22 protein-coding genes and 1 pseudogene are annotated in these 56,322 nt (G+C 74.1%); 15 read left to right on the top strand and 8 right to left on the bottom strand.

Annotated elements, in window-relative coordinates; genetic code table 11:
• Positions 1-172 precede the first annotated feature (172 nt).
• Both ABZ937_RS07750 and ABZ937_RS07745 read right to left on the bottom strand, forming a co-directional pair.
• The gene (locus ABZ937_RS07750) at positions 173-2,683 is read right to left on the bottom strand and encodes an FtsX-like permease family protein (protein ID WP_361687125.1); all 2,511 of its coding nucleotides are present in this window, start codon (positions 2,681-2,683) and stop codon (positions 173-175) included.
• A complete protein-coding gene (locus ABZ937_RS07745) occupies positions 2,683-3,486 on the bottom strand; it encodes an ABC transporter ATP-binding protein (RefSeq protein WP_361687122.1) in 804 nt (267 codons plus the stop codon). Before ABZ937_RS07745 ends, ABZ937_RS07750 begins: the two co-directional genes overlap by 1 nt.
• Positions 3,487-3,720: 234 nt before the next feature.
• Between ABZ937_RS07745 and ABZ937_RS07740 the strand changes: the two genes are divergently transcribed.
• Positions 3,721-3,975 (top strand): hypothetical protein, encoded by a 255-nt coding sequence (locus tag ABZ937_RS07740; RefSeq protein WP_361687119.1) that lies wholly within the window; start codon positions 3,721-3,723, stop codon positions 3,973-3,975.
• A gap of 31 nt (positions 3,976-4,006) precedes the next feature.
• Here ABZ937_RS07740 and ABZ937_RS07735 read toward each other — a convergent pair whose 3' ends face one another.
• The 4 genes from ABZ937_RS07735 to ABZ937_RS07720 form a co-directional block, all read right to left on the bottom strand.
• Complete coding sequence (locus ABZ937_RS07735; RefSeq protein WP_361687747.1) at positions 4,007-7,831, bottom strand: alpha/beta fold hydrolase; 3,825 nt, start codon at positions 7,829-7,831, stop codon at positions 4,007-4,009.
• A 59-nt stretch (positions 7,832-7,890) separates the two neighbouring features.
• Complete coding sequence (locus tag ABZ937_RS07730) at positions 7,891-23,280, bottom strand: type I polyketide synthase (RefSeq protein ID WP_361687116.1); 15,390 nt, start codon at positions 23,278-23,280, stop codon at positions 7,891-7,893.
• A 67-nt stretch (positions 23,281-23,347) separates the two neighbouring features.
• Positions 23,348-28,093 (bottom strand): type I polyketide synthase, encoded by a 4,746-nt coding sequence (locus tag ABZ937_RS07725; protein ID WP_361687113.1) that lies wholly within the window; start codon positions 28,091-28,093, stop codon positions 23,348-23,350.
• Positions 28,093-33,471 carry an SDR family NAD(P)-dependent oxidoreductase gene (locus tag ABZ937_RS07720; protein WP_361687110.1) on the bottom strand — a complete coding sequence of 1,793 codons (5,379 nt, stop codon included), beginning with the start codon at positions 33,469-33,471 and terminating at the stop codon, positions 28,093-28,095. The genes ABZ937_RS07725 and ABZ937_RS07720 overlap by 1 nt, the downstream gene beginning before the upstream one ends.
• Positions 33,472-33,812: 341 nt before the next feature.
• Here ABZ937_RS07720 and ABZ937_RS07715 point away from each other — a divergent pair, with 341 nt between their 5' ends.
• Positions 33,813-35,054, top strand: coding sequence for a neprosin family prolyl endopeptidase (locus ABZ937_RS07715; RefSeq protein WP_361687107.1), 1,242 nt, complete (start codon positions 33,813-33,815; stop codon positions 35,052-35,054).
• A 510-nt stretch (positions 35,055-35,564) separates the two neighbouring features.
• Here the strand turns inward: ABZ937_RS07715 and ABZ937_RS07710 are convergent.
• Positions 35,565-36,520 (bottom strand): annotated as a pseudogene (locus ABZ937_RS07710) (NAD(P)H-dependent glycerol-3-phosphate dehydrogenase).
• Between the two features lie 142 nt (positions 36,521-36,662).
• Between ABZ937_RS07710 and murJ the strand changes: the two are divergent.
• The 3 genes from murJ to ABZ937_RS07695 all read left to right on the top strand — a co-directional run bounded on the left by murJ (position 36,663) and on the right by ABZ937_RS07695 (position 39,835).
• The gene (gene murJ / locus ABZ937_RS07705; RefSeq protein ID WP_361687104.1) at positions 36,663-38,351 is read left to right on the top strand and encodes a murein biosynthesis integral membrane protein MurJ; all 1,689 of its coding nucleotides are present in this window, start codon (positions 36,663-36,665) and stop codon (positions 38,349-38,351) included.
• Positions 38,352-38,529: 178 nt separating this feature from the next.
• The gene (locus ABZ937_RS07700) at positions 38,530-38,811 is read left to right on the top strand and encodes an aldo/keto reductase (RefSeq protein WP_361687744.1); all 282 of its coding nucleotides are present in this window, start codon (positions 38,530-38,532) and stop codon (positions 38,809-38,811) included.
• 121 nt (positions 38,812-38,932) lie between these two features.
• Positions 38,933-39,835, top strand: a complete 903-nt coding sequence (locus ABZ937_RS07695) for an NADP-dependent oxidoreductase (RefSeq protein WP_361687101.1) — start codon at positions 38,933-38,935, stop codon at positions 39,833-39,835.
• Positions 39,836-40,159: 324 nt separating this feature from the next.
• On the opposite strand, the gene ABZ937_RS07690 is transcribed toward ABZ937_RS07695, so the two are convergent.
• Positions 40,160-41,023: an oxidoreductase gene (locus tag ABZ937_RS07690; protein ID WP_361687098.1), complete on the bottom strand. Its 864-nt coding sequence runs from the start codon at positions 41,021-41,023 to the stop codon at positions 40,160-40,162.
• 162 nt (positions 41,024-41,185) lie between these two features.
• Here ABZ937_RS07690 and ABZ937_RS07685 point away from each other — a divergent pair, with 162 nt between their 5' ends.
• The 10 genes from ABZ937_RS07685 to ABZ937_RS07640 all read left to right on the top strand — a co-directional run bounded on the left by ABZ937_RS07685 (position 41,186) and on the right by ABZ937_RS07640 (position 56,199).
• On the top strand, positions 41,186-42,052 hold the full coding sequence (locus ABZ937_RS07685) for a helix-turn-helix transcriptional regulator (RefSeq protein WP_361687095.1): 867 nt from the start codon (positions 41,186-41,188) through the stop codon (positions 42,050-42,052).
• 802 nt (positions 42,053-42,854) lie between these two features.
• Entirely contained in the window at positions 42,855-44,852 is a 1,998-nt protein-coding gene (locus tag ABZ937_RS07680) for an AMP-binding protein (protein ID WP_361687092.1), read from the top strand.
• Between the two features lie 76 nt (positions 44,853-44,928).
• Positions 44,929-45,810 carry a diiron oxygenase gene (locus tag ABZ937_RS07675; RefSeq protein ID WP_361687089.1) on the top strand — a complete coding sequence of 294 codons (882 nt, stop codon included), beginning with the start codon at positions 44,929-44,931 and terminating at the stop codon, positions 45,808-45,810.
• A complete protein-coding gene (locus tag ABZ937_RS07670) occupies positions 45,810-46,076 on the top strand; it encodes an acyl carrier protein (RefSeq protein ID WP_361687086.1) in 267 nt (88 codons plus the stop codon). The genes ABZ937_RS07675 and ABZ937_RS07670 overlap by 1 nt, the downstream gene beginning before the upstream one ends.
• The gene (locus tag ABZ937_RS07665) at positions 46,069-46,890 is read left to right on the top strand and encodes an aminoacyl--tRNA ligase-related protein (protein ID WP_361687084.1); all 822 of its coding nucleotides are present in this window, start codon (positions 46,069-46,071) and stop codon (positions 46,888-46,890) included. Before ABZ937_RS07670 ends, ABZ937_RS07665 begins: the two co-directional genes overlap by 8 nt.
• Entirely contained in the window at positions 46,887-52,241 is a 5,355-nt protein-coding gene (locus ABZ937_RS07660) for an amino acid adenylation domain-containing protein (RefSeq protein WP_361687081.1), read from the top strand. Before ABZ937_RS07665 ends, ABZ937_RS07660 begins: the two co-directional genes overlap by 4 nt.
• Positions 52,238-53,167, top strand: coding sequence for a DMT family transporter (locus ABZ937_RS07655; RefSeq protein WP_361687078.1), 930 nt, complete (start codon positions 52,238-52,240; stop codon positions 53,165-53,167). Before ABZ937_RS07660 ends, ABZ937_RS07655 begins: the two co-directional genes overlap by 4 nt.
• A 7-nt stretch (positions 53,168-53,174) precedes the next feature.
• Positions 53,175-53,936, top strand: coding sequence for a 4'-phosphopantetheinyl transferase superfamily protein (locus ABZ937_RS07650; protein WP_361687075.1), 762 nt, complete (start codon positions 53,175-53,177; stop codon positions 53,934-53,936).
• Positions 53,933-54,988 carry a methyltransferase gene (locus ABZ937_RS07645; protein ID WP_361687072.1) on the top strand — a complete coding sequence of 352 codons (1,056 nt, stop codon included), beginning with the start codon at positions 53,933-53,935 and terminating at the stop codon, positions 54,986-54,988. Before ABZ937_RS07650 ends, ABZ937_RS07645 begins: the two co-directional genes overlap by 4 nt.
• Entirely contained in the window at positions 54,985-56,199 is a 1,215-nt protein-coding gene (locus tag ABZ937_RS07640; protein ID WP_361687069.1) for a M20 family metallopeptidase, read from the top strand. The genes ABZ937_RS07645 and ABZ937_RS07640 overlap by 4 nt, the downstream gene beginning before the upstream one ends.
• Positions 56,200-56,322: the final 123 nt, after the last annotated feature.

The following is a 56,322-nucleotide window of genomic DNA, read 5'->3' as shown; positions in this document are numbered from 1 at the left end:
GCCCCGGGGGCGCTGGCCCCGCCCCCCTGGGTGTCCCGGGGGGCGCGGCCGCGTCGGCCGCGCCACGTGACCGGCACAGTCTTCATGCCCTCATGTTCCCATTCCCGGTCACCGCTCTCGGAGGGGCCGCCCCCGCCCGGGGGAAGCGGGGACGGCCCGGTCGGGAGGTGGCTCACGCGGCCTTCACCGCGTCCACGGCGGGGGTGCGCATACCGCGCCAGGAGGGCAGCAGCGTGGCCCCGAACACCAGGAGCAGCGATCCGCCGACGATGGCGAGGTAGATGCCGATGGATCCGGAGGGCAGGTACGAGTCGCTCTTGACGAGGCTGTAAGGGACGATCGTCGTCGCGGAGGCGATCGTGCCGAGGACGGTGGCGATGACGCCGATCAGTACGCCCTCGACGGTCAGCATGCCGAGCACCTGGGCGCGGGTCGCGCCGGTGAGCCGCTGGAGACCGAACTCCGCGCTGCGTTTCCGGGTGACCGACACCAGGGTGTTGACGACGGTGATCGCGGCGTAGCCCACGATCATGGCGACGATGGTGTAGTTGGCGGAGACCAGGATCTGCTGGATCTGGTTGTTCCGGCCGGCCAGCGAGGAGCTGTCGTCCAGTTCGGTGCCGGGCACCCGGGCGGCCAGCGCGGCGAGTCGGTCGTGGACGTCGGTGCCGCTTCCGGAGGCGGTGCGCACCAGGATCTGGTGCGGCAGCCCGTCGCCGGTGTGCGGGGCGAGGCTCGTCGCGGGCAGCGTCAGATACTCCTGCTTGGGGTTGTCGGTGTACAGGGCCACGACGGTGGGGCGTACGGCGGTGCCGTCGCCGAGGTGCATCGGCAGCCGGTCGCCGACCTTGACGCCGTACGCGCGGGCCTTCTTGTCGGACAGGGCCACGGTGTCGCCGCGCAGCCCGGTGAGGGAGCCGGAGACCACGGGCAGGTCGAGGCTCTGCCGCACGCCGTCGGCGGAGACGCCGCGCAGGTCGACCTGGGCCGGTCCGCCGGGGCGGTCCACGAAGCCGCGGCTGGTGACGAATTCGGAGGCCGCGGACACCCCGGGGGTGGCACGCACCTTGTCGACGACGCCCGGGGCGAATCCGCCGGTCGTGGAGTCGAGGACGTAGTCGGCGAGGATGTTCCGGTCGTAGGAGGTCCGGGAGACGTGGTCCTCGGTGGACTGCATGTACAGGGTTCCGGTGGCGATGCCGATGAGCAGGACGATCGGGGCGACGGCGCCGGCCATGCGGACGCCGGCGGTGGCGGCGTTGCGCAGCGCGAGCTGCCCGGAGAGTCCGGACAGGGCGCGTACCGGCATCCGGAGCAGCGCCACCATGGCCTTGGTGATGCCGGGGGCGAGCAGGGCGAGGCCGATGCAGAACAGCACGGAGGCGGGTCCGGCGGTGCTGGCGAGGGTGGGGCCGTCCTCCATCACGGTGGCGGTGGCGACGGCCAGGCCGATGCCGTTGGCGAGGAAGAACAGGGCGAGCAGCAGCCGGGGCACGCTGAACCAGTGGGTGCCGGCGGTGGATTCGGCCAGGGCGGCGACCGGTTCGGTGCGGGCGGCCCGCCGTCCGGCGAAGCGGGTGGCGCCGGCCGCGGCCAGCACGGTGACGACCGCTCCGACGGCCATCGGGATCCAGCCGGCGTGGTAGACGATCGCCGAGGACACCACGCCGCTCGCGGTCAGGACGCCGAACAGCAGCCGCCCGATGGCGTACCCGGGCAGCAGGGCGAGCAGGACGGATCCCACGGACAGTACGGCCGTCTCGCTGAGGATCATGCGGCGCAATTGCTTCGGGGTGGAGCCGACGGCGCGCAGCAGGGCCATCTCGCGGGCGCGCTGCTGGAGGGACAGGCCGAGGGTGGAGGCGACGCCGAACATGACGATCAGGACGACCGAGGAGCCGAAGACCGCGGCGAGGATGACGACGGTGCGTTTACTGGCGAGGGTGCCGGGCAGTTCGGCCAGGCCCCGCTGCTCGCCGGTGAGCACCTCGGCGCGGTCACCGACCGCCGAGCGCACCGCGTCCGCGACGGTGGCGGCGCTCGTACCGGGTGCGGGCAGGACGCCGATGGAGTCGATCCGGCCGCCGGCGAGGGTGCGCGCCTCGTCGTCGGTGAAGAACACGGCGGCGTCGGGGTTGTGGTTCCCGTGCTGTTCGGCGATGCCGGTGACGCGGTACTGCCGGGTGGTGCCCTGGACGACGATGTCGACCGAGGATCCCGGGCGGGCGCCGACGCGGTCGGCGAGTTCCGCGTCGAGGACGGCCTCGCCGCCGGCGACGGGGGTTTTACCGGCGGCGAGGGTATAGGGGGTGAGCCGGGCGCTCGCCCAGCCGTGGCCGTACGAGGCGGACCTGCCGGTCACCGGCTTGCCGTCCTTGAGGACGGTGGCCGGGACCGACACGTCGCCGACGGCCGTGCGGACGCCGTCGACCGAGGCCACCTCGCCGACCAGGCCGGGGTCGATGCGGTGCCGCTCGGTCAGGGCGGTGGAGTCGTGGGTCTGTTCACCGGTGACGACGACCGGGGCGCCCCCCAGGCGCTGGGAGTCGGCCGCCATGCGGACGCCGGTCTCCATCAGTCCGCCGCAGCCGATGACGATGGCGGCGCCGAGGAACATGGCGAGGAAGGTCGCGACGAAGCTCGTCCTGCGGAACTTCAGGGTGCGCAGTGCCAGGCGCCACATCAGTACCGGCCCCCCGAGGGCTGCGGCGTGCTCGGCCGCTGGGTGTCGTCCTCCCAGGCGCCGAGCCTGGTCATCCGGGCGGCGACCGCGTCGGCCGTCGGCCGGTGCAGTTCACCGGCGAAGGCACCGTCGGCGAGGAAGACGACGCGGTCGGCGTAGGAGGCGGCGACCGGGTCGTGCGTGACCATGACCAGGGTCTGGCCCGCGGTGTCGACGGACTCGCGCAGCAGGGCGAGCACGGACGCGGCGGTGCGGGTGTCGAGGGCGCCGGTGGGTTCGTCGGCGAAGACCACGGCGGGGCGGGTCACCAGGGCGCGGGCGATGGCGACGCGCTGCTGCTGGCCGCCGGACAGCTGGGACGGCAGGTGGCCGAGCCGTTCGGCCAGGCCCACGCGCTGCACGACGGTGCGGATCAGGCTCTTGTCGGGCCGCTGCCCGGCCAGTTGCAGCGGCAGCGTGATGTTCTGCATGACCGTCAGCGCGGGCAACAGGTTGAAGGACTGGAAGATGAAGCCGATCCGGTCGCGGCGCAGCTTGGTCAGCCGGGTGTCGTCCAGGCCGGCGAGGTCGGTGCCGCCGACGGTGACCGTGCCGGAGGTGGGCTGGACGAGTCCCGCGGCGCAGTGCAGGAAGGTGCTCTTGCCCGATCCGGACGGGCCCATCACGGCGGTGAAGGTGCCGTCGGCGAAGCTCATGGTGAGCCCGCGGAGCGCGGCCACCTGGCTGTCTCCTCGGCCATAGGTCTTCGACACGGCGTCCAGCCGTACCGCCTCCGCCCGGCGGAGGTCCTGTGAAGTGTGCACTCGGGCTCAGCTCCCCTATGAGATATCGCGCTTCCCGCGCGGTGTCTGCGGACCACATTAGGAACGGTGCGCCCGCGGCACATTGGCATTCTCCGGTGGGTTCGAGGTAGAGGTTTCTCTACCTCGGGCATATTTGGCTCCCCTTCGAAAGGGCCGGTTGCCACCCGTGTCCCGGGGCGTGTCTGCGGGTACCTTCGAAGCCGTCCGAAGAATCTACGAAAGATGGGAAGTCCCATGGCCAGGAGGCCTGACCACGAGCTGACCGCGCAGGTCCGGCCGGACGGATATCTGGAGCTGGTGTCCCGGCGTACCGGGAAGCGGCACCGGTGCGGCCCACGCGGCACCACGATGTGGCTGGCGCTCCAGCGCACCGACTGGCAGCCGGAATCGGCCGCGGATGAAATCGCCGTGCAATTGGGGATCGATCCGGACAGTATCCGCTGTGATATCCAGGCGTGGTTGGCACATTTCCGCGAGGCCGGCGACTGAGGAAAAGGACGGGGCGGGGCGCCGCCGGGTTTCAGGGAGTGCCGGCGGCGCCCGTTTCCGTGAGCCACGCCTCGACCGCCTCGGCGGTGGCGTCCGCGAAATCCTCCAGAATCGTGAAGTGCGTGCCCGGTACGTCGACGGGTTCGTGCTCGGCGGGCCAGGCCGCCCGCCAGTCGTCGCCGATGCCGGTGGCGAAGGACTGCTCGGGCCGCACGAACAGCACGGGTGCCGCCAGGGCGCCCGGCAGGCAGTGCTGGATCAGGTCGCTGTAGCGGCTCATCGCGGCGAGGCGGGCGGTCCCGAAGCCGCCGAGGGCCGACTCACGGTCCAGCATGCCGTCGAACATCTGCCGCCACAGCTCGTCCTTGCCGTCGTCCCCGGGCAGATAGGTGTCCAACAGCACCACACCCGCGGCCGGTTGTCCCGTCTTCTGCATGATCTCGGCCGCCGCGTGGGCGAACTGGCCGCCGGAGGAGTAGCCGACGAGCACATACGACTGCCCGTCCGGGCAGGCCCGGCGGATGCCCTCGACGACCACCTCCAGCACCGCGTCCACGGTGCGGGGCAGTGCCTCGCCGGGGCCGAAGCCGGGCACCGTGGGCACCAGGACATCCCGGCGGCCCTGGAAGTGCCGGGCGAAGCGGGCGTACTGGTGGGCGCCGCCGAGTGCCATCGGCGAGGGCAGGCAGACGAGCCGCGGAGCGGCACCGCCGGCGGCCAGCCGCACCGGGTCGGTGACATCGCCGAACTCGGGCAGGGAGGAGAAGCCGGGCAGGATGTCGGCGACGGTCCGCAGCAGTTCGATGGCCCGCCCCATGCGTCCGTCGGCCGCCGCGCGCCGCACCAGCCCGCTGACCGATTCCAGGTCACCGGCGCCGTCCGGGTCGGGCGCGCCGCCGGCCAGGTGTCCGCGCAGGGCGGCGGCGAGGGCGGCCGGGGTGCGGTGGTCGAACACGGCACCGGCCGGCAGGGTGATCCCCAGGGCGGTACCGAGGGCGCCGCGGAGTTCGGCCGCGGAGACGGAGTCCATGCCGATCTCCAGGAAGACGGCGTCGGGCTCGACGGCCTCCGGTCCCGCGTGGCCGAGGATCGCGGCGGTCTGGGCCCGGACCACATCGGTCAGCAGCGCCTCCTGCTCGGCGGGCGCGCGGGCGGCCAGCCGCTGCCGCAGTGGCTCGGCGGGTTCGGCGGCTGCGGCCGGCACCGGCTCGGCGAGCGGACCGGCGGTGAGAGCCACATCCGCGTTCAGCCAGTACCGCTCGTGCCGGAAGGCGTAGGTGGGCAGTTCGGCGCGGGCCGTACCGGGGAAGAGCGCCGCCCAGTCGGGGGTCAGGCCGTCGGTGTGCAGGCGGGCGAGGCCGGACATGAGGGCCGCGGGCTCGCCGCCGTGGCGCCGGCCGAGGGCGACGAGGACGGCGCCGTCGGCCGGCACGGATTCGCGGGCGAGACCGGTCAGGACGGCGTCGGGTCCGAGTTCCACGAAACGGCCGACGCCAGTGGTGCCGAGCGCGGCGACGGCATCGGCGAACCGGACCGTCTCCCGTACGTGCCGCACCCAGTGGCCGGGGTCGCACAGCTGCTCGCCGTCGGCAGGACGGCCGGTGAGGGTGGACACCAGCGCAATGCGCGGCTGATGGTAGGTCAGCTTCTCGGCGACAGCCCGGAATTCATCGAGCATGCCGTCCATCAGGGGTGAGTGGAAGGCGTGCGAGACGGCGAGCCGCTTGGTCTTCGCGAAGCCGGCCGCGGCGGCGAGCACCGCCGCCTCCTCACCCGAAAGCACCACGGAGGACGGGCCGTTGACGGCGGCGAGCCCCACGCGGTTGTCCAGCAGCGGCCGTACTTCGTCCTCGGTGGCCTGTACGGCGACCATCGCGCCGCCTTCCGGCAGCGCCTGCATGAGCCGGCCGCGCGCGGCGACCAGGGTGCAGGCGTCGTCCAGATCGAGTACGCCCGCCACATGCGCGGCGGCGAGTTCCCCGACGGAGTGCCCGGCGACGGCGTCGGGCCGTACGCCGAAGGACTCCAGCAGCCGGAACAGGGCCACCTCGTAAGCGAACAGCGCCGTCTGCGCGTACTGGGTGCGGTGGACCGCGTCGGCGTCGTCGCCCGCCAGCACCCCGGCCAGGTCCAGGCCGAGCCGGGCGTCGATCGCGTCGAATGCCTCGGCGAACACCGGGTAGTGGGCGCGGAGTTCGAGGCCCATGCCGAGGCGCTGGGCGCCCTGGCCGGTGAACAGGAACGCCGTACGAATCCCCGGCCGCGCCCTGCCGGTCGCGGCCGTGGGTGCGGGCGCACCCGTGGCGAGGGCGTGCAGAGCGTCCAGGAGCTGGTCCCGGTCGGTACCGGTGACGGCAGCGCGGTGGTCGAAGCCGCTGCGCCGGGTGCCGAGGGCCCGGGCGACGGCCGCCGGGTGCGGCTCGGGCCGGTCGGCGAGGAAGGCGTGCAGACGCTCGGCCTGCGCGGAGAGGGCCTGGGCGGAACGGGCGGACAGGGGCCATACGACAGCGGGGGCGTCCGGTTCGACAACCGGCGGCTCCTCCCTCGAAGCCTCCTCGATGATCGTGTGGGCGTTGGTGCCGCTGATCCCGAAGGAGGAGATGCCGGCCCGGCGCGGTCGGTCGGTCCGGGGCCACGGCTGATGTTCCGTCAGCAGGCTGACCCGGCCGGCGTCCCAGTCGACCTTCGTGGACGGCTGATCCACGTGCAGGGTCTTCGGCAGCACACCGTTGCGCATGGCCATCACCATCTTGATGACGCCCGCGACCCCGGCAGCGGCCTGGGTGTGCCCGATGTTGGACTTGACCGAGCCCAGCCACAGCGGCTCCTCCCGGTCCTGGCCGTAGGTGGCCAGCAGGGCCTGCGCCTCGATCGGGTCGCCCAGCGTCGTACCGGTGCCGTGCGCCTCCACCGCGTCCACGTCCACGGCCGACAGCCGGGCCGCCACCAGCGCCTGCCGGATCACCCGCTGCTGCGACGGGCCGTTCGGTGCCGTCAGGCCGTTGGACGCACCGTCCTGGTTGACGGCCGAGCCACGGACCACGGCCAGCACCTCGTGACCGTTGCGCCGCGCGTCCGACAGACGTTCCAGGACGAGGACGCCCAGACCCTCGGAGAACCCGGTACCGGCCGCGTCGTCGGCGAAGGACCGGCAGCGCCCGTCCGGGGAGAGGGCGCCCTGCCTGCTGAACTCCACGTAGGTGCCCGGCGAGGCCATCACCGTCACTCCCCCGGCCAGCGCCAGGGTGCACTCGCCCTGCCGGAGCGCCTGGGCGGCCAGGTGCAGGGTGACGAGCGACGAGGAGCAGGCGGTGTCGACGCTGAGCGTCGGGCCCTCCAGGCCGAGGGTGTAGGCGACGCGGCCGGAGACGATGCTGCCGGAGCCGAAGCTGCCGAAGTAGTCGTGGTACATGACGCCCGCGAACACGCCGGTGCGGCTGCCGCGCAGCGACACCGGGTCGATGCCGGCGTTCTCCAGCGCCTCCCAGGAGCCTTCGAGGAGCAGCCGCTGCTGCGGGTCCATGACGAGGGCCTCGTTCGGGCCGATGCCGAAGAACGCGGCGTCGAAGTCGCCCGCGTCGTGCAGGAATCCGCCCTGGCGGGTGTACGAGCGGCCGGGCGCGCCCGGCGCCGGGTCGTACAGGCCGGGGTCCCAGCCGCGGTCGTCGGGGAACTCGGTGATGCCCTCGCCGCCGTCCGCGACCAGGCGCCACAGGTCCTCGGGGGACCGGACGCCGCCCGGGTAGCGGCAGGCCATGCCGACGATCGCGACGGGTTCCCGGGCCGCCGCGGTCAGGGTCCGGTTGCGTTCCCGCAGCCGCTCGATCTCCTTCAGCGAGGCGCGCAGCGCCTCCACCATCCTGGTGTCCGGCTTCTCGGACTCGGCCATGGTCCTCTTCCTTGTCGCGGGCGTCGTCACAGGGCGTCGTCGTCCTCGACGAGATCGTCGAGCGCCATGCTGATCAGGCTCTCGGCGTCCATCGCGTCGATCGACGCGCGGCCGGGTCCGCCGTCCGCCGCCGGCTGCGGCGCGGGTCGCACCCCGGCGAGTTCGAGCAGGCTGTCCAGCAGGCCGGCCTCGCGGAGCCGCCCCACCGGGATGGCGGCGAGCGCGGCCCGCACGCCGTCCTCCTCGTCGCGCGGGCCGTCGCCGGTGCGCGGGGCCAGCTCGACGGCGAGGTGGTCGGCGAGCGCGGCCGGAGTGGGGTGGTCGAAGACGAGCGTCGCGGTCAGCCGGAGGCCGGTGGCCTCGTTGAGCCGGTTGCGGAACTCGACGGCGGTCAGCGAGTCGAACCCGAGGTCCTTGAAGGGCAGTTCGTTCTCGAACTCCTCGATACCGAGCACGGTCCGGGCCTCGTCCCGCACCAGCCGCAGCAGCCGTCCGGTGCGTTCCTCGGGGGCGAGGCCGGCGAGTTCGCGGCGCAGTGCCGACGCGGCGGCCGTCGCGCCGGACCCGGTCCGGCGCGGTGCCCGCACCAGGGAGCGCAGCAGCGGGGCGACGCGGGCGGCGTCGCGCGGGGCGAGATCGAGGCGGGCCGGCAGCAGGACCGGCTCGTCGCGGCCCACGCCCGTGTCGAACAGGGCGAGCCCCGCCTCCGCGTCGAGGGCGAGCACGCCGCCGGAGGCGACGCGGCGGGCGTCGGTGTCGCCGAGCCGGTCGGCCATGCCGCCGCTGCCCGCCCAGGCGCCCCAGGCCAGCGAGACCGCGGGCAGGCCGAGCGACCTGCGGTGGGCGGCGAGGGCGTCGAGGAAGGTGTTGCCCGCGGCGTAGCCGGACTGGCCGGGGCTGCCGAGCAGACCGGCCGCGGAGGAGAACAGCACGAACGCCGTCAGGGGCCGCTCGCGGGTCAGTTCGTGCAGGTTCCAGGCGGCGTCCAGCTTCGGCCGGAGCACCGCGTCGAGCCGCTCGGGGGTGAGCGAGGTCAGGACGGCGTCGGCGAGGACGCCCGCGGTGTGCACGACCGCGGAGACGGGGTGCTCGTCCAGGACGTGGGCGAGGGTGGCGCGGTCGGCGGCGTCGCAGGCGACGATGGTCACGTGCGCGCCGAGCTCGGCCAGTTCCTCGCACAGCTCGGCCGCGCCGGGTGCCTCGGGGCCGCCGCGGCTGAGCAGCACCAGCCGCTCGGCGCCGTGCGCGGTGACCAGGTGCCGGGCGACCAGCCGGCCCAGGGCGCCGGTGCCGCCGGTGACGAGGACGCCGCCGGACCAGTCGGCCGGGGCAGGCCCGGCCAGGCGCGGGGCGCGCACCAGCCGGGGCACGCTCACCGCGCCGTCCCGGAGCGCCAGCTGGGGTTCACCGGAGGCGACGGCGGAGGGCAGCAGGCGCCGGGAAGCGTCGGAGTCGTCCAGGTCGGCGAGGACCAGGCGGCCCGGGTGTTCGGACTGGGCGGAGCGGACGAGGCCCCACGCGGCGGCGGCGCCGGGGTCGGTGACGTCCGCGGAGGCGGGTCCGGTCGCGCCGTGGGTGACCACCACCAGGGTGGTGTCGGCGAACCGGGTGTCGGCCAGCCAGTCCTGCACCAGGGCGAGCAACCGCTGGAGTCCGGCCCGGACCGCCTGTGCTCCGTCGCCCCCGGTGTGCACGACGACCAGGGTGTCGGGGGCCTGTTCGGCGGCCCGGTCCGGATCGGTGGTGACGGCGACCTCCGCGACCTCGCCGGCCAGGGCGGCGGCCAGCTCCTCGCCGCCGGCACCGAGTACGGTCCACCGCCCGGCCTGCGGGGCCGCGGGCACGGCGACCGGCACCCAGTCCAGGGCGAACAGGTCGTCGTGTCCGCCCGCGGCGGCCGCGGCGATCCGCTCCGGGTCCACCTCGCGCAGCGACAGCGCAGCGACCCGCGCCACGGGCCGACCGGTCTCGTCGGCGGCCTCGATGCGCACCGCGCCGGTGCCGGCCGGCGCGATCCGCACCCGCAGACGGGTCGCGCCCCGCGTGTACAGCTCGACACCGCTCCACGCGAAGGGCAGCGCCATACGCTCCCCGGCTCCGGCGCGCAGCCCGATGGTGTGCAGGGCGGCGTCGAACAGCGCCGGGTGCAGCCCGAACCCGAGGGTGTCGGTGGGGACGGAGACCTCGGCGTACGCCTCGTCGCCGTACCGCCAGGCCGCGCGCAGGCCCTGGAAGCGGGGCCCGTACTCGGCGCCCAGCTCCGCCAGCCGCTCGTAGACTCCGGCCAGGTCGACCGGTTCGGCGCCGGTCGGCGGCCAGGTGGTGAGGTCGTGGCCCGGCCTTGCCTCGGCGGGCCGCAGCACGCCGGTGGCGTGGGTGGTCCACGGGGCGTCGTCGGCCGCGGCGGCGTACACCCGGAAGGCGCGGGCGCCGGTCGCGTCGGGCTCGCCGACCGTGCACTGGAGGCGGACGGCGCCGTCCTCGGGCAGGAGCAGCGGTTCGGTGACGGTCAGCTCCTCCACCGTGCCGCAGTCGACGCGGGCCCCGGCGGCGAGGGCCATCTCCACGAAGGCGGTGCCCGGCAGCAGCGGCACTCCGCCGACGCTGTGGTCCGCCAGCCACGGGTGGTCGGCGAGGGAGAGGCGGCCGGTGTGCAGGGTGCCGTCGGCGCCGGCGAGTTCGACGGCGGTGCCGAGCAACGGGTGGTCGGCGGCCGGGCGCGGCAGGCCGAGGTCGCCGGTCATCCAGTAGCGGCTGCGCTGGAAGGCGTACGTCGGCAGGTCCGAGCCGTCGCGGTGGGGCAGCAGGCCCGTCCAGTCCACGTCGGCGCCGTGCACGTGCAGGGCGGAGAGCCCGGTGAGCAGGGCCTCGGTCTCCGCGCGGTCCTTGCGCAGCAGCGGTACGACGGCCGTACCGTCGGGCAGGCACGCGCCGGCCGCGGCGGTCAGCGCGCTGCCCGGCCCGACCTCCGCGAAGTGCCGTGCGCCGGCCTCGTGCAGGGCGGTGACGGCGTCGGCGAAGCGGACGGCCTCGCGGGCGTGCCGCACCCAGTACGCGGGCGTCGACAGCTCGTCGGGGGCGGCCGGGGCGCCGGTGAGGGTGGACACCAGCGGGATCCGCAGCGTCCCGTACGACAGGGATGCGGCGATCTCGCGGAACTCCTCCAGCATCGGCTCCATCAGGGCCGAGTGGAAGGCGTGGCTGACGGCCAGCTCCTTGGCGCGTTCGAAGCGGGCGGCCAGGGCGCGGGCCGCTGCGGCGGGGCCGGAGACGACGACGGACGCGGGCCCGTTGACGGCGGCGATCCCGACGCCGTCGCGCAGCAGGGGCGTGACCTCGTCCTCGGTGGCGCGTACGGCGATCATCGCGCCGCCCTCGGGCAGGGCCTGCATCAGGCGTCCCCGGGCGGCGACGAGGGTGCAGGCGGCCTTCAGGTCGAGCACGCCCGCGACATGGGCCGCGGCGATCTCGCCGACGGAGTGCCCGGCGAGCAGGTCGGGCCGGACGCCGAACGACTCCAGCAGCCGGTACAGGGCCACTTCGACGGCGAAGAGCGCGGGCTGGGTGTACTCGGTGCGCTCCAGCAGCCCGGCGGAGTCCAGGACGTCGGCGAGCGGCCGGTCCAGCAGCGGGTCGAGGTGGGCGCGGACCTCGTCGTGGGCGGCGGCGAAGGCGGGGAAGGCCGCCGCGAGGCGGGTTCCCATGCCCGGCAGCTGCGAGCCCTGGCCGGGGAAGAGGAGGGCGAGCCTGCCGTCGGTCGCGGTGCCGAGGACGCCGGACGGAGGTGTCCGGCCCTCCGCCACCGCCCGGACGCCCGCGGTCAGTTCGTCCCGTGTGCGGCCGAGGACGGCGGCCCGGTGGCCGAGCCGGGTGCGGGCGTGGGCGAGTGCGCCGGCGAGGCGGTGCGGGTCGGTGTCCGGGGCGGCCGACAGGTGCTCCAGCAGCCGGGCCGCCTGGGCGCGCAGGGCGTCCGGGGTGTGGCCGGAGAGCAGCCACGGCACGGTGTCCGTCGCCGGGGCGGCGGGCTCCTGGACCGGCTCTTCGGCGGGCGCGGCCTCGACGATCACATGGGCGTTGGTGCCGGAGATGCCGAAGGAGGAGATGCCGGCGCGGCGCGGGCGGCCCGGGTCGGGCCAGGGGCGGTTCTCGGTGAGCAGCCGGACGTTGCCGCCCTCCCACTCCACGTGCCGGGAGGGCCGGTCGATACCGAGGCTGGCGGGCAGGGTCTCGTTGCGGATGGCCTCCACCATCTTGATGACCCCGGCGACACCGGCGGCGGCCTGGGTGTGGCCCAGGTTGGACTTGACCGAGCCGAGCCACAGCGGGCGGTCCTCGGTGTGCTCGGTGCCGTACGTGGCGATCAGCGCCTGGGCCTCGATGGGGTCGCCGAGGGTGGTGCCGGTGCCGTGCGCCTCGACCACGTCGACGTCGGCCGCCTGGACGCCGGCCGCCTGCAGGGCGCGGCGGATGACGCGCTGCTGGGCGGGTCCGTTGGGGGCGCTGATGCCGTTGGAGGCGCCGTCCTGGTTGACGGCGGTGCCGCGCAGCACGGCGAGGATCTTCCGGCCGTGACGGCGGGCGTCGGAGAGCCGTTCCAGCAGCAGGACGCCGGCACCCTCGCCGAAGCCGGTGCCGTCGGCCGCGTCCGCGAACGGCTTGCAGCGGCCGTCCCGGGACAGGCCGCGGTGCCGGCTGAACTCCACGAAGGTGCCCGGGGTGGCCATGACGGTCACTCCCCCGGCCAGCGCCAGCGAGCAGTCCCCGTCGCGCAGCGCCTGCGCGGCCAGGTGCAGCGCCACCAGCGAGGAGGAGCAGGCCGTGTCGACGGACAGGGTCGGCCCTTCCAGGCCGAGGGTGTAGGCGACCCGGCCGGAGACCACGCTGCCGGAGCCGAAGCTGCCGAAGTAGTCGTGGTACATCACGCCCGCGAACACGCCGGTGTCGGAGCCGCGCAGGCCGGCGGGGTCGATCGAGGCGCGCTCCAGCGCCTCCCAGGAGGTCTCCAGCAGCAGCCGCTGCTGGGGGTCGGTGACCTCGGCCTCCTCGTCGTCCATGGCGAAGAACGCCGGGTCGAAGTCGGCGGCGTCGTACAGGAAGGCGCCGTGCCGGGTGTAGCTGGTGCCGGGCCGGTCCAGTGTCGGGTCGTACAGGTTGTCCACGTCCCAGCCGCGGTCGGCCGGGAACGCGCCGATGGCGTCCCGTCCTTCGGCCACCAGCCGCCACAGCTCCTCCGGCGAGCCGATGCCGCCGGGGAAGCGGCAGGCCATGCCGATGACGGCGATCGGTTCGTCGGCCGGGGCGCTCCGCGGGGCGGTGCGGGCGGTCGCCTCGGCGAGGGCACCGGTGAGTTCGCCGAGCAGGTGGCGGGCGAGTTCCGCGGGCGTGGGGTGGTCGAACACGAGGGTGGCGGGCAGGCGGAGGCCGGTGGCGGCGGAGAGCCGGTTGCGCAGTTCCACGGCCGCCAGCGAGTCGAAGCCGAGTTCCCGGAAGGCCAGGGTGCGGCCGACGTCCTGGGCGGAGCGGTAGCCGAGGATGGTCGCGACGTGGCTCTGCACGAGCTCGGTGAGGAACGGTTCGCGCTCCGCCTCCAGCAGGCCGGCGAGCCGGTCCCGCAGGGCGTCGGCGCCGCCGGTCGCCGCCTGCCCGGTGGCCGCGCCGGCCCGGTGCGGTGGCACGAGGCCACGGAACAGCGGGGCCAGGCCCTCGCCCTGGGCGCGCAGCGCGGCCAGGTCCAGCCGCACCGGCAGGACGGCGGGGTCGTCGCCGCGCAGGGCGGCGTCGAAGAGGGCGACACCCTCCTCCGTCTCCAGCGGGGCGACACCGCCGCGGGCGATGCGCGTGAGGTCCGTCTCGTCCAGGGTGCCGGTCATGCCGCCGGCCCGCGCCCACAGGCCCCAGGCCAGCGAGTGCGCGGGCAGGCCGAGGCCACGGCGGTGTACGGCGAGGGCGTCGAGGTAGGCGTTGGCGGCGGCGTAGTTGGCCTGGCCCGGCGAGCCGAGCGTGGCGGCGGACGAGGAGAACAGCACGAACGCCGACAGGTCCAGCTCCGCGGTGAGCTCGTGCAGGTTCCAGGCGGCGTCGGCCTTGGGCCGGAACACCGTGTCGAACCGCTCCGGGGTCAGGGAGGTGAGCACGCCGTCGGCGAGGACGCCGGCCGCGTGGATCACGGCGGTCAGCGGCCGGTCGGCCGGTACGGCGTCCAGCACGGCGGCGAGCGCGGCGCGGTCGGCGACGTCACAGGCGGCGCTCGTCACCTCGGCGCCCAGCTCGGTGAGTTCGGTGACGAGGTCGTCCGTCGCGCCGCCGCGGCTGAGCAGGAGCAGGTGCCGGACGTTCCGCTCGGCGACGAGGTGGCGGGCGAGGATCCGGCCGAGGGCGCCGGTGGCGCCGGTGAGCAGCACCGTGCCGCTGCCGAGGCCGGCGTCGGTGGCGGGGTCCACGTCGCCGGTCGCGCGAACCAGCCGCGGTACCAGCCATGTCCCGTCGCGGAAGGCCAGGTGCGGCTCGCCGGTGGCCACCGCCTCGGCGAGGCGGTCGGCATCCGGCTGCTGCCCGGCCTCGGCCTCGATCAGCACGATACGGCCGGGGTGCTCCGACTGGGCGGAGCGGACCAGGCCGCCGGCCGCGGCTCCGGCCGGGTCGGTGCCGGTGACGACGACGAGGGTGAGGTCGTCGTCGGCGAGCCGGGCCCGCAGCTCGTCCAGGACCGTGTCGACGGCCGCGCGGGTCTCGGCGGCGCTCACTCCGGCCGGGACACGCACCACTTCCACCGCCTCGGCGGCCTGCGTGGCCGAAGGTGCCGGCACCCAGTCCACCCGGTACAGCCCGCCCGCGCGCGCCGAACGTGCCGCCGCCTGGAGCGCTTCGGTCCTCAGCGGCCGCAGGGTGAGCGAGTCGACGGTGGCGACGGGCGCGCCCGTCGGGTCGGCGAGCGTGAGCGAGACCGTGCCCTCGCCGGTGGGCCGGACGCGGACGCGCAGGGCGGTCGCCCCGGTGGCGTACAGCCGTACCCCGGACCAGGCGAACGGCAGCAGTGCCTCGTCGCCCGCGGCGTCGGTGAGGCCGACGGTGTGCAGGGCGGCGTCCGACAGGGCCGGGTGGAGCCCGAAACCGTCGGGTGTCGCGTCGGTGGTGACCTCCGCGTACAGGCCGTCCTCGGTGCGCCAGGCGGCACGCAGGCCCTGGAACAGGGGCCCGTAGCCGAGGCCGAGGGCGGCGAGTTCGTCGTACAGGCCGTCCAGGCTGATGGCTTCGGCACCCTGCGGGGGCCAGGCGGTGAGCGGGTCGGCGGTGACCGGGAGGGTGCCGGTGGGGGCGAGCAGGCCGTCGGCGTGCCGGGTCCACGGCAGGTCCTCGTCGGGGCTCTCCGGACGGGACCAGACGGTGACCGGGCGGGTCTCACCGTCGGGGGCGCCGACGACGACCTGGAGCTGGACGGCGCCGTGGTCGGGCAGGACCAGCGGTGCGTGCAGGGTGAGTTCCGCGATGTCGCCGCAGCCGACCTGGTCGCCGGCGCGCAGGGCCAGCTCCAGGTGCCCGGTGCCGGGGAAGAGCAGCCGGCCGCCGACCCGGTGGTCCTCCAGCCAGGGCTGGGTGCCCGGGGAGAGCCGGCCGGTGAGGACGGCTCCCTCGCTGTCGGCCCGTACCATCGCGGCACCGAGCAGGGCGTGGTCGGTGGGGGCGAGTCCGGCGGAGGTGACGTCGGCGCCGCTCGCGGTGCTGTCGAGCCAGTACCACTCGTGCTGGAAGGCGTAGCCGGGCAGCGGGACGCGGCGCGGTCGGCGGCCCTCGGCGACGGCGGCCCAGTCGACGGTCGCGCCCTGGGTGAAGGCCTCGCCGAGTGCGGTCAGCAGCCGGTCCCGGCCGCCCTCGTCGCGGCGCAGGGAGCCGACGGCGGCCACGGCGTCGTCGGTCTCCTGGATGCCGACGGTCAGTACGGGGTGCGGGCTGGACTCGACGAACAGCTGGTGCCCGTCGGCGACGGCGGCCTGTACGGCCTGCTCGAACAGGACGGTGCCGCGCAGGTTGGTGTACCAGTACCCGGCGTCCAGTTCCGCTGTGTCGACGGGGCCGCCGGTGACCGTGGAGTAGAACGGCACCTGGGTGCTGCGCGGCTCGATGCCGTCGAGGACGTCCGCCAGGCGTGCGCGGAGGGTCTCGACGTGGGCGCTGTGGGAGGCGTAGTCCACGGGCAGGCGCTTGGCGCGGACGTTCTCCTCCCGCAGCCGGGCGAGGAGTTCGTCGAGGGCGTCGGGGTCGCCGGACACCACCGTGGAGGCGGCGCCGTTCACGGCGGCGACCGACAGCCGGCCGTCCCAGGCGGTGAGCCGGGCGCGGACCGCGTCGGCACCCTCGCCGACGGACATCATGCCGCCGGAGCCGGACAGCAGCTCGGCGATGGCCCGGGAGCGCAGGGCGACGACACGGGCGCCGTCCGGGAGGGACAGGGCGCCGACCGCGCAGGCGGCGGCGATCTCGCCCTGGGAGTGGCCGATGACGGCGGCCGGGGTGACGCCGTACGCGCTCCAGGTGTGCGCCAGGGACACCATCACGGCCCACAGCAGCGGCTGGACGACGTCGACGCGGTCCAGGTCGCCGCGCAGCTCGGTGCGGAAGTCCCAGTCGGTGTACGGCGCGAGAGCGGCGGCGCACTCGGCCATGCGGGCGGCGAACACCGGGGACTCTTCGAGGAGTTCGGTGGCCATGCCGGGCCACTGGGAGCCCTGGCCGGGGAAGACGAACACGGGCCGGGCGCGGCCGGGCGCGGTGCCCTCGGCGAGGTTGCGGGCGGTGCCGCCGTCGGCCAGCGCGGCCAGGGCGCCGCGCAGTTCGTCCGCGTCGGTCCCGGTGATCGCGGCGCGGTGGGCGAAGCGGGCGCGGGTGGTGGCCAGCGACCAGCCGACGTCGGACGGGTGCAGTTCGGGGTGGGCGTCGAGGTGGCCGAGGAGGGCGGCGGCCTGGCCGGCGAGGGCGGCGGGTGTCCTGGCGGTGAGCAGCCACGGGACGGCGGGGCCGCGGGGTGCGGTGGGCTCCGGCTCGGCGGGGGCGGGCGGTGCCTGTTCGAGGATGACGTGGGCGTTGGTGCCGCTGATCCCGAAGGAGGAGACACCGGCCCGGCGCGGCCGGCCCGGCTGCGGCCAGTCCCGCTGCTCCGTCAGCAGCCGTACCTTCCCGGCGTCCCAGTCGACCTTGGTGGACGGCTGATCCACGTGCAGGGTCCGTGGCAGCACGCCGTGCCGCATCGCCATGACCATCTTGATGACGCCCGCGACCCCGGCGGCGGCCTGGGTGTGCCCGATGTTGGACTTGACCGAGCCCAGCCACAGCGGCTCCTCGCGGTCCTGGCCGTAGGTGGCCAGCAGGGCCTGCGCCTCGATCGGGTCGCCCAGCGTCGTACCGGTGCCGTGCGCCTCCACGACGTCCACGTCGGCGGTGGTGAGGCGCGCGTTCTCCAGCGCTTCGCGGATGACGCGTTCCTGGGAGGGGCCGTTGGGCGCGGTGAGGCCGTTGGAGGCGCCGTCCTGGTTGACGGCGGTGCCGCGGACGACGGCCAGTACCTCGTGGCCGTTTCGCCGGGCGTCGGAGAGCCGTTCCACGACCAGGACGCCGACGCCCTCGCCCCACACGGTGCCGCCCGCCGCGTCGGCGAAGGCGCGGGTGCGGGCATCGGGGGCGAGCGCGCCCTGCCTGCTGAACTCGATGAACGTCTCCGGGGTGGCCATCACGGCGACACCGCCGACCAGGGCGAGGCTGGACTCGCCCTGCCGCAGCGACTGGGCGGCCAGGTGCAGCGCCACCAGCGAGGAGGAGCAGGCGGTGTCGACGGACAGCGACGGGCCCTCCAGGCCCAGGGTGTAGGCGATGCGGCCGGAGATGATGCTGCCGGAGCCGAAGCTGCCGAAGTAGTCGTGGTACTGGACTCCGGCGAACACTCCGGTGCGGCTGCCCTTGAGGGTGTGCGGGTCGATGCCCGCGCTCTCCAGCGCCTCCCAGGACGCCTCCAGCAGGAGCCGCTGCTGCGGGTCCATGACGAGGGCTTCCTTGGGGCTGATGCCGAAGAACGGGGCGTCGAACTCGCCCGCGTCGTGCAGGAATCCGCCCTCGCCGACGTAGGAGGTGTCGGGGCGCTGCCGGGTGGGGTCGACGATCCGGTCCACGTCCCAGCCCCGGTTGGCGGGGAACGGCGTGATGGCGTCGGTGCCGTCGGCGACCAGCCGCCACAGGTCCTCGGGGGTACGGACGTCGCCCGGGTAGCGGCAGGCCAGGCCGACGATCGCCAGCGGCTCGTCCGCGCGCGCCCTCCCGGTACGGCGGCTTCGGCGCGCTGCGGCGGTCCGGGCGCCGCCGACCAGGGTGCCGAGGTGGGCGGCGAGTGCCTCGGGCGAGGGGTGGTCGAAGACGAGGGTGGCGGACAGCCGCCGGCCCAGCTCGGCGGAGAGCGAGTTGCGCAGCTCGATCGCGGCGAGCGAGTCGAAGCCGAGGTCCTTGAAGGCCCGGTCGGTCTCGACACGGCCGGGGTCGGCGTGCCCGAGCACGGCGGCCACATGGGTGCGGACGGTGTGCAGCAGCGCCTCGGCGCGCTCCTCGTCGCCGAGCGCGGCGATACGTTCGGCGAAGCCGGCGTCGGCGCCCTCGGCGGCGGCCTCCCGGCGCACCGGGCGACCCGCCAGCGCGCGGAGGACGGGTGCGAGGCCGCTGCCCTGGGCGCGCAGCGCGGCCAGGTTCAGCCGCACCGGCGCCAGCGCGGGACGGCCGGCGCGTACCGCCCGGTCGAACAGCGCGGTGCCCTCCTCGGCCGAGAGGGCGGTCATGCCGCCGCGCGCCATCCGGGCGCGGTCCGCCTCCTCCAGGGAGCTGGTCATGCCGCCGGACGGAGCCCACGGTCCCCACGCCAGCGACAGGGCGGGGGCGCCCTGGGCGTGGCGGTGCGCGGCGAGGGCGTCCAGGACGGCGTTGGCGGCGGCGTAGTTGCCCTGGCCCGGGGCGCCGACGGTGCCGGCGACGGACGAGAACAGCACGAACGCCACGCGAGGGGAGGTCAGTTCGTGCAGGTGGAGAGCGCCGAGTGCCTTCGGCGCGAGGACCGTGTCGATCCGCTCGGGGGTGAGCGAGGAGATCACGCCGTCGTCCAGGACGCCGGCGGCGTGGACGACCGCGGTGAGCGGGTGCTGGGCCGGGATGCCGGCCAGGACGGCGGCGAAGCTGTCCCGGTCGGCGACGTCGCAGGCGTGTGCCGTGGCCGTGGCGCCCAGGCCGGCGAGTTCGGCGACCAGGTCGGCGGAGTCGCCCGACCGGCTGAGGAGAGCGAGGTGGCGGACGCCGTACGCGCTGACCAGGTGGCGGGCGAGCACCGGGCCTAGGCCGCCGGTGGCGCCGGTGAGCAGCACCGTGCCCTCGGGGTCGAGCGTCAGCCCGGCCGAGTGGTCGGGGAGTTCGGCGCGCACCAGTCGTGCCGCACGGGCCGTGCCGGAGCGCACCGCGATCTGCGGTTCGCCGGAGGCGAGGACGGCGGGCAGTACGGCATCGGCGTCCGCGCCCGGTTCGAGGTCGAGCAGGACGAACCGGTCCGGGTTCTCCGACTGCGCGGACCGCACCAGGCCCCATACGGCCGCGCCGGCCAGGTCGGGCACGTCCTCCTCCGCGACGCTCACCGCGCCGCGGGTGACGATCGCCAGCGGGCGCGGGTCGTCTTCCTGGAGGGCGGTGAGGGCGGTGCGCAGAGCCTCGCGTACGGCGGTGGCGTCCGTCCCCGGTGTGCTGTGCAGGACGCGGTGGTCGGTGTCGGGGGCGTCGGTCTCCAGGGGCAGCGGCTGCCAGTCGAGGGCGAACAGGGCGTCGGCGGTGGTGTCGCGGGCGGCCCGCAGGTGGGTGAGCGGGCGGGAGGCGAGCGAGGTGACCGTGGCGACGGGGGCGCCGGTGGCGTCGGCGAGGTCGACGGCGAAGGCGTGCGCGCCGGTGGGTACGAGCCGGGCGCGCAGCACGGAGGCGCCGACGGCGTGCAGGCTGACGCCCCCGAACAGGAACGGCAGGCGGGCGGTGTCGTCGGCGGATCCGTCGCCGAGCAGGGCCAGGGAGTGCAGGGCGGCGTCGAACGCGGCCGGGTGGAGGCCGAAGCGGGGCGCGTCGGCGGCGGGCCGCTCCGGCAGCCGTACCTCGGCGAACAGCTCCTCGCCGCGCCGCCAGGCGGCCGTCAGGGCCCGGAAGGCGGGGCCGTACTCCAGTCCGGCGGCGGCGTGCCGCTCGTACAGGCCGGTGGTGTCGAGGGGGTCGGCGTCCTCGGGGGGCCAGACGTCCAGGCGGGTGCCCGGGGTGCCGGTGCCGGCGGCGAGGAGGCCGGAGGCGTGCAGGGTCCACGGCTCGCCGGTGGGCAGGCCCTCGGCGCGGGCGTACACGTGCACCGTACGGGCGCCGGAGGCGTCGGGCGCCCCGACGGCGACCTGGACGCGCACGCCGTCGTCCGGGGGCAGCACCAGCGGCACTTCCAGGGCGAGTTCCTCCAGTCGGCCGCAGCCGACCTGGTCGCCGGCGCGGACGGCGAGTTCGACCATGGCGGTGCCGGGGACGACGACGGAGCCGCCGACGACGTGGTCGGCGAGCCAGGCGTGGGTGCGGACCGACAGGCGGCCGGTGAGCACGGCGCCGTCGGAGTCGGCCAGCATCGTGGCGGCGCCGAGCAGCGGGTGGTCGGCGGAGTCCAGGCCGGCGGAGCCGACGTCGCCGACCGGGGCGCCCGTCCCGGGCCAGAACCGCTCGCGCTGGAAGGCGGTGGTGGGCAGGTCGACCGTGCGGGCGCCGGTGAACAGCGCCGTCCAGTCCACGGCGGCCCCGCCGGCGTACACCTCGGCCAGGGCCGTGAGGAGGGTCTCGGTCTCGTCGCGCCCGCGGCGGCTCGCCGCGGCCAGTACGGCGTCGGTGTCCGTGCCGTCGGCGGCCAGGCACTCGCGGGCCATGGCGGTCAGCACCGCGTCCGGGCCGAGTTCCAGGAAGCGGGTGACTCCCTCGGCGGCGAGGGAGCGTATCCCGTCGTGGAAGCGGACCGCCTCGCGCACATGGCGCACCCAGTAGTCGGGGGTGGCGATGTCCTGGGTGGCGACGGCGCCGGTCACATGGGAGACCACCGGGACGGTGGCCCGGTGGAAGGTCAGGGACTCCACGACCGACCGGAACCCGTCCAGCATCGGTTCCATGAGCGGCGAGTGGAAGGCGTGCGAGACCTTCAGCCGGCGGCTCCTGTCGAAGCGGGCGGCCACCGCCTCGGCCTCGGCGGCGTCGCCGGAGATCACCACGGAGTCCGGGCCGTTGACGGCGGCGATGCCGACCCGCTCGGTGAGCAGCGGGCGGACCTCGTCCTCGGTGGCGCGTACGGCGATCATCGCGCCGCCCTCGGGCAGCGCCTGCATGAGCCGGCCACGGGCGGCCACCAGCGTGGTCGCGTCCTCCAGGTCCAGGACGCCCGCGACATGGGCGGCGGCGATCTCGCCGATGGAGTGCCCGGCCAGGTAGTCGGGCGTGAGTCCCCAGGACTCCAGCAGGCGGTACAGCGCGACCTCGAAGGCGAACAGCGCGGTCTGGGTGCGGGCGGTGCGGTTCAGCGGCTCGGGGTCGTCGCCGAGGACCAGATCGCGCAGGTCGTCGCCGAACAGCGCGCAGATCTCGTCGAAGGCGCGGGCGAACGCCGGGAAGTGCGCGTACAGCTCCCGGCCCATGCCGGCGCGCTGGGAGCCCTGCCCGGTGAACAGGAAGGCGGTCTGCCCCTTGCGGACGCGGCCCGAGGCGGCGCCCCGGCCGCCCTCGGCGACCCGTTGCATGGCCGTCAGGAGCGTGTCGCGGTCGGTGCCGAGGACCACGGCCCGGTACGGGTGGGCGGTGCGGGTGGCGGCCAGGGAGTGCGCCACGTCCACCGGGTCCAGCTCGCCTGCGGCGGCCGTCAGGCGGGCGGCCTGGTCGCGCAGGGCGCGCTCGGTCCGGCCGGAGACCACCCACGGGACCAGCGGCGGCGCCGTACGCGGCTCGGGCTGTGCCGGTTCTGCCGCAGGGGCCTCCTCCAGGATGGTGTGCGCGTTGGTGCCGCTGGCGCCGAAGGAGGAGACGGCGGCGCGGCGCGGGCGGCCGGGGTCGGTCCAGGGCCGGTTCTCCGTCAGCAGGCGGACCTGGCCCTGGGACCAGTCGACCTTGGCGGACGGCTCGTCGGCGTGCAGCGACCGGGGCAGGACACGGTGTCGTATCGCCATGACCGCCTTGATGATGCCGGCGACGCCGGCCGCGGCCTGGGTGTGCCCGATGTTGGACTTCACCGAGCCGAGCCACAGCGGGGCGTCCTCGGGCCGCTCCTGTCCGTAGGTCGCCAGCAGGGCCTGCGCCTCGATCGGGTCGCCCAGCGTGGTGCCGGTGCCGTGGGCCTCCAGCAGGTCGACGTCGGCCGGGCCGAGCCCGGCCGTGGCCAGCGCGGCCCGGATGACGCGCCGCTGGGACGGCCCGTTCGGGGCGGTCAGGCCGTTGGAGGCGCCGTCCTGGTTGACGGCGGAGCCGCGGACGACGGCCAGTACCTCGTGGCCGTTGCGGCGGGCGTCGCTGAGCCGTTCCAGCACCAGCATGCCGGCGCCCTCGCTCCAGCCGGTGCCGTCCGCCGCGTCCGCGAAGGACTTGCACCGGCCGTCCGGGGCGAGACCCCGCTGCCGGGAGAAGGCGATGAAGTTGCCCGGCGTGGACATCACGGTCGCGCCGCCCGCCAGGGCGAGCGTGCACTCCTTGGCGCGCAGCGCCTGGACGGCCAGGTGCACCGCGACGAGCGCCGAGGAGCAGGCGGTGTCGATGGTGACGGCCGGGCCCTCCAGGCCCAGGGTGTAGGAGACGCGGCCGGAGATCACGGCGGCCAGCACACCGGTGCCGAGTGCCGCCTCGCTGTCCTCCGGCGTCTTCGCCAGCAGGTCCTTGTAGTCCTGGCCGTTGGTGCCGGCGAACACCCCGATCCGGGCGCCGTGCGCCGAGTCGGGGGCGATCCGGGCCCGTTCCAGGGCTTCCCACGACACCTCCAGCAGCAGCCGCTGCTGGGGGTCCATCGCGACCGCCTCGCGGGGGCTGATGCCGAAGAAGTCCGGCTCGAACCCGGCCGCGTCCGCCAGGAACCCGCCGCGTCTGACGTAGGTCCTGCCGGTGGCGTCCGGGTCCGGGTCGTAGAGCGCGTCGACGTCCCAGCCCCGGTCGTCGGGGAAGTCACCGATGGCGTCGGTGCCGTCGTGGACGAGCCGCCAGAGCTCCTCCGGGGTGGTCACGCCGCCGGGGAAGCGGCAGCTCATCCCGACGATGGCGATGGGTTCCCGGTCCTGGGTCTCCACCTCGCGCAGCCGCTGACGGGTCTGGGCCAGATCGGCGGAGACCCGCTTGAGGTAGGAGAGCAGCTTGTCGTCGTTGGTCATCGGGTGTCGCCACTCCTGTGCGAAGAGGTGGACTGCGGTGGGGCCGGGGTGTCGTGGGAGGGCGGGGTCACGCCGAGCCGAGTTCGTTGTCGATGAAGGCGAAGACGTCGTCGGCGGAGGCGTCCTCCAGCCGTCCGGCGACGGCGGCGGCGTCCTGGCCGAGGGTCTTGTTCAGGTCGCCCAGCAGCGACTGGAGGCGGGTGGTGATCCGTCCCTGCTCGATGTCCTCGGCGGTGAGGGCGCCGAGCCGGGCGGCGACCCGGTCGAGTTCGGCGACGACCGAGTCCACGGAGGTGCCGGCGCCGGCGAGTTCGGTGCCCAGGTGCTCGGCGAGGGCGGCGGGCGTGGCGTAGTCGAAGACGAGGGTGGCCGGCAGCGGCACCCCGGCGGCGCCGCTGATCCGGTTGCGCAGGTCGACGGAGGTGAGCGAGTCGAAGCCGAGGTCGCGGAAGGCCGTGGTGGGTTCGACCGCGTCGGCGCCCCCGTAGCCGAGGACCGCGGCGGCCTGGCCGCAGACCAGCTCCCGCAGGGCGCGGTCGCGTTCGCCGCCGGTGAGGCCGGCGAGCTTCTCGGCGAAGCCGTCGACCGCGCCTGACTCGGCGCCGCCGGTGCCGCGCCGCGCCTCGGGCAGCGAGGACAGCAGGGCGCTGGGCCGGCTCGACGTGAACGCGGGCGCGAACGTGGACCAGTCGACGTCGGCGACGGTGACGGTGGTGTCGCCGCCGTCCAGGGCGCGGTGCAGTGCGGTGAGGGCGCGGTCGGGGTCGAGGAGGGACATGCCCATCGCGCGGGCGGCCGAGCGGACGGTGCCGTGGGCGGCCATGCCCTCGCCGCCCCACGGTCCCCAGGCCACCGAGGTGGCGGGCAGTCCGGCCGCGCGCCGGTGCTCGGCGAGGGCGTCGAGGAAGGCGTTGGCGGCGGCGTAGTTGGCCTGTCCGGCTCCGCCGACGGTGGCGGTCAGGGAGGAGAACAGCACGAACGCCGACAGGTCCCGGTCCGCGGTCAGTTCGTGCAGGTGGCGGGCGGCGTCGGCCTTGGCGGCGAGGACGCCGGCGAACCGGTCGGGGGTGAGCGCGTCCAGGACGCCGTCGTCGAGGACACCGGCCAGATGGAACACAGCGGTCAGCGGGTGCTCGTCCGGTACGGAGTCCAGCAGCGCGGCGAGTGCCTCCCGGTCGGTGACGTCGCAGGCGGCGAGGGTCACCTCGGCGCCGTTGTCGGTGAGTTCACGGACGAGGTCGGCGGCACCGGGCGCGTCCATGCCGCGGCGGGAGGTCAGCAGCAGGTGGCCGGCGCCCTCGGCGGCGAGCCGGCGGGCGACGGCCGTGCCGACCGCGCCGGTCGCCCCGGTGACCAGGACCGTGCCGGACGGCTTCCAGGGCGCGCCGGCACGGGCCGGGGCATGCTCCAGCCGCCGGCCGTAGGCGCCGGACTCGCGGATGACGACCTGGTCCTCGCCGCCGGCGTCGCCGAGCAGCGCGGCCAGCCGGGCGACGGCCTGCGGACCGATCTCGGCGGGCAGATCGACCAGTCCGCCCCACCGGTCGGGGTGCTCCAGGGCGGCGACCCGGCCGAGGCCCCACACCTGGGCCTGGGCGAAGCCGGTGACGGCGGCGGCCGTGCCGTGCGCGACGGCGTCGCGGGTGGCGCACCACAGCGGGGCGGTGATCCCGGCGTCCCCGAGGGCCTGCACGAGGGCGGCGGTGGCGGTCGGTCCGGTGGCGGGCGCGAGCAGGGACAGCACGCCGTCGACGGAGCCCCGGCCGGCGAGCAGCTCCGCAAGACCGGTACGGCCGGCCGATTCCGGCACCGTCAGGACGTCGAGGCTCAGGCCCTGCTCGGTGAGCCCGGTGCGGACGGCGGCCGTCCAGGGGTCGTCGGCGGCGGGCACGACGGCCAGCCAGTGGCCGCCGAGCACCGGGGTGGCGGCGGGTGCCAGCGGCTCCCAGGCGACGCGGTAGCGCCAGCTGTCGGCGGTGGCGTTGGCCTGCCGCTGCTCGTGCCAGGCGGCCAGGGCCGGTACGACGGCGGCGACGGAGGTCTCGTCGGCGACGCCGAGCGTGGCGGCGACGGCGTTCACGTCCTGGTCGCGGACCAGTTCCCAGAACGGGTCGGCCGCGTCACCGCCCGCGCGGGCCGCGGCGGAGCGTTCGGCCTGGAGGACGGGGGCGTCCTCCCAGTGCCGGTCGCGGCGGAACGGATAGGTGGGCAGATCGACCTTGCGGCCCCCGGCGAACACCGCCGTCCAGTCCGGGCCGGTGCCGGTCAGGTGCAGCCGGCAGACGGCGTCGACCAGGGCGGCGTCCTCGGCGCGGTCGCGGCGCTGGGCGCCGATGACGTGCGGGACCACGTCCTGCGCCATGCCGGTCAGCACCGAGTCGGGGCCGACCTCCAGGAAGCGGGTGGCGCCCTCGGCGGCCAGCGCGCCGACCCCGTCGTGGAAGCGGACGGCCTCGCGGACGTGCCGTACCCAGTAGTCGGGCGAGGTGAGTTCGCCGGCCATGCCTCCGGTGACGTTGGAGACGACCGGCAGGGCGGGCTCGTGGAAGGTGAGGCTCGCCAGTACCTCGCGGAACGCGTCGAGCATCGGGTCCATGCGGCGGGAGTGGAAGGCGTGCGACACCTTCAGCCGGGTGCTCTTCGCCACCTTCGCGGCCACGGCGAGGACGGCCTCCTCGTCACCGGAGATCACCACCGCGCGGGGGCCGTTGACGGCCGCGATGTCGACTCCGTCGGTGAGCAGCGGCGTCACCTCGGCCTCGGAGGCCAGCAGGGACACCATCGCGCCGCCCGCGGGCAGTTCCTGCATGAGCCGGCCGCGGGCGGCGACCAGGGCGACCGCGTCCTTGACGTCCAGGACTCCGGCGACGTGCGCGGCGACGACCTCGCCGATGGAGTGACCGGCGAGCAGGTCCGGGCGGATGCCCCAGTGTTCCAGCAGCCGGTACAGGGCGGTCTCGAAGGTGAACAGGGCCGCCTGTGTGTAGACGGTCTGGTCCAGGGGGGTGGGGTCGGTGTCCGCGTCGAACATCACCTCGCGCAGCGGCCGGTCCAGGTGGGTGTCGAAGGCGGCGCAGATCTCGTCGAAGGCGGCGGCGAACACCGGGAACCCGGCGTGCAGGGTCCGGCCCATGCCGGGTCGCTGGGAGCCCTGGCCGGAGAACAGCATGCCGAGCCGGCCGGGTTCGGGGGCCACGACGGCGGCCTGGCTGCCGTCGGCGACGGCGCGCAGACCGGCCAGCAGTTCGTCGCGGTCGCGGCCCGTGACGGCGGCGCGGTGGGTGAACAGGGCGCGCGTGGTGGCCAGCGAGTGGCCGACGTCGTACGGGTCGAGGTCACCGGCGGCGGCGAGGAGCCGCTCCGCCTGCCGCTGGACGGCGTCGGAGCCCTTGCCGGACAGCACCCACGGGACGACGGGCAGTGCGGCGCGCTCCGGGGCGGGCGGCTCGGCCCCGGCGGTCGGCGCCTGCTCCAGGATGGTGTGCGCGTTGGTGCCGGAGATCCCGAAGGAGGACACGCCGGCGCGCCGGGGGCGTCCCTCGGGGGTGTCCCAGGGGTGCGGTTCGGTGAGCAGCCGGACGTCGCCCGCGCTCCAGTCGACGGCGGTGCTGGGCTTCTCGACGTGCAGGGTGCGGGGCAGGGTGCCGTGGCGCATCGCCATGACCATCTTGATGATGGCTCCGACGCCGGCCGCGGCCTGCGGGTGGCCCATGTTGGACTTGATGGAGCCCAGCCAGATCGGCTGGTTCGCCGGCCGGTCCTGTCCGTAGGCGGCGATGACGGCCTGGGCCTCGATGGGGTCGCCGAGGGTGGTGCCGGTGCCGTGCGCCTCGACGGCGTCGATGTGGTGCGGGGCGAGCTGGGCGTCGGCGAGGGCCTGCCGGATGACGCGGATCTGGGCCGGGCCGCTGGGCGCGGTCAGGCCGTTGGAGGCGCCGTCCTGGTTGACGGCCGAGCCGCGGACGACGGCGAGCACCTCGTGGCCGTTGCGCCGGGCGTCGGACAGCCGCTCCACGAGGAGCATCCCGGCGCCCTCGGCCCACGCGGCGCCCGCGGCGTCGTCGGAGAAGGAGTGGCAGCGGCCGTCGGGGGACAGCGCGCGCCGCTCGCTGAACTCGATGAACATCTCGGGGCTGGCCATGACGGCGGCGCCGCCCGCCAGCGCCAGGGAGCACTCGCCCTTGCGCAGCGACTGGATCGCCGAGTGCAGCGCCACCAGGGAGGAGGAGCAGGCGGTGTCCATGGTGACCGCGGGGCCCTCCAGGCCCAGGGTGTAGGCGATCCGGCCGGAGACGATGCTGCCGGAGATGGTGCCGCCGACGTAGTCGTGGTGCATCAGGCCGACGAAGACTCCGGTCGGGGTGCCCTTCACCGTGCTCGGGTCGATCCCGGCCCGCTCGAACGCCTCCCAGGTGACCTCCAGCAGCAGGCGCTGCTGCGGGTCGGTGCCGGGCGCGTCCTTGGGGCTGATGCCGAAGAAGGCGGGGTCGCACTCGGCGGCGTCGTGCAGGAAGCCGCCGTGGCGGACGTAGGACTTGCCGGGGGCGCCGGGCTCGGGGTCGTAGATCGCCTCGACGTCCCAGCCGCGGTCGGTGGGGAACTCGGTGACGACGTCGATGCCCTCGTCGACGATGCGCCACAGGTCCTCCGGGCTGCGCACCCCGCCGGGGTAGCGGCAGCCCATGCCGATGATGGCGACGGGCTCGTGGTCCCGCTCCTCCAGCTCCCGCACGCGGCGGCGGCTGCGCTCCAGCTCGGTCGTGGCCCGCTTGAGGTAGTCGCGGAGCTTGGCGGACGTGGCCGAGTCTTCCATCACTGGGCTCCCAGTTCGTCGTCGATCCTGGCGAAGAGTTCTTCGTCGCTGGCTTCCCGGAAGTCGTCCGGTGCCTCGGGCGCGGTGTGCCGTCCGTGGGTGTCCTGCCAGCCGCGCAGCAGCGCTTCGAGGCGCGCGGTGACCCGGGCGTGGCTGCCGTCCTGGTCGGGCAGGGCGTGCAGGGCGGCTTCGAGGCGGTCCAGCTCGGCCAGCGCGGACCGGGCCTGGTCGGCGGGTCCGGGCACGAGCGCGGTCCTGAGACGGGCGGCGAGGGCGAGGGGGGTGGGCTGGTCGAAGACCAGGGTGGCGGGCAGGGTCAGGCCGGTGGCGCCCGCGAGGAGGTTGCGCAGTTCGACGGCGGCGAGCGAGTCGAAGCCCATCTCCTGGAAGGCGCGCCCCGGGTCGACGGACTCCGGTGAGGGGTGCCCGAGTACGCCGGCGACGTGTGTGCGGACCAGTTCCAGCAGGGCGCGGTCCCGTTCGGCGTCCGCCAGCGGCGCCAGCCGCTCGCGCCAGGACTCGGCGGGCGCGCCCGCGGCGAGGTCGGCGCCGCGCCGCCGGGCGGGCCGCACCACGCCGCGCAGCAGCGCGGGTACGCCGTCCGGCCGGGCGCGCACCGCGGCGGCGTCCAGGCGTACGGGCACCAGTACGGCGTCCTCGCCGCCGAGGCCGGCGTCGAAGGCGCGCAGTCCCTGGGCCGGGGTCAGCGGCGGCAGGCCCAGCCGGCGCAGCCGTTCCAGGTCGGCGGCGTCGATGTCCGCGCTCATGCCGCCGGAGCCGGACCACAGGCCGTACGCGAGGGAGACGGCGGGCAGGCCGAGCGAGCGGCGGTGGGCGGCGAGGCCGTCGAGGAAGGTGTTGGCGGCGGCGTAGTTGGCCTGGCCGCCGCCGACCAGCAGACCGGCGGTGGAGGAGAGCAGGACGAAGGCCGACAGGTCCTTCTCGCGGGTCAGTTCGTGCAGGTTCCAGGCGGCGTCCACCTTGGGCCGCAGCACCCGGTCGACCCGGTCCGCGTCGAGGGTGGCCAGCACGCCGTTGTCGACGACGCCGGCGGCGTGCACCACGGCCCGCACGTCGTGCCCGGCGAGCAGCGCGGCCAGGTCGGCGCGGTCGGCGGCGTCGCACCGGGCGAGGGTCACCTCGGCACCCGACCGCTCCAGCTCGCCGCGGAGTTCGGCGGCGCCGGGGGCGTCCGGGCCGCGCCGGCCGGCCAGCAGCAGACGCCGTACGCCGTGCTCGGTGACCAGGTGACGGGCGATCAGGGCGCCGAGCCCGCCGGTGCCGCCCGTGATCAGGACGGTGCCGTCCGGGTCCCAGTGCGGCGGACCGCCGGGCTTGGCGCGGGCCAGCCGCGGCACCCGCACCTCGCCGTCCCGCACCGCGGCCTCCGGTTCACCGGAGGCGAGTGCCGTGGCGAGGGCGGGACCCGGGGCGGCGCTGCCGTCGCTGTCGATCAGCAGGAACCGGCCGGGGTTCTCGGCCTGGGCGGCGCGTACGAGCCCGTACAGGGGGGCGTGGGTGAGGTCGCCGGCGCGCAGGAGCACGGCGAGCCGGCGGCCGGCGCAGCGCTCGTCCTCCGGCCAGGCGCGCAGGATGTCCAGGGTGGCGTCGACCCGGTCCCGTACCAGGGCGGGCAGGTCGGCGACGGCGTCGGGGGCGGCCGGCGGGACCAGGACCACGAGGTCGGGCACGGGGCCCGCGGCGGTGAGGGCGGCCAGGTCCGGGTGCCGGGGCGCGTCCAGGCCGGCGTCGTCGCCGCAGACGGCCAGGGCGGGCACGTCGGCGGTCGCCGGGCCGGGCGCCGGGACGAGGTCGACCCGGTACAGCGGGTCGTCGCCGTCCCCGGCCAGCTGCTCGGCCGAGACGGGGCGGGCCACGAGGCTGCGCACGGTCGCGACGGGTGCGCCGGTGGCGTCGGCGAGGGTGAGGGTGACGGTGTCGGGGCCGGACGGGGCCAGGTGGAGGCGCAGGGCGCCGGCGCCGGCCGCGTGCAGCGTGACGCCGCCCCAGGCGAACGGCAGCACCGCCTGGCCGCCGGGCAGGTCCAGCAGGTTGACGTGCAGGACCGCGTCGAGGAGCGCCGGGTGCACGCCGAACGCGGCGGCGGTGGCGCGGGCGCTCTCGGGCAGTGCCGCCTCGGCGAACAGTTCGTCCCCGCGGCGCCACATGGCGCGCAGTCCCTGGAAGACCTCGCCGTAGCCGTAGCCGGTGCGGGCCAGGCCGGGGTAGAGGCCGTCCAGGGCGACCGGTTCGGCGTCCTCGGGCGGCCAGTCCGTCAGGCCGGCCGGGCTGCCCTCCTCGGCGCTGCCGACGACACCGGCGGCGTTGCGGGTCCACGGGGCGTCGGGGCGGTCGGCGCGGCGGGACCAGACGGTCAGCTCCCGGCGTCCGTCCCGTTCGCCGCCGACGGCGACCTGTACGGCCAGCGCGCCCTGCTCGGGCAGGATCAGCGGGGCGTGCAGGGTGAGTTCCTCGACGGTGTCGCAGCCGGTGCGCTCCCCGGCCTGCAGGGCCATCTCCACGAAGGCGGTGCCGGGCAGCAGCACGCTTCCGTGCACGGCGTGGTCGGCCAGCCACGGGTGGGAGGCGAGGGAGAGCCGGCCGGTGAGGACCGCTCCCCCGGTGTCGGGCAGGTCGGTCGCGGCGGTGAGCAGCGGGTGTCCGGTGGCGTGCTGCCCCAGGCCGTCGGCGTCCCCGCTGCCGCCCGCGCCGGCCTCCAGCCAGAGGCGTTCGCGCTGGAAGGCGTAGGTGGGCAGGTCGGTGCGCCGGGCGTGGTGCGGGGCGAAGAACGCCGGCCAGTCCACGGCGGTGCCGGCCGCGTGCAGCCGGGCCACGGCCGTGACCAGGTCGCGTTCCTCGTCGCCGTCGCGGCGCAGCCCGGCGACGGTCACGCTGCCCTCGGGGACGCAGTCCACGGCCAGGGCGGTGAGGGCCGCGTCCGGGCCGACTTCGAGGAACGCGCGGACGCCCAGTTCGTGCAGGGTGGTCAGGGCGGGGGCGAAGCGGACGGTGCGGCGGACGTGCTCGACCCAGTAGCCGGCGGTGGCCAGCCGGCCGGGGTCGGCGAGGGCGCCGGTGAGCGTGGAGACGATCGGGATCCGCGGCGGCTCGAACGCGCAGCGGGCGGCGGCCTCGGCGAAGTCGGCCAGCATCGGCTCCATCAGCGGCGAGTGGAAGGCGTGCGAGACCTTCAGCCGCTTGCTCTTCTCGAACCGGGCGGCGAGTGCGGCGACGGCGTCCTCGGCGCCCGAAACGACCACGGAGCGGGGGCCGTTGACGGCGGCGAGGCCGATCCGGTCGCCCAGGTGGGGGGCGACCTCGTCCTCGGTGGCGCGCAGCGCGGCCATGGCGCCGCCCGCGGGCAGGGCCGCCATCAAGGTGCCGCGGGCCAGTACGAGTCGCACCGCGTCGGGCAGGGACAGCACGCCGGCGACATGGGCGGCGGCGAGTTCGCCGACGGAGTGCCCGGCGAGGTAGTCGGGGGTCACGCCCCAGGACTCCAGGAGGCGGTACAGGGCGACTTCGGTGGCGAAGAGGGCGATCTGCGCGTAGTCGGTACGGGTGAGCAGGCCGGCGTCGGTGTCGATCACTTCGGCGAGGGGCCGTTCCAGGCCCGGGTCGGCGAGCGCGCACACCGCGTCGAAGGCCTCCGCGTACACGGGGAAGGCCTTGTGCAGGGCGCGGCCCATGCCGAGCCGCTGCGCTCCCTGACCGGTGAACAGGAACGCCGTCCTGCCGCCCACCTGGGTGAGCGGGGTCGCGGCAGTGAGCTGGGCGAGCAGTTCGCCGGTGTCCCGGCCGACCGCGACGGCGCGGTGCTCGAAGCGGCCGCGGGTGGTGGCCAGCGACAGACCGAGGTCGGCCGGGCGTGCGTCGGGGTGCGTGCCGAGGTGGTCGCGCAGGCGGGCGATCTGTCCGGCGAGGGCCTGGCGGGTACGGCCGCTGACGATCCAGGGGACCTGACCGCCCGCCCGCTCGGCCGGGTGGTCCGCGTCCTGGGCGGGTGCCTGTTCCAGGACGACGTGCGCGTTGGTCCCGCTGATACCGAAGGAGGAGACGGCGGCGCGGCGGGGCCGGCCGGTGTCGGGCCACGGGCGGCGTTCCAGGGCCAGTTCGACGGCGCCCGCGCTCCAGTCCACTTGGTCGGTGGGGGCGTCGACGTGGAGGGTGGGCGGAACCTCGCCGTGCCGCATCGCCAGCACCGTCTTGATGACCCCGGCGACGCCCGCGGCGGCCTGGGTGTGCCCGAGGTTGGACTTGACCGAGCCCAGCAGCAGCGGCTCCGTACGGTCCTGGCCGTAGGTGGCGAGCAGGGCCTGGGCCTCGATGGGGTCGCCGAGGGCGGTGCCGGTGCCGTGCGCCTCGACCACGTCGACGTCGGCGGCGGTGAGCCCGGCACCGGCCAGCGCCTGCCGGATGACACGCTGCTGGGAGGGGCCGTTGGGCGCGGTGAGGCGGCTGCTGGCGCCGTCGGAGTTGACCGCGCTGCCGCGGATGACGGCGAGCACCGGGTGGCCGGCTCGCTGGGCGTCGGCGAGCCGTTCCAGGAGCAGCATGCCGGCGCCCTCGCCCCAGCCGGTGCCGTCGGCCGCGGCGGCGAACGCCTTGCAGCGGCCGTCCGGCGCGAGTCCGCGCTGCCGGCTGAAGTCGATGAACGTCTCCGGCGTGGACATCACGGTGACGCCGCCGGCCAGGGCGAGCGAGCACTCGCCCGACTGCAGGGCCCGTACCGCCCAGTGCAGGGCGACCAGGGAGGAGGAGCAGGCGGTGTCGACGGTGACCGCGGGGCCTTCGAGGCCGAAGGTGTAGGCGACGCGGCCGGAGGCGATGCTGGCGGCACTGCCGTTGGCGAGGTAGCCGTCGAGGTCGTCGGGGACGGTGGTGAGGCGGGTGGCGTAGTCGTTGTACATCACGCCGGCGAACACGCCGGTGCGGCTGCCGCGCAGGGAGGCCGGGACGATGCCGGCCCGTTCGAAGGCGTCGTGGGACGTCTCCAGCAGGAGCCGCTGCTGCGGGTCCATGGCGAGGGCCTCGCGGGGGCTGATGCCGAAGAAGTCGTAGTCGAAGTCGGCGGCGTCGTGCAGGAACCCGCCGGTGCGGGCGTACGTCCGGCCGGGCCGCGCCGGGTCGGGGTCGTACAGGGCGTCCACGTCCCAGCCCCGGTCGGCGGGGAAGTCCGACACCGCGTCGGTGCCCGTCGCGACCAGTTCCCACAGGTCCTCGGGGGTGGTGACGCCACCCGGGTAGCGGCAGCCGATGCCGACGACGGCGACCGGGCCGTGTGCGCGTCGCTCGTTCTCGCGCAGTCGTCGCCGCGCCTCCCGCAGTTCCGCGGTCGTCCGCTTGAGATAGTCGAGCAGTTGCTCTTCGTTGGTCACCAGCGCGCCATCCGATCGAGATCGAAGTGAGGGCCTCGGCCGTGCGGATCGGCTCCGGACGGTTTCCGGACCGCTTCCCCTCCGCTGTCGGAGGCTAGGCAGGCGGCGGTGACGCAAGACACCCCTACAGCCCCCAGGGTCCCCTGCGGTGGCTAAGGGGTCCCCGCGGAACGGCCTTCGTGCGGCACGGCGGAGGGCCCGCGACAGCCCCCGTGGCGGCCGTCGCGGGCCGGCCCCGCCCGCCCCGAGTGGCACCCAGGAAGAGCCTTCCCTTGGGGTACTTCATCCCCTCCTGTTGGCATATGCGTTTATCCGTAGCCGTGACACGGAAATGGCAAGCCATGGCTATCGAACGCAATCCCCACTTCGACGGCGAGGGGGACAGGCCGCCCTTCGCCCGCGGCCTCGCCACCGTTACCGAGTCCCCCGCCGAGGCCCAGGCCCGGCTGGAGGAGATCCACCAGTACCTCCGCGACCAGTACGCCCGGCGTGACATCGTCGCGAGCACGGTGACCGAGGGCGGCACCATGCTCGACTGGGTGCCCATCGAGTCGCAGCTCGGCGACGGCGGCTCCGTCGCCGAGCCGCCGGGCGAGAACCAGCCCTTCGAACGGCTCGACGGCGACCGGCCGATCGAGCCCACCCGCTTCGAGCTGGAGCACCCGAACGCCGAACTGGGTCCGCCCGGCACGATTCCCCTCGTACGCCTGCCCGTGGAGAAGATCACGCCCGAGGTCGGGCTGAACGACTGGCTCGCCAAGGGCACCCACGCCATGACCGTCACCCCGACGGGCGAGCTGACCACCCGAGCCGCCACGGTCCACAAGTACGGCTCCAGCGCCCAGTCCGTGACGGCCTACGGCACATCGGGGAACATCAACGTCTGGCACACCTTCGTGGAGTACAGCAGCGAGTTCTCCCTCGGCCAGCTCGCCCTGACCCGGGGCAGCGGCACGGGCCGGCAGACCGTCGAGGTCGGCCACCAGGTCTACAAGGACCTCTACGGTGACTGGCTGCCGCACCTCTTCATCTTCTACACGACCAACGGGCACACCCAGAGCGGTGACTACAAGGGCGGCTACAACCAGAACGTGGCCGGCTGGGTCCAGGCTTCCAACACGCTCTACCCGGGGGCCCTCTCCAGCCCGCTGAGCACGTTCGGCGGCGCCCAGTACCAGATGGCCCTGAAGGTCCAGCTCTGGCAGGGCAACTGGTGGGTCCAGGTCAACGGCGTCTGGATGGGCTACTACCCGGCCTCCCTGTTCAACAGCGCCGGTCTGCGTTCCCAGGCGGACGTCGTCCACTGGTTCGGGGAAGTGGTGGACGACGGCACCGACCCGGCCACCACCCGCACGGACATGGGCAGCGGGCGCTGGCCCTACCAGGGCTGGCAGCAGTGCGCGTTCATGAACAACCTGATGTACCAGTCGGACACCGGCGGCACCATGCAGCCCTACCGCGGCTCGGCGTGGTCGTCCCACCCGAACTGCTACACGCTGGAGGACCACTTCTCCAGCGGGGACGCGTCGTGGGGGTCGTACTGCTGGTGGGGCGGCAGCGGAAGGAACAGCTCATGCCCATAGCGGGACCACCCCCGGGCGAGCCGTCCGGCGAGCCGCCGGACGTGCTGCCGTGTCCGGGGGACCCCGAGTGCGAGTGCGTGCGCATCGGATCGGCGGCGCACGGTGGTCCGCCCGGCGGCATGCCGGCCCCTTCCCCGAGTCGTCCCGGCGAGGACCTGTGCCCACCCGGCTACGTACCCCGCCGCCGGCGTCCGGGGCCTGGGACGGTGTACGAGGAGGGCGGAAGGCGGGTCCGCCGCCCGGGGGAGCCGGAACGCAACCCGGCGTCCGGGGCGCCGGACGAGGGAGGGGACCCCGGTCACGACCACCGCTGAGCGCGCCTTCCACCCGGCCCCGGGTTGTCGGACGACACCCCGGGGCCCGGTCCGCACGGACCTGCCGGTGTCGGGCGGACGGCCTCGATGCGGTCGACGGAGGTGTCGACGCCCGCGATCACCGGCACGCCGGCGTCCGGTGCTGCCGCTCCGGCCAACTGCCGCACACCCCCGCGCGCTTCCGGGGTCGGCGGGTTCAGCGCTCGGGCTTCGGGGGCCGGCTCAGCAGCGCCGCGGCGGCCTCGGCGAGGGTGACCTTCTCGTGCAGCAGCGCGGCGACGACGCTGGTGATCGGCATCTCGACGTCGCGGGCACGGGCGAGGTCGAGGATCGCCTCGGCCGACTGCACACCCTCCGTGGTCTGCCGGGTGACGGCGACGGCCTCGTCGACGCTCAGGCCCCGGCCGAGGTGGCTGCCGAAGGTCCGGTTGCGCGAGAACGGGGACGTGCAGGTGGCCACGAGATCACCCATGCCCGCCAGACCGGCGAGGGTGGCGGGCCGGGCGCCCAGCGCGCTGGCCAGCCGGGTGGTCTCCGCCAGGCCCCGCGTGATGCGATGACGTTCTTCACCGCGCTGCCCAGCTCGCAGCCGATCACGTCGGTGCTGGTGTACGGCCGGAAGTACGGGGTGTGGCACGCCGTCTGGAACCGACGGGCGGCGTCCTCGTCCAGGCATGCGACGGTGGCCGCGGCGGGCTGGCCGTCCATGATCTCGCGGGCGAGATTCGGCCCCGACAGCACGGCGATCCGCTCCGGGCGCACGCCGGTCACCTCGGCGATGACCTGGCTCGCCCGCAGCCCGGTGCCCGCCTCGATGCCCTTCATCAGCGACACGATCACGGTGTCGGGTCCGATGAGCGGGGCCCACACCGCGAGGTTGGCCCGCAACGACTGCGCGGGAACGGCGAGTACGGCGTAGTCGGCGCCGTCCAGGGCGACGGCCGGGTCGGTCGTGGCCGCCACGGGAGTGGGCAGTTCGGTGTCCGGCCAGTAGGCGGGGTTCCGGCGGCCGGCGTTGATCGCGTCGGCCACCTCCTGCCGCCGGGCGTGCAGCACCACGTCGGTACCGGCGTCGCCCAGGATCTTGGCGACGGCCGTACCCCAGGACCCGCCCGAGAGCACCGCTGCGCGGGCGGGACGGTTCTGGCTCACTGCGCGGTCCTCTCACCGGACGTCGATCCGCCAGGCTGGGCCGGGCCGGGTCATCGTAGCGACCAGAAGGTCCGCCCCTGCACCGCACGGGCCTCGCTTCCCACCGCCGGGCGAACGCCGGAATCCCGATAGCCTTGGGCGCATGATCAAGGGGGCGGAGACGAGGCCGCGGGCCGATTCGTCGGAGCGAGGAGCGCGGGGGCGGCACGCCGCGCGGAGGAAGAAGCCGGCGAAGGGCGGGCTGGCCCGTTCCTCCTTGCTGATGGCGCTGGGCACGGTCGTGTCCCGGGCGACGGGACTCGTCCGGCAGGTGCTCCAGGCCGCCGCGCTGGGCACGGGTCTGCTGGCCAGTACCTACAACACCGCCAACACGGTGCCCACCAGCCTGTACACGCTCCTGATCGGCGGTGCGCTCAACGCGGTCCTGGTGCCTCAACTGATACGGGCACGGGCGACCCACCCCGACGGAGGGCGGGCGTACGAACAGCGCCTGGTGACCCTCGTGGTGTCCGTACTCGGCGCCGGCACGGCGCTGGCGGTGTGGGCGGCGCCGCAGATCGTCGGTCTGTACATGCGGGACACTCCCGGCAGACACCAGGCTTTCGAGCTGACGGTGACCTTCGCCCGTTTCCTCCTGCCGCAGATCTTCTTCTACGGCCTGTTCAGCATCTACGGCCAAGTCCTCAACGCCCGGGAGAAGTTCGGGGCGATGATGTGGACTCCGGTCCTGAACAACGCCGTCCTGATCGGCATGTTCGGCGCGTACCTGGGCCTGATGACCGTTCCCGACCGGGTGGAGGACATCACGACCGCCCAGGTCCGGCTGCTGGGCATCGGCACGACCGCCGGCATCGCCGTCCAGGCCCTCGCGCTGATCCCGTTCGCCCGTGCCGCCGGCTTCCGTTTCCGGCCGCGCTTCGACTGGCGCGGCACCGGTCTGGGCTCCAGCATCCATGCCGCCAAGTGGACCCTGCTGTTCGTCCTGGCCAACCAGGTCGCGCTGACGGTGATCACCAACTACGCGAACGCCGCCGACCAGGAGCTGCCGAAGGCGGGCGCGGGCTACACGGCCTACACGTACGCGCAGACCATCTGGATGCTGCCGCAGTCCATCGTCACCGTCTCCCTGGTGACCGCCCTGCTGCCGCGCATGAGCAAGGCCGCCGCCGAAGGCCGTGTCCCCGACCTGCGGGCGGACCTCTCACGTGCCCTGCGCGTCAGCGGCGTCGTCATCGTGCCGGCCGCCTTCTTCTTCCTGGCCCTGGGGCCGCAGATCGCTCCGCTGCTGTTCGCCCACGGTGCCGCCGACGCCGCCTCGGCCCAGCCGCTCGGCCATATGCTCCAGGCGTTCGGCCTCGGTCTGATCCCCTTCTCGGCCCAGTACCTGCTGCTGCGCGGCTTCTACGCCTTCGAGGACACCCGTACGCCCTTCTTCATGGCGACGTGGATCGCCGCGGTCAACATCGCCCTCGCCACCGCGTGCCATCTGCTGCTGCCCACCCGCTGGGCGGTGACGGGAATGGCCGGGGCCTACACCCTGTCCTATCTGGCCGGCCTCGCCCTGACCGCACGGCTGCTGCGCAAGCGGGTCGGCGGACGCCTCGACGACGGGACGCTCCGCCGCACCTACACCAAGCTCGCCGTGGCGGCGGGTCTCGGCGCGGCCCTGGCCTGGACCGCCGCACGCGGCTCCGCCGCCTGGCTCGGGGCCGGTACGTGGCCCACGGCCGGCGCCCTCGCCGCGGGAGCCCTGACTCTGGCCGCGGTCTATCTCGTACTGGCCCGCCTGATGAAGATCAGCGAACTCCGGCGACTGCCCGGGATGCGGTGACGCACCGGCCCGGAGCCGAGTTCCGGCCAGGGGCTGAACGGGATGCCGGGGTACGGGAGGCACGTGTTCAGCACCTGCCGGCCCTGGCCAGGGCGGTCGCCGGCCCACCGCGGCAGGACGGGGATCTCGCCGCGTGCCACGGCGTACCGGTACGCCTCGGGACCCCTAGGCGGAGGTCCTGCCGACGTGCGTGGCACTCGGCATCGGGTTCGTGCCGTTCAGCCCACTCGGCAAGGGGTTCCTGACCGGGGCGGTGGACACGTCGACGTCGTTCACGGACGGCGACGTCCGCACGACCATGCCCCGTTTCACGGCGGAGAACCGCGCGGCGAACCAGGCCCTGGTCGACCACGTCGCGGGGCCCGCCCAGGCCAAGGACGCCACCCCCGGACGAGGAGAACATCTCGGGGTGCAGGGGGACCGGTACAACGAGCATCACATGTCGCTTGCCGACAAGTAGCGTGTAGGGTCGATGTATCGGAGTAGAAACGTGCTCTGCGGCCGGGCAGACAGCCGGACACGGAGTACGCGCACACGCGGTATCGGATGATCCGCCACTCCTTCCACGGAAGGAGTGCGTCATGAGGGCAGCACGGTTCAGCCGGTTCGGCGGCCCGGAGGTTCTTGAGATCGTTGACCTCCCCGATCCCCATCCCGGTGCCGGAGAGATACGGATCAAGGTCCGTGCCGCGGGGATCAACGCCAGCGACTGGAAGAAGCGTCAGGGCCTGATGGACCAGGAACTGCCACAGACCCTGGGCTACGAGGCTGCGGGCATCGTTGACGAGATCGGCGACGGTGTCTCGGGTGTCACGGTCGGCGACCGGGTCTTCGGAGCCTCACCGTACGGAGCCGCCCAAGCGGAGTTGGCCGTGCTGTCCTACTGGGCCCCGATCCCGGACTCGCTCGACTGTGCGAGGTCTGCAGCGCTCCCCGCGGCAGCCGAGACCGCAGCGCGCTCGCTCGACCAGCTCGGCGTCACAGCGGGCAGCACCGTGCTCATCAACGGCGCATCCGGCAGCGTCGGGAGCGCCGCTGTCCAACTCGCCATCGAACGCGGCGCGCGCGTCATCGGCACGGGTAGTCCGGGCACACACGATGCCCTCCGCGCGCTCGGGGCCGAGCCGGTGGCATACGGCGACGGGATGCCAGAGCGAGTCCGGGCAATCATGCCGTCGGGTGTCGATTTCGCCCTGGACATCGCCGGCAGCGGCGTCCTTCCCGAACTCGTGGAGCTCGCGGGCGCGCCCGAGCACGTGCTCACGGTCGCCGACTTCCGCGGCGCGCGGCAGACGGGCATCCGCTTCAGCCGCGGCGACACCGGCCGTGCCACCTACGCGCTGGCCCAGGTCGCTCACATGGCCGAAACAGGACGATTCCCCGTCCAGGTCGGCCAGACCTTCCCCTTGACCGAGGTGGCCCACGCGCACCGTGTCGGCGAAGCCGGGACTGTGCGGGGCAAACTCGTGCTACTCGTGGACTGACCGGTCTGCCAAGAGAGCAGTGACCGTCGGGCCGACCGGCCTGAGCTACGCCCTGCCGGCCGAGGTCACCCGCCCGACGGTCTACCGGCATTGGCCAAGCCGCGCCGCCCTGCTCCTCGACCTCATCCTCGAAGGGCCCGACCTCGGCGACTACCCTCAACCGCCCGGCTCCTCCTCGACCGCGGTCAGGTCACCGACGCCTTCATCGACGCCGTCGTCACCCAGTGGCTCACCACACTGGAACGCGCGGGCGCCCTGCCTCAGCAACACGCCCACCGGAACCTGATCACACACAGGTGACCACTACCGGATCGCCTGCCCGCCTCACGGCGCGATGCCGTCCAGTTCGGCGGCCGCGTCGTCCGGCAGCGCCAGGCTCGCCGCGGCGATGTTTTCGAGCAGGTGCTCCGGGGAGGAGGTGCCGGGGATGAGCGCGATGTTCGGCGACCGGCGCAGCAGCCAGGCCAGCGCCACCTGCTGCGGCGAGGTCTCCAGCCGGGCGGCGACCTTCGCCAGCGTCTCGGACTGCAGCGGGTTGAAGCCGCCGAGGGGGAAGTACGGCACGAAGGCGATGTTCTCGGCCGCCGTGCGCTCCACCAGGGCGTCGTCCTGTCGGTTGGCCAGGTTGTACAGGTTCTGCACGGTTACCACGGGCGCGATCGCGAGCGCCTCGTCCAGCTGTGCGGCGGTCACCGTGCTCAGCCCCAGGTGCCGGACCAGCCCCCGCTCCCGCAGCTCGGCCAGCGCGCCGAACGGCTCGGCCAGGGAGTCGTCGTTCGGGGCGTCCGCATCGCCCAGCCGCAGGTTGACGACGTCCAGGGCCTCCAGGCCGAGGTTGCGCAGGTTGTCGTACACCTGCGCCTTCAGGTCCTCGGGGTGCCGGGACAGGATCCAGCTGCCGTCGGCTCCGCGGCGGGCGCCGACCTTGGTGACGAGGTGCAGGTCCTCGGGGTACGGGTGCAGGGCCTCCCGGATGAGCTCGTTGACGACGACGGGGCCGTAGAAATCGGAGGTGTCGATGTGGGTGATGCCCGCCTCCACCACCGCGCGGAGCACCGCGAGGGCCCGGTCACGGTCCTTCGGGGGACCGAAGACGTGCGGCCCGGCCAGCTGCATGGCGCCGTAGCCGACGCGGGTGAGGGTCAGGCCGTCGGCCGGGGTGATGGTGCCGCCGAGCTGTGCGGTCATGTCGTGCCTCTCAGGATGGTGCTCAGGTGGTACGGGCCACCGAGGTCGTTCCGGTGGCCCGGTCTCCACCTTGCGCCGCGCGCGCCCGGCGTGGCAGTGCCCCGGCGTTCCTGGGAGTGACAGGGCCAGGCACCGCCGGCCGGGCGGCCGTACGGTGGGGCCATGGACGGATCGAACCCGCTCGGGGAGTTCCTGCGAGCCCGACGGGCGCTGGTACGGCCCGAGGACGTGGGCCTGCCCAGCAGCGGCCTGCGCCGGGTGCCGGGCCTGCGCCGCGAGGAGGTCGCGACGCTGGCCGGCATCAGCTCCGACTACTACCTGCGCCTGGAGCAGGGCCGGGACCGCAACCCCTCCGTGCAGGTCCTGGAGGCCGTCGCCCGAGTCCTGCGCCTCGACGCCGACGCCACCGCCCACCTCGTCGGCCTCGCCCAGGAGCGGCCCACCGCGGGCGGACACCGCACACGACAGGTACCGGCGAGCCTGCTGCAGCTCATCGACGGCTGGCCCCGCAACCCCGCCTACGTCCAGAACCGCTACTACGACTGCCTGGCCGCCAACGACCTGGCCACCGCGCTCACCCCGAACTTCCGGCCCGGCGTCAATCTGCTCCGGGCCGTCTTCCTCGACCCGGCGGAGCGCGAGCTGCGCCGCGACTGGGAGGACCTGACGTCGGAGGCTGTGGCCGCTCTGCGATCCGAGGCCGGAGCGAATACGGACGATCCGCGGCTACGGGACCTGGTCGGCGAGCTGTCCCTGCGCAGCGAACGCTTCCGCACCCTGTGGGCCCGGCACGAGGTGCGGCCCCGCCGCGGCCGGGTGAGCCACCTGACCCACCCGCAGGTCGGCGAACTCGACCTGCAGTCGACCAAGTTGTCCGTGGACGGCACAGACGGGCTCAACATGGTCGTCTTCCACGCCGAGCCCGGCAGCCGCAGCTCCGAACTGCTCGACATTCTCGGCAGCCTGGCAGCGCCCCGAAGCGGGACGGCCCGGCGGGGCGGCGCGCATGAACGGATCGAGGACCAGTAGGCCCCGCTCCCCTCAGAGCAGTGCCGGCATCGCCGAGCGCAGCGCCTTCTGCCAGGAGCTGTAGACGAGCGGGCAGCGGGTGCCGGCCGTGTCCATTCGGACTGCTCCGGGTACGGCCGACCCGCGGCGTCGAGCACGCGGTCCACCGTCCCCAGGAGCGCAGCCTGAGGTCGATGGGGTTGACGGCGGCGGCGCGGACCCGGATGCGGACCTGACCCGGACCGGGCTGCGGCGTTGGGACGTCGGGAGGTCGGAACGTCGGACAGGGTCAGCACGTCGGGCGCGCCGTACTCGGACCCCTCGGGCGTCACGCCGGCGGCCCGGCAGCGCGCCGAACACGTGGACACGGCGTGAGCGGACACGCGAACCGCCCCCGGCCGAGACCGAAACCCTGGGGGTTTCTGCCACGTTTCGGACATGATCCGGACACCTGCCCGAGGCAGGGAGCGCATCGCGCGCGCGTCAGGCGGGGCGGTACGGCGATGGGGCCGGGTCAGCAGGGGCGCCCGTGTCTGCGGAGCGCCCCGCTCCCCCGGCCTGCGGAAACGGTCCTCCCGCGCACCCTGCCCCCCGTCAGCCGCTCCGGTGCCCGGCGCGGCCCCCCGCGCTGCACGGAGAAACACTCCGGCAATGTTTAACCATGATCTATCAACCGGCCCCGGTGGCAGAATATCGGCGACCGTCGTTCCCATGCTCCTACCACCGGATTGACGCGGCCTGGACCTGGTTTTAGTGTTGCCCACCGTGCGACCAGCAGGTAGCTGAACGAAACGGTCTTATCGCGTCCGGAGGGGCGGTCAGTATGCCCGCAATCTCGTCGCCCGCACCCCGTACTCTCGTGCATATCCTTCGGGACAGAGCATTAGAAATGCCCGATGCCGTCGCATACGTTTTTCTCGCCGACGGCGAGGACGACGAACGGAAGATCAGCTATCGGGAACTGTATGCGGCAGCCGCCGACGTGGCGGGTGCGCTGGGGGCACGGCACGAGCGGGGCGAGCGGGCGCTGCTCCTCTTCCCTCCGGGCCTCGACTACATCACCGCGTTCTTCGGCTGCCTGCTCGCGGGCATCGTGGCCGTACCGGCCTATCCGCCGCAGGACGCGCGTAGCCTCGGCCGGCTGGACGCCATCATCGCCGACGCGGGGGCGAGCATCGCCCTGACCACGAAGGATCTGTTGCCGATCGCCCGGTCGGCGCTGGACGCCCCGCTGGCGTGGATCGCGACCGACGCGCTGGAGTCCGATGCCGGGCGCGCGGTCGCGCCGATCGCGGGCGGGTCCCGTCCGGTCGCCGCGACGCCGGAAGACCTCGCCTTCCTCCAGTACACCTCCGGCTCGACGCGGCTTCCGCGCGGCGTCATGCTGACGCATGCGAACCTCACGCACAATCTGGAGGCCATCTATCAGGCGTTTGCCGGGACCGCCCACGACGTCATGGTCAGCTGGCTTCCTCCATATCACGACATGGGGCTTATCGGCGCGATACTGGAGCCTCTTCACGGCGGATTCCCGGGCATTCTCATGTCCCCTCTACACTTTCTCCAGAAACCCTACCGCTGGCTGAAAGCCATCTCTGTACACCGGGGCACGATCAGTCCATCCCCGAATTTCGGATACGAACTGTGCCTGCGAAAGATCGACGACGAGCAGCGGGCCTCGCTCGATCTGGTTTCCTGGCGTGCGGCCGTGAACGGCGCGGAGCCGGTCCGGATGGAGACGATCGAGCGATTCACGGAACGGTTCGCGGACGTCGGCTTCGATCCCGCTGCCTTCCGGCCCAGCTACGGCCTGGCGGAGGCCACGCTGCTGGTGACCGCCGACCCGGTCGGCGAGAGCGTGCGCCGCTTCCCGGTCGACGGCGTGCCCAGGATCGCCTGCGGCACCGCCCGGGGTGACCAGTCCGTCGTCGTGGTGGACTCCGCCACCCTCGCGCCGGCCGGGGCCGGGCAGGTCGGCGAGATCTGGGTGTCGGGGCCCAGCGTCTCCGCGGGCTACTGGGGCCGCCCCGCCGAGAGTACGGCGCTGTTCGGCGCCACCCTGCCGGACGGCCGTGGCCCCTACCTGCGCACCGGCGATCTGGGCGCACTGGACGAGTCGGGCGCGCTGGCCGTCACGGGCCGGCTGAAGGACCTGCTCATCCTGCGTGGCCGCAACGTGTATCCGCACGACGTGGAGGACGCCGCCGAGCGGAGCCACCCCGCCCTGCGGCCCGGGTGCGGTGCGGCCTTCACCGTGCCCGTGGACGGCGAGGAGCGGCTGGTCCTGGTGTGCGAGGTCGCGGACGGCGCGGAACCGGAAGCCGTCGCGCTCGCCGCCCGCCGCGCGGTGCGTGAGGAGTGCGAGGCCGACCTGCACGAACTGGTGCTCATCCCGGCCCGCACGATCCCCAAGACGTCCAGCGGGAAGATCCAGCGCCGCGCGACGCGGGAGGCGTATCTGTCCGCGGCCCTGTCACGGATCGGCGGCTGGCGGCCCGAGGGTGCGGCGGCTCCCGGCGCACAGGCCGCCGCTCCCCCTCGTACACCACTGGAATCCCTGATCGCCGGCATCTGGGCGGAGCTGCTCGGGCAGCCCGAAGTCGGGATCCACGACGACTTCTTCGCCTCCGGCGCGCAGTCCCTGCTCCTCTCGCAGCTCGCCGTACGCATCGAGGCGGAGCTGCCGGTGCGCGTCACGGCCGGCGACCTCTTCCAGGCGTCGACGGTCGCGAAGCTGGCCGAACTGCTGGAGAGCAGACCGCTCACCGTCGACGACGAGCAGGTCGCCGGCCTGATCGCACGGAGCGACAACAACGGCTGAACAGCGCGAGCACCGAAGGCCTTCGACCGAAGGACCTCACCGTTCCTGACGCACGCTGATCCCGGCAGGGGGGCACATGGACACGACGGACGTGGTGGACACGCTGGACCATCTGGTCGCCGACTCGACCGACCACCACTACAGCCCCTACACGCGGTTCGACTGGGCCGACGAGCTGGCCGAGGAGCAGTGGTGGATGACACCCGACCTGCTCACCGTGGCGGGCACCCGGCACGCGCGGGAGCTGGACGAGAAGCTGCTCATGCGGCTGAGCAAGTGGGAGAGCGTCAACTTCTTCAGCCTCAACATCCATGGCATACGTGAGCTGCTGATCGAGGTGACCCGGCGCATCCACACCCGGGGCTTCGAGCTGCCCTCCGAGTTCTTCCACCGCTTCCTGGGCGAGGAGAACGGGCACATGTGGTTCTTCGCCCAGTTCTGCCGGCGCTACGGCGGCAAGATCTACCCGGACAGGTCGCTTCCGGTCGCCACGGCGGAGGAGGACGCCGCCGTCGCCCACTTCCTCGTGTTCGCCCGCATCCTGATCTTCGAGGAGCTGGTCGACCACTTCAACATCAGGATGGGACGCGACACCACGCTGCACCCCCTGATCAGGGAGGTGAACCAGGTCCACCACGACGACGAGTGGCGGCACATCGTCATGGGCCGCAAGCTCGTGGGACTCCTGTACGAACCGCTGCGGGAGCGCGGCGACCGGGAGCTGCGCGAACGCCTCGACCTCTACCTGCGGCGCTACATCACCGCGAGCGTGCAGTCGCTCTACAACCCCACGGTGTACCGGGACGCGGGGATTCCCGAGGCGTTCGCCTTCCGTGAGGAACTGCTGCGGGATCCGGCGCGTGTCGCCTACCACGAGACGTTCTTCAGGCGCGTCATCCGGTTCCTGACGAGCCAGGAGATCATCTCCGAGTCTCCGCTCCAGGGGGCGGCGGCCTGATGGGGACGGACGTGATCGAGCAGGTGCGGACGTGGCTGCTGGCGCGCAATCCGGAGGTCACGGCCATCGGCTGGGACGAGGACCTCATCGACAGCCGCCTCGTCGATTCCCTCGATTTCCCCCAGCTGCTGCTCCTCCTGGAGGAGCTGGCCGGCCACGAGCTGGAGCTGACCGCGCAGAACGTCGTCGGATTCCGGACCCTGCGCGGCATACGGGACACCGTTCTGGCGGACACCGCCGGCGCTGACGCGGTGAGCCATGAGTGATCTCTACACGGCGCGCGGCGGACTCGTCGCCCTCGGCCCGGAACTCGTCCGCCTCATGGAGCTGCTGGACGAGCGCTTCCAGGCCTGGGCCCGGGAGTGCGGCGCCACGCCGATGCTCTTCCCGGCGGTCATCGGCACCGCGGACCTGGCCGCCATCGGCTACTTCGACAACTTCCCCCAACTCGCCCTGATGACAGCCCCGTTGAAGCTGCCGGCGGAGAAGCCGGCCGGGAGCGCGGCGGTGCCGTCCGACCGGCTCGGCGCGAGCGAGTACGGGCTGGCCTCAGCGGCCTGCTACCAGGTGTACCTGCACCACCGGTCCGTCACGCTCGCCGGTCCCCGGTATGTGACCACCGTCGCCAAGTGCTTCCGCAACGAGGACCACTACGACGGGCTGCGGCGGCTGCACGGCTTCACCATGCGGGAGATCGTGTGCCTGGGGCCCCGCGAGGCCGTCCTGGACCATCTGGCCCGGTTCCGGCCGAGGGTCGTGGAGTTCGCGGACCGGCTCGGGCTCGGACTGAAGGTTCAGCCGGCGTCGGACCCCTTCTTCGAGAAGAGCGGCGGGCGGGCACTGCTGGCGCAGCTCTTCCCGGTCAAGGAGGAGTTCGTCCACGCGGGCGACCTGGCCATCGGATCCCTGAACTTCCACCGCAACTTCTTCGGGGAGCGCTGCGACATCTCCCTGGCCGACGGCGGACCGGCCTACACCGGATGTGTCGCCTTCGGCCTGGAACGGTGGATCGCCGCCCTCCTGGAGACGCACGCGAGCATCGACGACATCTTCGAGCGGGTGGCGGAGGCGGCTGCGTGAGCGATCTCCTGGGGCGTCTGGCGGAGTTGTCCGGGCCGGAGCGCGCGCAGTTCATGGCCCGGTTGCGGCAGCGCCCGGCCGCGCAGCACACCGATCCCACCATCGCCTCCGACGCCCAGCAGCGGCTGTGGCTGCTGCAGCGCCTCGATCCGGGCAGCCCGGCCCACCACCTCTCCGCCGCCCTGCACCTCGCGGGCCCGCTCGACGCCGAGGCGCTGCGCTCCGCCCTGACCGAGATCTCCGCACGGCACGAGTCGCTGCGTACCGCCTTCCGCGAGCAGCACGGGCGTCCGGTACGGCATGTCATCGCGCCCCGGCCCGTCGAGCTTCCCCTGGTGGACCTGGCCGACCTGCCGCCGCCGGAGCGGGAGCGCCGGGCGCGCGCCCTGCACGCGGAGAGCGGGAAACACCCGTTCGAGCTGGACCTGGCCCCACTGGCCCGCTTCACGCTCTACCGGTTGTCGGCCGAGCGGCATGTGCTGACGGTCGTAGCGCATCACCTGGTCTGCGACGGCTGGTCGATGGGCGTGTTCACCGAGGAACTCGGCGCGCTGTACGAGGCCTTCTCCCAGGGACGTCCGTCCCCGCTGCCGTCTCCGGCCGCCCTGCCGGCCGGTGAGCGACGCCACGGCGACGGCGAGCGGGACCGGGCGGTCGCCTACTGGCGCGGCGAACTGTCCGGCGACCTTCCCGTCCTCGACCTCCCCGCCGACCGCCCGCGGCCCGCCTCGGAAGGGTTCCAGGGCGCCCGGCACGGCTTCCGGATTCCCGCCGGCCTCCACCGGGAGGTGCGCGCGGCGGCCGGCCGTGACCGTTCCACCGTCTACGGCCTGCTGCTCGCCGCGTACGCCGTCACCCTGCACCGGATCACCGGCGGGCTGGACTTCGTCGTCGGCGCCCCCGTCGACGAGCGGCAGGGCGCCGCCGAGCAGGGGCTGATCGGCTTCTTCGTGAACACGCTGCCGCTGCGGTTGCGACTGCGGCCGGGCGAGACGTACGCGGAGACGGCCCGGCGTGCCGGCGAGGCGGTCAGCGGCGCCCTGACCCACGGCATCCCGTTCGGGGACATCGTGCGGGAGACGAACCCGCCCCGGCTCCCCGGCCGGACGGTGCTGCGGCAGACCGCGTTCTCGCTCCAGCCCGCCGTCACCGGCGGCCGGCGCGCGGGGCGGCTGACGGTCACACCGGCCGCTCCGGACGACTTCGACCTCGGCGTCTCTCCGCTCGACCTCAGCCTGCACCTGCGCGAGCAGGACGGTGAGCTGCTCGGCTGCTTCGAGTACCGCACCGACCTGTTCGACGCCGGCACCGTCGCCCGGTGGGCCGCGGACTTCCAGGAAGTCGTCCGCCAGGCCGTCCGCACGCCGGAAGCGACCGCCGTGACCGGTCGGACGGAAGCACCCGACACCAACCTGACAGACAGTCAACTCGCGCTCTGGTTCGGCAAGAAGACGGCCGGTGACGTCCGGCTGTACTACGAGAACGTCACCGCCCTCTACAGCATCCCCGCACCGCTCGACCACGACCGCTTCCAGCGTGCCTTCCAGAAGCTGGTGGACCACAGCGACGCGCTGCGCAGCACCTTCCACGAGGTGGACGGCGTCCCGCTGCGCCGGGTGGCCGAGACCGTCCCGGCGCCGCTGGAGCCGGTGGATCTCACCGGCGAGCCCGACCCCCACGAGGCCGCCCGGCAGTGGGCGCGCCGACGCAGCGGGGCAGGACTGGACGCGGCACGGTCCGTCTTCGACTCCGCCCTGCTCAGGCTGAGCGACACCGAATCCGCCTGGTACCTGAACGTGGACCACCTGGTCTGTGACGCCTGGTCGATGTCCCTGTTCCTGCGCACCCTGTCCGAGTACTACGACCTGGACCGGCAGGGAAGCCTGGACGGGGCCGCGCCCCTCCCGCCGTTCCAGGCGTACGTCGACCGCGAACGGTCGTCGGCCGGCTCGGGGCGCCGGAGCCGGGCCGAACGCCACTGGCGCGAGAAGCTGGCCGAACCGGTCGAAAGGCTGGCGTTCTACGGCAGGGAAGACGACGTGGCGGGCACCACCCGCACCGCCCGGCTCACCGTCGAACTCGGTGCCGAACGCAGCGCCCGCATAGCGGAGTTCGCCCGTGCGGAGGGCCACACCTCCCCCGCCGTCGCGTTCGGCACCGCGCTCTTCGCCTACCTCCATCGCGTGGGCGGCGGTGAACTCCTGCGCGTGGGCACGCCGTTCGCCAACCGGCCCGCCGAGTTCCGCGGCACGGCCGGCCTGTTCATGAACGTGCTCCCGCTGCACCTGCGGGTCACCGGCGACCTCCCGCTGCGGCTCCTCGCCCGGGAGACGCAGCGGTCCTTCCTCGAAGCGGCCCGCTACCAGGACCATGTTCCCCGGCACCGTGGCGGCGCCCGCCTCTACGACGTCTACCTCAACTATCAGAACGCGGTCTTCGAAGGCTTCGGCGGCCCGGTCGGCTTCGACCTCATCGACACCGGACACTCCCCCGACCGGCTCACCCTCCAGGTCCGTGAGCTGCGCCGGGACCCCACCGCCCCACCGCGCTTCGTGCTCGACTTCGACTTCAACACCGCCTGCTTCGACGAAACCCAGCGGGAGCGCACCACCGGGCACTACCTCGCCCTGCTCGACGCCCTGCTGACACGGCCCGACGAAGCGGTCTCGGTCCCGCGGATGCTGTCGGACGAGGAGCTGAAGCAGCTCGACTCCTGGAACGACACGGCCCGGTCCTACGACCTCGGTATCCCGCTGCACGCGCACGTCGAGCGCCAGGCCCGCCGTACCCCCGACGCGACCGCGCTCGTGTTCGAGGACCGCTCCCTCACGTACGCCGAGCTGGACGCGGCGGCCGGCCGGCTGGCCCGGCGTATCCGCCGCGCCGTCGGGGACGAGCGATTCGAGCCCGGCGCCACGGTGGGCGTGCACATGGAGCGCTCCCCGGAGCTGGTCGTCGGCCTGCTCGCGGTCCTCAAGGCCGGCGGCGCCTATCTCCCGCTCGACCCGGCCACCCCGGCGGAGCGCATGGCGTTCATGCTCTCCGACGCCGCTGCCGTACTGGTGCTCACCACCGGGTCTCCGGACGGCCTCCCGGGCGACGTGCCGGTCCTGCGGGTCGACATGACCGAGGCGGAGGAGACGGCGGGCGCGGGCCCCGACGTGCCGGTGGCGCCCGGTCAACTGGCCTACCTCATCTACACATCGGGCTCCACGGGCACCCCCAAGTGCGTGACGCTCACCCACCGGGGGATCTGCAATCGCCTCCTGTGGATGCAGGACGCCTACGGTCTCACCGCCGACGACGCGGTCCTGCAGAAGACCCCCTTCACGTTCGACGTGTCCGTGTGGGAGTTCTTCTGGCCGCTGATGACGGGGGCGCGTCTCGTCCTGGCACGCCCCGGCGGCCACCGGGACCCGGGCTACCTGGCCGAGGTGATCCGCCGCGAGGCCGTGACGACCGTGCACTTCGTCCCCTCCATGCTGCGGGTCTTCCTCACCGACCCGGCGGTCTCCCGGTGCGGCTCGCTGCGCCGGGTGATCGCCAGCGGCGAGGCGCTGCCGCCGGACCTCGTCCAGCGGTTCTTCCGGGTCTTCCCGCCGCCCGCCGTCGAGTTGCACAACCTGTACGGCCCGACCGAGGCCTCCGTCGACGTCTCGGCGTGGCGGTGCCGGCCGGAGGACGCCGCGGGCTCCGTGCCCATCGGCCGCCCGGTGGCCAACACCACGCTCGACGTGCTGGACGCCCGGCTGGCGCCGCTGCCCCTCGGCGTCGTGGGTGAGCTGCACATCGGCGGAGTGCAGCTCGCGACCGGATACCGGGGCCGCGACGAACTCACCGCCGAGCGGTTCGTGCCCGATCCGCGCCGGCCCGGCGGCCGGCTCTACCGGACCGGCGATCTGGTACGCCAGCGTCCCGACGGCGCCTTCGAGTTCGTCGGCCGTGCCGACGGCCAGGTCAAGCTGCGCGGCTACCGCATCGAACTCGGCGAGATCGAGGCACGGCTGGCCGCCCACCCGGCCGTGCGGGCCGCCGCGGTACGGCTCACGGAGGAACGCCTGGTGGCGTACGTCGTCCCGGCCGACGGCGCCGAGCCGCCCGGGCCGCGGGAGCTGCGCGGCTTCCTGGAGCGCTCCCTGCCGGACCACATGGTGCCGCCGGTCTTCGTCCCGCTGGCCGCCCTGCCCGTCACCGCCAACGGCAAGCTCGACCGCGCGGCCCTGCCGGCGCCCGGCCCGGCGTCCCCGCCGACCGCCCCGGCCCGCTCGGCACGGACCGCGCTCCAGCGCACCGTCGCCGGTCTGTGGGCCGAGCTGCTCGGGTGTGACGCGGACACGATCGGACTGGACGACGACTTCTTCGAGCTGGGCGGTCACTCACTGCTCGCGGCGCGGCTCATGGCGGCGGTGACCCGCCGTTTCGGGGTGCGACTGCCGCTCACCGCGCTGTTCGAGGCGCCCACGGTGGCCCGGTTCGCCGAGCTGGTCTCGGCCGGGTCCGAGCACTCGCCGCTCCTCTCGCTCCGCGCGCCGGTCACGCCCGCGCCGCTCTTCCTGCTGCATCCCGCGGGCGGCGACGTCATGGCGTACCGGCAGCTGGTCACGCTGCTGCCCGTCGGGCGGGAGGTGCTGGGCATCCGGTCCCGTGCCCTGTCCGGCGAGGCCGAGGCGGAGAGCCTCGCCGCGATGGCCGCCCAGTACGTGGACGTCGTCCGGGAGCGCCGGCCGGCCGGCCCGTACCATCTCGCGGGCTGGTCCATGGGCGGTGCCCTGGCGGTCGAGGTGGCCGCCGGTCTTGAGGCGGCGGGCGAGCGGGTCGCGCTGGTCGCGCTGCTCGACTCCGCCGTCCCCGGCGAGGGCGCGCCCGACCCGCTGCTCGCCCCGGCCGTCGCCCTGGCGGACTCCCTGCCCGAACTCGGCGTCACCGCCGAGGACACGGCGGCACTCCGCGACCGGCTGCGCGGACTGCCGCTGGAGGAACGGCTGAAGCTGCTGATCACCTGGGCCGAGGAGCGCGGCTCGCGCGTGCTCCCCGCCGAGGCCCTGCTCCGGCAGGCGGAACTGGCCGAACGGCATGAGCGCCTGGTGCTCGCCCACCGACCGTCGGTCGTCGACGCCCCGCTCACGCTCTGGTGGGCCCGCGACCAGCTCCGGGATCCGCTCCGTGACCACCGCGCCTCCTGGGCACGGCAGACCCGGGGCGGTGTCCGGGAGGAGGCGACGCTCCCCGGAAACCACTTCACCCTGCTGCGCCCGCCCCACGTCGCCCAGGTCGCACGGCGGCTCGCGGCGGCCCTGGACACCTCTGAGCGAACCGTCCCCGTAGACCGACAAGGAAGTGAACATCCGTGACCTCTGCGCAGCCCAATCAGGGGACCGCCGCACCGGATTCGCCGCAGGCTCCCACCCCGTCCTCGGGCACGCCACCCCTCGCCGTCGCGGCCGGGCTGCTGACCGTCTTCCTGTGGGCGTCCGCGTTCATCGGCATCCGCGCGGCCGGCAAGGACCTCGATCCCGGCGCGCTGACCCTGGCGCGCCTGTTCATCGGCGCGGTGCTGCTGGGCGCGGTCGTCCTCGTCCGCAGGGTTCCGCTGCCGCCCCGCTCCGACCTGCCGCGGCTCTTCCTGTGCGGCCTGCTGTGGTTCGGCGTCTACAACGTCGCGCTCAACGCCGCCGAGCAGCGCATCGACGCGGGCACCACGTCGATGATCATCAGTCTGGGCCCGGTGCTGATCGCCGTACTCGCCGGCTTTCTGCTCAAGGAGGGCTTCCCGCGTCCGCTGGTCGTCGGCGGTGTCGTCGCCCTCGTCGGTGTGCTGCTGATCGGCCTCGCGACCTCCAGCAAGGGCCTGGAGGCCGGGACGGGCAGTGCGCTGGCACTGCTGGCCGCCGCCGCGTACGCGGGGGGCGTCGTCACGGAGAAGCCGCTGCTGGGCAACAGCTCGGCCCTCGTGATCACGTGGCTGGCCTGTGTCGTCGGTGCCGTGCTGTGCCTGCCGTTCCTGCCCCAGCTGATCGACAACCTCTCGCACGCGAGCGGCAAGGCGATCGGCTGGACGCTGTACCTCGGGGTCTTCCCCACCTCGGTCGCCTTCACCACCTGGGGGTACGCGCTGGCCCGCTCCACGGCGGGGAAAATGGGCGCGCTCACGTACCTCTCGCCGCCGATCGCGGTGACCCTGGCCTGGCTGATCCTCGACGAGACGCCGCCGTGGCTGGCGGTGGCCGGCGGTGCGCTGTCGCTCGCCGGTGTCGTCTACAGCCAGCGCAAGAAGTGAGGGGCGCGTGCCGACGGCCCTGACCGTCGCGGTCGCCGGGACGGACGAGCTCCTGGCCCTGCCGGGCCTGGACGCGGCGGTCCTGACGGCCGCGGAGCGGCGTCGCCTCACCGCCGTACGCTCCGAGCGGGCGCGGGCGGACTTCGTCGCGGCGCGCGTCCTGGCCCGGCTGTGCGTGGCCCGGCGGACCGGTGGTGCGGCCCGGGACGTCGTGCTGGAGCAGCGGTGCCCGGTCTGCGCGGGCCCGCACGGCCGGCCGCGGGTCAGGGGCGTGCGCTGCGGGGTCAGCTTCTCGTACGCGGACGGGGTGGTGGCGGCCGCGGCCGCCGATCGCCCCGTCGGCATCGACATCGAGCGGCTGCCCGGCGCAGGCGGTGCGCCCGTCCCCGACCTCGGCCGGTCGGGGCACTTCCTGACCCGCGGCGAGATCGACCGCATCCGCGGGTCCCCCGCTCCCCGTTCGGCGTTCCTGCGCCTCTGGGTACGGAAGGAGGCGCTGGTCAAGCTGACCGCACAGGGCCTGCCCGCCATGGCGGGCGTGGACCTCTCGGACCTGCCGCCGCACCCCGCCGGCCGGGACCGGCCGCACCGGCTCGGCCATCGACTCCTGTACGACCTGCCCGACGTGCCGTCCGACGTGCTCGGCGCGGTCGCCGTCACCGTCTCCGACGCCCCGGCCGGCCCTGGTTCCACAGCCGCCTGCGGCCTGCAGTCGCTCACCATCGACGACCTGATGGACCCCCTCTCATCCCAGGGAGAAGAACCATGACCGAGGTACAGTCCCAGCCGGCGAGCGTCGTCCCGGACGCCCTGACCACCGTGCTGCTCGGGCACAACGCCTTCCAGTTCACCCGCGCCGGAGTCGAACTCGGCCTCTTCGACCTGCTGGAGCGCAGCCCCGGTACCCGCCGGGAGCGGATCGGCGCCGAACTGGGGCTCGCGGAACGTTCCCTGGACATCCTGCTGCTCGGCGTGACCTCGCTGCGGCTGGTCGAGCGCACCGAGGAGGGGTACGTCAACGCGAAGTCGATCTCCGACCTGTTCACGGGCGGGCACTGGGAACTCGTCAAGGCCGTCATCGGGTTCGAGGCGTACGTCACCTACCCGGGCCTCGTCGACTTCACCGAGTCCCTGCGGGCCAACAGCAACATCGGGCTGCGGCGCTACCCGGGCGAGGGCGCCACGGTCTATCACCGGCTCAGCGAGGACCCCGAACTGCTCAAGGTCTTCTACCACTTCATGGGCACCTGGTCGGCCGTCGCCGGCAAGCACCTCATCAAGTACGGCGACTTCAGCTCCGCCCGGCGCATCCTCGACGTCGGCGGCGGGGACGCGACGATGGCCATCGCGGTGGCCGGTGCCCACCCCGACGTCGAGGTCACGGTCCTGGAGATCCCGAAGGTGGTCGACCTCGCCCGCAAGCGGGTCGAGGAGGCGGGGCTCAGCGACCGCGTCAAGGTCGTCGAGGGCGACATCTTCGCGGGCGACTACCCCGAGGGGCACGACACCGTGATGTTCGTGCACCAGCTGCAGATCTGGCCGCAGGACCGCATCCGCGTGCTGCTGGGCCACGCCCACGCCGTGCTGCCGGAAGGCGGCCGGGTGCTGATCCTGAACTCCATGTCGGAGGACGACTACGACGGTCCGCTGATGGCCGCCCTGGCCAGCCCCTTCTTCGCGGCGGTCGCGGGCGAGGGCGGGATGCTCTACTCCTGGGAGGGCTACGAGAAGTCGCTGAAGGAAGTCGGGTTCGACCAGGTGCGGCGCACCCGCTGCACCGAGGCCATCACCCCGCACGGCATCATCACGGCGGTCAAGTGACCGGCCGGCCGCTCGACCCCGGCCTGGTGGAGGACCTCGTACGGCTGCGTGAGGACCTCCACCGGGAGCCGGAACTCGGACTGGACCTCCCGCGGACGCAGGCCAAGGTGCTCGCGGCGCTCGACGGGCTGCCCCTGGAGATCACGACCGGCCGCGGCCTGTCCTCCGTCACCGCGGTGCTGCGCGGCGGGAACACCGACGCGGGAGACGGCGACCGTCCCGTCGTACTGCTGCGCGCCGACATGGACGCGCTGCCGCTGACAGAGGCGAGCGGTGTCCCGTACGCCTCCAAGATCGAGGGCCGGATGCACGCCTGCGGGCACGACCTGCACACGGCCATGCTGGTCGGCGCGGCCCGGCTGCTCGCCCGGGACCGGGACGGACTGCGCGGCGACGTGCTCTTCATGTTCCAGCCGGGAGAGGAGGGACACCACGGTGCGCGGCTGATGATCGAGGAGGGGGTGCTGGACGCGGCCGGACGGCGCCCGGTCGCGGCGTACGCGGTGCACGTGGCCTCCTCGATGCTGCCGGCCGGCTGGCTGCTGACCCGCAAGGGGCCCCTGCTGGCGGGCGGCGATGTCCTGCACGTGACCGTCCGGGGCCGGGGCGGCCACGACTCCCAGCCCCATCTGCTCAGGGACCCGGTGCCGGCCGCGTGCGAGATGACGCTGGCGCTGCAGACGTACGCGAGCCGGGGCTTCGACCCCTTCGACCCGGTGCTGCTCTCGGTCGGGAGCATCCACGCGGGGACCTCGGCCAACATCATCCCGGACGAAGCGGAGTTGAAGATCGGCATCCGGACTTTCGGGCCGGGCGCCAAGGCCGAGGTCATCGACGGGGTGACCCGGGTCCTGGAGGGCGTCGCCGCCGCCCACGGGGTCACGGTGTCGGTGGACCACTCCATGGACTACCCGGTCACGGTCGTCGACCCGGCCGAGGCGGACTTCGCGGCCGGCACGGTCGAGAAGGTGCTGGGGCCGGGCCGGCTCATCTGGGCCCCGAACACGCTGAGCCCTTCGGAGGACTTCTCCTTCGTGCTGGGCGAGGTGCCGGGGGCCATGCTGTTCCTGGGCGCCTGCCCGCCCGACCGGGACCCGGGGACGGCGAGCTTCAACCACAGCCCCGACGCGGTCTTCGGCAACGAGGTGCTCGGCGACGGCGCCAGGATCCTGGCCTCGCTGGCCGAGGACCGGCTGGCCTCGGCCGGCTGAGGGGACCCGGAACACTGTGGTGGCTCGGCGCCCGGAACGATGCTGCGCAGCACCCAGGTGTCCCCGCCGTCGGTCGACACGTAGACCGGGGCGAGCGGCCCGCCCATCGGGTCGGGAGTGAAC

This window comes from Streptomyces sp. NPDC046727 (assembly GCF_040645635.1).
Lineage (GTDB): Bacteria > Actinomycetota > Actinomycetes > Streptomycetales > Streptomycetaceae > Streptomyces.
This window is presented reverse-complemented; position numbering and strand designations above follow the sequence as displayed.

What these genes read in the sequence shown, in the direction of transcription:
- ABZ937_RS07750 (WP_361687125.1), bottom strand. Translation starts at nt 2,683, where the DNA reads ATGTGGCGCCTGGCACTGCGCACCCTGAAGTTCCGCAGGACGAGCTTC.
- ABZ937_RS07740 (WP_361687119.1), top strand. Translation starts at nt 3,721, where the DNA reads ATGGCCAGGAGGCCTGACCACGAGCTGACCGCGCAGGTCCGGCCGGAC.
- ABZ937_RS07730 (WP_361687116.1), bottom strand. Translation starts at nt 23,280, where the DNA reads ATGACCAACGACGACAAGCTGCTCTCCTACCTCAAGCGGGTCTCCGCC.
- ABZ937_RS07725 (WP_361687113.1), bottom strand. Translation starts at nt 28,093, where the DNA reads ATGGAAGACTCGGCCACGTCCGCCAAGCTCCGCGACTACCTCAAGCGG.
- ABZ937_RS07715 (WP_361687107.1), top strand. Translation starts at nt 33,813, where the DNA reads ATGGCTATCGAACGCAATCCCCACTTCGACGGCGAGGGGGACAGGCCG.
- murJ (WP_361687104.1), top strand. Translation starts at nt 36,663, where the DNA reads ATGATCAAGGGGGCGGAGACGAGGCCGCGGGCCGATTCGTCGGAGCGA.
- ABZ937_RS07695 (WP_361687101.1), top strand. Translation starts at nt 38,933, where the DNA reads ATGAGGGCAGCACGGTTCAGCCGGTTCGGCGGCCCGGAGGTTCTTGAG.
- ABZ937_RS07690 (WP_361687098.1), bottom strand. Translation starts at nt 41,023, where the DNA reads ATGACCGCACAGCTCGGCGGCACCATCACCCCGGCCGACGGCCTGACC.
- ABZ937_RS07685 (WP_361687095.1), top strand. Translation starts at nt 41,186, where the DNA reads ATGGACGGATCGAACCCGCTCGGGGAGTTCCTGCGAGCCCGACGGGCG.
- ABZ937_RS07680 (WP_361687092.1), top strand. Translation starts at nt 42,855, where the DNA reads ATGCCCGCAATCTCGTCGCCCGCACCCCGTACTCTCGTGCATATCCTT.
- ABZ937_RS07675 (WP_361687089.1), top strand. Translation starts at nt 44,929, where the DNA reads ATGGACACGACGGACGTGGTGGACACGCTGGACCATCTGGTCGCCGAC.
- ABZ937_RS07670 (WP_361687086.1), top strand. Translation starts at nt 45,810, where the DNA reads ATGGGGACGGACGTGATCGAGCAGGTGCGGACGTGGCTGCTGGCGCGC.
- ABZ937_RS07665 (WP_361687084.1), top strand. Translation starts at nt 46,069, where the DNA reads ATGAGTGATCTCTACACGGCGCGCGGCGGACTCGTCGCCCTCGGCCCG.
- ABZ937_RS07645 (WP_361687072.1), top strand. Translation starts at nt 53,933, where the DNA reads ATGACCGAGGTACAGTCCCAGCCGGCGAGCGTCGTCCCGGACGCCCTG.